43 protein-coding genes and 1 pseudogene (1 of these 44 only partly in view) are annotated in these 57,671 nt (G+C 73.4%); 13 read left to right on the forward strand and 31 right to left on the reverse strand.

Annotated features, from left to right (window positions below; all coding sequences use genetic code 11):
* A partial coding sequence (locus tag QMF80_RS19985) for a DUF4232 domain-containing protein (RefSeq protein ID WP_283455207.1) occupies positions 1-687 on the forward strand: 687 nt, incomplete at its 5' end.
* 75 nt (positions 688-762) lie between these two features.
* On the opposite strand, the gene QMF80_RS19990 is transcribed toward QMF80_RS19985, so the two are convergent.
* The 8 genes from QMF80_RS19990 to QMF80_RS20025 form a co-directional block, all read right to left on the reverse strand.
* Positions 763-1,143 (reverse strand): VOC family protein, encoded by a 381-nt coding sequence (locus QMF80_RS19990; protein WP_283455209.1) that lies wholly within the window; start codon positions 1,141-1,143, stop codon positions 763-765.
* Between the two features lie 132 nt (positions 1,144-1,275).
* The gene (locus QMF80_RS19995) at positions 1,276-3,396 is read right to left on the reverse strand and encodes a D-alanyl-D-alanine carboxypeptidase family protein (RefSeq protein WP_283455212.1); all 2,121 of its coding nucleotides are present in this window, start codon (positions 3,394-3,396) and stop codon (positions 1,276-1,278) included.
* Between the two features lie 162 nt (positions 3,397-3,558).
* Entirely contained in the window at positions 3,559-3,882 is a 324-nt protein-coding gene (locus QMF80_RS20000; protein WP_283455214.1) for a hypothetical protein, read from the reverse strand.
* A gap of 78 nt (positions 3,883-3,960) precedes the next feature.
* On the reverse strand, positions 3,961-4,494 hold the full coding sequence (locus tag QMF80_RS20005; RefSeq protein ID WP_283455216.1) for a GNAT family N-acetyltransferase: 534 nt from the start codon (positions 4,492-4,494) through the stop codon (positions 3,961-3,963).
* A gap of 341 nt (positions 4,495-4,835) precedes the next feature.
* A complete protein-coding gene (locus QMF80_RS20010; RefSeq protein ID WP_283455219.1) occupies positions 4,836-6,641 on the reverse strand; it encodes an ABC transporter permease/substrate binding protein in 1,806 nt (601 codons plus the stop codon).
* A complete protein-coding gene (locus QMF80_RS20015) occupies positions 6,641-7,753 on the reverse strand; it encodes a quaternary amine ABC transporter ATP-binding protein (RefSeq protein ID WP_283455331.1) in 1,113 nt (370 codons plus the stop codon). Before QMF80_RS20015 ends, QMF80_RS20010 begins: the two co-directional genes overlap by 1 nt.
* 388 nt (positions 7,754-8,141) lie before the next feature.
* On the reverse strand, positions 8,142-8,285 hold the full coding sequence (locus QMF80_RS20020) for a hypothetical protein (protein WP_283455221.1): 144 nt from the start codon (positions 8,283-8,285) through the stop codon (positions 8,142-8,144).
* Between the two features lie 281 nt (positions 8,286-8,566).
* Positions 8,567-9,403: an endonuclease I family protein gene (locus QMF80_RS20025; protein WP_283455223.1), complete on the reverse strand. Its 837-nt coding sequence runs from the start codon at positions 9,401-9,403 to the stop codon at positions 8,567-8,569.
* Between the two features lie 264 nt (positions 9,404-9,667).
* Here QMF80_RS20025 and QMF80_RS20030 point away from each other — a divergent pair, with 264 nt between their 5' ends.
* Complete coding sequence (locus QMF80_RS20030; RefSeq protein WP_283455225.1) at positions 9,668-10,231, forward strand: DJ-1/PfpI family protein; 564 nt, start codon at positions 9,668-9,670, stop codon at positions 10,229-10,231.
* A 147-nt stretch (positions 10,232-10,378) separates the two neighbouring features.
* On the opposite strand, the gene QMF80_RS20035 is transcribed toward QMF80_RS20030, so the two are convergent.
* From QMF80_RS20035 to QMF80_RS20060, 6 genes are all read right to left on the reverse strand, one after another.
* Positions 10,379-11,473 (reverse strand): DUF2330 domain-containing protein, encoded by a 1,095-nt coding sequence (locus tag QMF80_RS20035; protein WP_283455227.1) that lies wholly within the window; start codon positions 11,471-11,473, stop codon positions 10,379-10,381.
* Positions 11,474-11,756: 283 nt separating this feature from the next.
* Entirely contained in the window at positions 11,757-12,791 is a 1,035-nt protein-coding gene (locus tag QMF80_RS20040) for a metallophosphoesterase family protein (protein ID WP_283455229.1), read from the reverse strand.
* Between the two features lie 265 nt (positions 12,792-13,056).
* On the reverse strand, positions 13,057-13,950 hold the full coding sequence (locus QMF80_RS20045; RefSeq protein WP_283455231.1) for a hypothetical protein: 894 nt from the start codon (positions 13,948-13,950) through the stop codon (positions 13,057-13,059).
* A gap of 176 nt (positions 13,951-14,126) precedes the next feature.
* Entirely contained in the window at positions 14,127-17,225 is a 3,099-nt protein-coding gene (locus tag QMF80_RS20050) for a non-ribosomal peptide synthetase (RefSeq protein ID WP_283455233.1), read from the reverse strand.
* 88 nt (positions 17,226-17,313) lie between these two features.
* Complete coding sequence (locus QMF80_RS20055; RefSeq protein WP_283455235.1) at positions 17,314-18,150, reverse strand: response regulator; 837 nt, start codon at positions 18,148-18,150, stop codon at positions 17,314-17,316.
* Positions 18,147-19,367 carry a sensor histidine kinase gene (locus QMF80_RS20060; RefSeq protein WP_283455237.1) on the reverse strand — a complete coding sequence of 407 codons (1,221 nt, stop codon included), beginning with the start codon at positions 19,365-19,367 and terminating at the stop codon, positions 18,147-18,149. Before QMF80_RS20060 ends, QMF80_RS20055 begins: the two co-directional genes overlap by 4 nt.
* Positions 19,368-19,653: 286 nt before the next feature.
* On the opposite strand from QMF80_RS20060, the gene QMF80_RS20065 reads away from it, so the two are divergent.
* Both QMF80_RS20065 and QMF80_RS20070 read left to right on the forward strand, forming a co-directional pair.
* Positions 19,654-21,900, forward strand: a complete 2,247-nt coding sequence (locus QMF80_RS20065) for an MMPL family transporter (protein ID WP_283455239.1) — start codon at positions 19,654-19,656, stop codon at positions 21,898-21,900.
* A 437-nt stretch (positions 21,901-22,337) separates the two neighbouring features.
* Complete coding sequence (locus tag QMF80_RS20070) at positions 22,338-23,735, forward strand: DEAD/DEAH box helicase (protein ID WP_283455332.1); 1,398 nt, start codon at positions 22,338-22,340, stop codon at positions 23,733-23,735.
* Between the two features lie 108 nt (positions 23,736-23,843).
* Here the strand turns inward: QMF80_RS20070 and QMF80_RS20075 are convergent, their stop codons facing one another.
* The 3 genes from QMF80_RS20075 to QMF80_RS20085 form a co-directional block, all read right to left on the reverse strand.
* Positions 23,844-24,782 (reverse strand): class I SAM-dependent methyltransferase, encoded by a 939-nt coding sequence (locus QMF80_RS20075; protein WP_283455241.1) that lies wholly within the window; start codon positions 24,780-24,782, stop codon positions 23,844-23,846.
* Positions 24,783-25,174: 392 nt separating this feature from the next.
* Complete coding sequence (locus tag QMF80_RS20080; RefSeq protein ID WP_283455243.1) at positions 25,175-25,831, reverse strand: GNAT family N-acetyltransferase; 657 nt, start codon at positions 25,829-25,831, stop codon at positions 25,175-25,177.
* A gap of 94 nt (positions 25,832-25,925) precedes the next feature.
* Positions 25,926-27,056: an NUDIX domain-containing protein gene (locus QMF80_RS20085; RefSeq protein WP_283455245.1), complete on the reverse strand. Its 1,131-nt coding sequence runs from the start codon at positions 27,054-27,056 to the stop codon at positions 25,926-25,928.
* A gap of 489 nt (positions 27,057-27,545) precedes the next feature.
* Between QMF80_RS20085 and QMF80_RS20090 the strand changes: the two genes are divergently transcribed.
* The 7 genes from QMF80_RS20090 (at position 27,546) to QMF80_RS20120 (ending at position 40,067) form a co-directional block, all read left to right on the forward strand.
* Positions 27,546-28,754, forward strand: coding sequence for a DUF418 domain-containing protein (locus QMF80_RS20090; RefSeq protein WP_283455247.1), 1,209 nt, complete (start codon positions 27,546-27,548; stop codon positions 28,752-28,754).
* Between the two features lie 235 nt (positions 28,755-28,989).
* The gene (locus QMF80_RS20095) at positions 28,990-29,403 is read left to right on the forward strand and encodes a hypothetical protein (RefSeq protein WP_283455249.1); all 414 of its coding nucleotides are present in this window, start codon (positions 28,990-28,992) and stop codon (positions 29,401-29,403) included.
* An 85-nt stretch (positions 29,404-29,488) separates the two neighbouring features.
* Positions 29,489-31,354, forward strand: a complete 1,866-nt coding sequence (locus tag QMF80_RS20100; protein ID WP_283455251.1) for an RNA ligase family protein — start codon at positions 29,489-29,491, stop codon at positions 31,352-31,354.
* Positions 31,354-34,614 (forward strand): RNA repair domain-containing protein, encoded by a 3,261-nt coding sequence (locus QMF80_RS20105; RefSeq protein WP_283455253.1) that lies wholly within the window; start codon positions 31,354-31,356, stop codon positions 34,612-34,614. The genes QMF80_RS20100 and QMF80_RS20105 overlap by 1 nt, the downstream gene beginning before the upstream one ends.
* Before the next feature lie 308 nt (positions 34,615-34,922).
* A complete protein-coding gene (locus QMF80_RS20110; protein WP_283455255.1) occupies positions 34,923-37,079 on the forward strand; it encodes a discoidin domain-containing protein in 2,157 nt (718 codons plus the stop codon).
* A gap of 133 nt (positions 37,080-37,212) precedes the next feature.
* Positions 37,213-38,289: a DUF1996 domain-containing protein gene (locus tag QMF80_RS20115; RefSeq protein WP_283455257.1), complete on the forward strand. Its 1,077-nt coding sequence runs from the start codon at positions 37,213-37,215 to the stop codon at positions 38,287-38,289.
* Positions 38,290-38,336: 47 nt separating this feature from the next.
* Positions 38,337-40,067: a discoidin domain-containing protein gene (locus tag QMF80_RS20120; protein ID WP_283455259.1), complete on the forward strand. Its 1,731-nt coding sequence runs from the start codon at positions 38,337-38,339 to the stop codon at positions 40,065-40,067.
* Positions 40,068-40,214: 147 nt separating this feature from the next.
* Here the strand turns inward: QMF80_RS20120 and QMF80_RS20125 are convergent, their stop codons facing one another.
* The 5 genes from QMF80_RS20125 to QMF80_RS20145 all read right to left on the reverse strand — a co-directional run bounded on the left by QMF80_RS20125 (position 40,215) and on the right by QMF80_RS20145 (position 45,824).
* Complete coding sequence (locus QMF80_RS20125) at positions 40,215-41,132, reverse strand: NADP-dependent oxidoreductase (RefSeq protein ID WP_283455333.1); 918 nt, start codon at positions 41,130-41,132, stop codon at positions 40,215-40,217.
* A 134-nt stretch (positions 41,133-41,266) separates the two neighbouring features.
* Complete coding sequence (locus tag QMF80_RS20130; protein WP_283455261.1) at positions 41,267-42,670, reverse strand: GH1 family beta-glucosidase; 1,404 nt, start codon at positions 42,668-42,670, stop codon at positions 41,267-41,269.
* Positions 42,667-43,533, reverse strand: coding sequence for a carbohydrate ABC transporter permease (locus QMF80_RS20135; protein ID WP_283455263.1), 867 nt, complete (start codon positions 43,531-43,533; stop codon positions 42,667-42,669). Before QMF80_RS20135 ends, QMF80_RS20130 begins: the two co-directional genes overlap by 4 nt.
* Complete coding sequence (locus QMF80_RS20140) at positions 43,526-44,494, reverse strand: carbohydrate ABC transporter permease (protein ID WP_283455265.1); 969 nt, start codon at positions 44,492-44,494, stop codon at positions 43,526-43,528. Before QMF80_RS20140 ends, QMF80_RS20135 begins: the two co-directional genes overlap by 8 nt.
* A gap of 10 nt (positions 44,495-44,504) precedes the next feature.
* Positions 44,505-45,824, reverse strand: a complete 1,320-nt coding sequence (locus QMF80_RS20145; RefSeq protein WP_283455266.1) for an ABC transporter substrate-binding protein — start codon at positions 45,822-45,824, stop codon at positions 44,505-44,507.
* 183 nt (positions 45,825-46,007) lie between these two features.
* On the opposite strand from QMF80_RS20145, the gene QMF80_RS20150 reads away from it, so the two are divergent.
* Positions 46,008-47,309, forward strand: a complete 1,302-nt coding sequence (locus tag QMF80_RS20150) for an ROK family transcriptional regulator (RefSeq protein ID WP_283455268.1) — start codon at positions 46,008-46,010, stop codon at positions 47,307-47,309.
* Between the two features lie 31 nt (positions 47,310-47,340).
* Here QMF80_RS20150 and QMF80_RS38355 read toward each other — a convergent pair.
* The 8 genes and pseudogenes from QMF80_RS38355 to QMF80_RS20190 all read right to left on the reverse strand — a co-directional run.
* Positions 47,341-47,664, reverse strand: a pseudogene (locus tag QMF80_RS38355) (YoaK family protein); the annotation flags it as partial.
* Complete coding sequence (locus QMF80_RS20160) at positions 47,661-47,972, reverse strand: response regulator (protein WP_283455270.1); 312 nt, start codon at positions 47,970-47,972, stop codon at positions 47,661-47,663. The gene QMF80_RS20160 and the pseudogene QMF80_RS38355, both read right to left, overlap by 4 nt.
* 421 nt (positions 47,973-48,393) lie before the next feature.
* On the reverse strand, positions 48,394-49,548 hold the full coding sequence (locus QMF80_RS20165) for a LacI family DNA-binding transcriptional regulator (RefSeq protein WP_283455272.1): 1,155 nt from the start codon (positions 49,546-49,548) through the stop codon (positions 48,394-48,396).
* 51 nt (positions 49,549-49,599) lie between these two features.
* Positions 49,600-52,260, reverse strand: coding sequence for a glycoside hydrolase family 3 C-terminal domain-containing protein (locus QMF80_RS20170; protein WP_283455274.1), 2,661 nt, complete (start codon positions 52,258-52,260; stop codon positions 49,600-49,602).
* Positions 52,261-52,362: 102 nt separating this feature from the next.
* Positions 52,363-52,797, reverse strand: a complete 435-nt coding sequence (locus QMF80_RS20175) for a hypothetical protein (protein WP_283455276.1) — start codon at positions 52,795-52,797, stop codon at positions 52,363-52,365.
* Positions 52,798-52,944: 147 nt separating this feature from the next.
* Entirely contained in the window at positions 52,945-54,078 is a 1,134-nt protein-coding gene (locus QMF80_RS20180; RefSeq protein WP_283455278.1) for a tetratricopeptide repeat protein, read from the reverse strand.
* Positions 54,075-55,169 carry a tetratricopeptide repeat protein gene (locus QMF80_RS20185; protein ID WP_283455279.1) on the reverse strand — a complete coding sequence of 365 codons (1,095 nt, stop codon included), beginning with the start codon at positions 55,167-55,169 and terminating at the stop codon, positions 54,075-54,077. The genes QMF80_RS20180 and QMF80_RS20185 overlap by 4 nt, the downstream gene beginning before the upstream one ends.
* Positions 55,166-56,536: an ATP-binding protein gene (locus QMF80_RS20190; protein ID WP_283455280.1), complete on the reverse strand. Its 1,371-nt coding sequence runs from the start codon at positions 56,534-56,536 to the stop codon at positions 55,166-55,168. Before QMF80_RS20190 ends, QMF80_RS20185 begins: the two co-directional genes overlap by 4 nt.
* A 148-nt stretch (positions 56,537-56,684) precedes the next feature.
* Here QMF80_RS20190 and QMF80_RS20195 point away from each other — a divergent pair, with 148 nt between their 5' ends.
* Complete coding sequence (locus QMF80_RS20195; protein ID WP_283455281.1) at positions 56,685-57,425, forward strand: SDR family oxidoreductase; 741 nt, start codon at positions 56,685-56,687, stop codon at positions 57,423-57,425.
* A 71-nt stretch (positions 57,426-57,496) separates the two neighbouring features.
* Here QMF80_RS20195 and QMF80_RS20200 read toward each other — a convergent pair whose 3' ends face one another.
* A protein-coding gene (locus QMF80_RS20200; protein ID WP_283455283.1) for a peptidoglycan-binding domain-containing protein crosses the window boundary here: on the reverse strand, positions 57,497-57,671 show its final stretch. Its footprint extends 599 nt past the window's final position; 175 of the gene's 774 nt are visible here — the last part of the coding sequence; the start codon falls outside the window, past its right edge — the gene reads right to left on this strand; it ends in the stop codon at positions 57,497-57,499.

Here is a 57,671-nt window from a genome sequence, read left to right on the forward strand (position 1 = left end):
CCACCCACCCACCGCATCTGGAAGCTCAGCGCCCTGGGCCTCACCGCCGCCGCGCTCCTGGCGACCACGACGGCCTGCACGGCGGGAGACTCCGCCGCGGGCGCCGCCCCGGCGTCGAAGACTTCCTCGTCCGGGTCGGCCGCCAGCGCCGCCACCCTCTCCGCCGCCGGATCGACCGCGTCGAGCGGCGCGGCCGGTAAGGGCGCCGCGAGCGCCACCAAGAGCAGCATCAGCACCACCGCCGACATCACCTGCACCGACGCGAACACCGACGTGCGCGTGGACTTCGCCGTGCCGCCGGTCAAGGACGACTCCAGGCTCCTGCTCGTCGTCACCAACACCAGCACCAGGCCCTGCAAGCTCTACAACTACCCGGTGGTCAAGCTCAACGACGGGCACGGCGCCCTGCTGTCGCCCATCTCCAGCTCCAAGCCGCAGACCGTGGTCGTCCTCGGCGCCGGCAACGAGGCCTACGCGGGCATCATCGCCCGCCAGACCAACCGGGAAGTCGACGACCTCACGAAGAACATCGCGGTCGCTCCCCGCAGCAAGGTCGCCGATACGACCACGGGCGAGGGCACGCTCCTCGAGCTGCCCGGGGGCGGCGTACACACGGACAACATGGGCCACGTGACGTACTGGCAGAGCACCTCGGAAGCCGCCGTGGAACCGCTGTTCGTCCACTGATCCACCACCCCGCCGCACAGGGGTGCCCGTTCACGCTGTTCGCACGTGAGGCGCGTCGCGGTGGTCAGCTGAGCATCAGAGCGGGTTGAGGCGCGCCTTGAGCAGGCAGAACTCATTGCCTTCGGGGTCAGCCAGCACGTGCCACTGCTCCTCCCCCGTCTGGCCGACGTCGGCCGGGCGGGCGCCGAGCTTCAGAAGCCGTTCGAGCTCGGCGTCCTGATCACGGTCGGTGGCGTTGACATCGATGTGCAGCCGGGACTTCCCCTGCTCCGGTTCGTCCCTGCGACTGAGGAAGATCGTCGGCTGCGCACCGCCGAACCCCTCACGCGGCCCGATCTCCACCGAGCCGTCGTCCTCGCGATCGAGCACGACGAAGCCCAGGACCTCGCACCAGAACCGCGCCAGCACCTCGGGGTCGCGACAACCGAGCACCAGCTCACTGATACGACATGCCATGACGAAACCTGCTCTCAGACCCGGAACAGCCGGGGAGGCCACAGACGAACCCCACGGTCTCCCAGCAGTGGAACAATCCCGCGACCGTACCGGACGAGCGGAGGACCGGCGACATGATTTCAGGGACAGCCCTTAGCCGAGGCGGAACAGTTTCGCTCCGAACGACGGCTCGGTGAGGGCCTCCTTGAGGGCCAGCGGAACCGTCATCGCGCCCGGTCCGGTCCCGACCACCAGCTCGCCGATCTCGGTACCCGCCATGGCGGAGTGCGGAATCCTCTTGCCCCCGTCGGCGAGCCTCAGCTCCACCTGCTGCCCGGGCACCCCGGCCGTCACACCGTCACGCGTGGCCATGAGCGCGGTGCGCCTGCCGAGCCCGTCGTCGACGTACCCGACGACCTGACCCTTCTTCACCACCGCCGCGGCAGTCAGGGCGTTGCGCACCGACTCGATGATCTTCTTGCTGTTCTCCTTGACCAGGGCGAGGGAGTTGCTCGCGTACTTGTCCGGGCCGGGGGCACGCTGCCCCAGCGTGGCGCCGATGACCAACTGGTCCTTGCCGCCCACCGACTTGTACGCCGCCCACATCAGCGCGCCGCCGGCCGCCGAGCTGGAGCCGGTCTTGATGCCCTTGATGCTCAGGCCGGAGAGGAGCAGGTTGTCGTTGTTGTTGTTGAGCGGCTGGGCGAGGCCCTTGACCGGCGCGTTCGGCAGGGCCACGATCGCCCGGAACGCGTCGAACCGCATGACCGCCTCCGCCAGTTTGAGCTGGTCCTGGGCGGTGCTCTTCGTCCCCGCGTCCAGGCCGCTGGGGTCGGTGTAGGTGGTGTCCTGCATGCCGAGTTCCTTGGCGGCGGCGTTCATCTTCTCGACGAAGGCGGCCTCCGCGTCGCTGCCGGTGTCCCAACGGGCCAGCAAGCGGGCCGCGTTGTTGCCCGAAGGGATCATCAGCATCTTCAGCACGTCCTGCTGGCTGAACTGGGCGCCCACGGTCAGGCCCTCGATGCGTGACTCGTCCTCGGACGTGCCGTCCGCGACCGTCTTGGCGTCGATCTCGATCAGCGGACCCGGCTCGTCCTTCTTCAGCGGGTGGCCCGTGAGAATGACGTACGCCGTCATCACCTTGGCCACGCTGGCGATCGGTACGGGCTTCTGCTCGCCGAACGAGCCGACGTCCCCGGTGCCGACCACCCGGATCGCTCCCTGCCCCGCGGCGGGCCAGGGAGCGGTGTACGTCCCGTCGAGCGTGTACGACGCCGGGGCGCCACCGGCGCTCACGGTCGGGTCCGGCAGCGGCCGTACCGTCTGGGCGACCGCCGCGATCCCGACGAGCCCGAGGAGGACGGGCGTCCAGATCTTGACCCGGCGGGTCAGGGTACGGGCGGGCGTCTCCGGCGGCGGGGGCGTATTGGTGAGCTGGGCCAGCAGGTCGAGCGGCGGGACGGGCTGCTCGGCGGTGCGCTCGGGGGCCTGCGGGGCCGGTCGTGGGGCGGGCCGCTGGGCGGGCGGTCCGAGCGGGTGGACCGCGGGGATGACCGGCTCGGCGGCGCGCGCCGGAGATCCGGCCTGGTCCAGCGGCTTGAGGGCGAGGAACCGGCTGGTCCGCTCCTGAGCGGACTCCGGTGCCGGTTCCCTGCGGGGCTGGTCCGTGGTCTTGGCGTCGGCGGCCTTGGGCTGGGGCACCTCGGGGTCGGGCTCAGGGTCGGGGTCGGGGTCGGGCGTTTCGGCCTCGGCCTCGGCCTCGGGGTCGGCCTCGGGGTCGGCCTCGGGGTCGGCCTCGGGGTCGGCCTCGGGGTCGGCCTCGGGGTCGGCCTCGGGCTTCGCTTCCGGCTCGGGCTTCGCTTCGGGCTCGGGCTCGGGGTCAGGCTCGGGCTTCGTTTCCGGCTCGGGCGGCGCCTTGGGCTCGGGCACCTCGGCCTCGGCCACCTTCGCCTGGGCCTCCGGCTCCCGCTCCGCGTCAGCGATCGGCTCCGGCTCCGCGTCAGCGATGGGCTCGGGCTCCGGGGCGGGGTCGGTCGGGGCGGCAGGCAGGTCGGCCGCCACCGCGGCCTCCGGTTCGGGTTCCGGTTCGGCTACGGGTTGGGGTTCCGGTTCGGCTACGGGTTCCGGTTCGGGATGCGCCGCCCGGGAGTCGGGCTCAGGGGGCGCCCCGTCCGTCGCCGGAGCGGGGGTAGGTGTCTGCGCCGGATCCTCGGCCGAACCCCGCGCGCCCTTCGCCGTGTCGGACGACTCGCCCGCCACTGATACCGCCTTCATCCGTCGTGCCACCTAGCTTGTACCGGGCCGGGACACCAGTCCGCCCTCTGCCTCATGGAGTCGGCGGCTCCCCCGCACCCTCGCGGGAGGCCACTCGATCATGTAGAGAGCCCGGGCCACCCATCGGTTCCCTGGGACACACCCCTAAATATCCGAATTTCTTCAGGCGGAGGCGCCTCGCGGAGCGAACAGGTGCGAGGCCCGGTGTTCCGCGGCCAGCCAGGACACGCCCGCGCCCAGCAGTCCCGAGGCCGAGGCCCGGTCGAGCGCCTGCCGGTGTTCCCCGCACGGCTCGCAGCCCGGGGCCCAGTACGGGATGTGCTCCAGGTGCATGTTGGCCAGGTGGCGGGCCAACCGGGTCCGGGCCTCCGGTACGCCGTGGAGCTGCCGCATCGTCCCGTACAGCCGCACACATTCGGCGCACTCGGACATCCACGCCGGGGTCGGCGGCCACTGGGTTGCGGGGCTGACGCCGTCGGCACTCATGCGCCCCACCTTAGTTGCAGGTCACGGCCGCGGCGGCCGTTGTACGCCGCTCCCACCCCGGTGGCGTAGAAACCTGCCTCAGGCGTCGTACTCGGTCAGGTCGATGCTGTGCACCTGGAGCAGGTGCCCGTACTCGGGGTGGGTGGTGTCGCGGTCCGCCACCATGCCGAGCTTGCGGATCACGTTCTCGGACTCGTCGTTGCCCGCCCGGTTGATGGCGATGACCCGGTCGAGGCCGCGGTCCTGGAGCGCGAACTCCAGCGTCGCGTGCGCGGCCTCGGACGCGTAGCCCTGGCCCCAGAAGGGCCGGCCGAGCCGCCAGGTGATCTCCACCTCGTGCGAGAACTCCGGCAGGCCGCCCGGCACGGTCAGACCCACCGCACCGATCAGCTCCCCCGAGGCCAGCAGCTCGACGGCGAACAGGCCGAAACCCTCGTCGTCCCACTCCTCCTCCCAGCGCTCGATGTCTCCGGCGCTGTCGTCCAGGTCGCGGACGGAACCGTCGCCGATCCAGCGCATCACCTCCGGGTCGGCGTTGATCTCGGACAGCGGGACGAGGTCGTCGTCGTTCCAGCGGCGGAGGAGGAGTCGGGGGGTGCGGATCTCGGTCATGCCCCACATCCTGCCGAACGTCGCCGGTCAGGGGTAATCGGCCCCCTGCACCGCGCGCCACGGGTGCGGCGGACGAAGGCGATAATGGCGTCCCGCGGCGCCGGGGGCGCGATCGGGGAGCAGACCTTCGGCTTCGCCTACGCGGATGACGGCGGGGACGATCGGGGGCGCGGGACGCCGTGCTCCGCCGCAGCTGCGGACGCGTCCCGATCCGGCGGGCCTGCGTACCGCCGGATCGGGACCCCGCCGCCCGGGCGGCGGGATGTGGGAGTGGCCCCAGGGGTGTTCCCCCGGGGCCACTCGCGGCTCCTGCTGAGGAGCGGTCGGGGGCGGGTGAGGCGCTAGTGCGCCGCCACCGCCGCCTTGCCGCCGATCTGCGGGTTCTCCTTCAGCCAGGCTCGGACCGCTTCCTGCTCCTTGCCCTTGCCCGTCTGCTGGATCTTCGCTTCGAGGCCGGTGAGCTGCTGCTCCGTCAGCTTGAACTCGCTCAGCCAGGAAGCCACTTCGGGCTCGTCGGCGGCGAAGCCCTTGCGGGCGATGTTGTGGATGCCGTCACCCTTGCCCCAGGCCCCCTTGGGGTCGGCGAGCTTGGTCAGGTCATACGAGGCGTATGCCCAGTGCGGGGACCAGAGGGGCACCACGATGGGTTCCTTCTTGTCGTAGGCCCGCTTGAGTTCGGCGAGCATGCCGGGGGTGGAGCCGTCGACGACCTTGTACTCGCCGTCGAGCCCGTACTCCTTCAGGACCTTGCTCTTGAGCAGGTTCATCTCGCCCGCGCTGGGCTCGATGCCGACGATACGGCCCTTGAAGTCGCCCGACTTGCCCTTGAGGTCCTCCAGGGACTTGACGTCCTTCATGTACGAGGGGACGGCCAGCTCCAGCGAGGTCGGCCCGTACCAGGACCCGAGGTCGTCGAGCTTGCTGCCGTACTTCGCCCAGTACTCGGCCTGGGTGACCGGCAGCCACCCGTCCGTCTGGAAGTCGACCTGGCCGCCCGCGAGGCCGGTGAAGAGCGCGCCGAGTTCCAGCTGGCGGGCCTCCACCTGGAAGCCGCGGCGCTCCAGGAGCTCCTTCCACAGGAAGGTGGTCGCGATGCCCTCGTCCCAGGGGATGTAGCCGATGCTGATCTTGCGGTTCTTGCCGGTGTCGTCGGCTGCGGCGACGGTGCTCTGCCCCGGGCCGCCGAACGCGTTCAGACCGCCCGCGACCAGGGCCAGGACCACGGCCCCGGCGATCGCGTAAGCGGGTCGCGGACGGTGGTTCCACAGGTTCTTCGGACCGCTCGCCATGGCGCGGGCCTTCGCGAGGGCGCGGCGGCCGAGCGGGGAGACCTGACGGCCGAGCGCGCCGGTCATCCGGTCCAGGTACATGGCGAGGATGACGATGGAGATGCCGGCCTCGAAGCCGAGGCCGATGTCGATGTTGCCGATGGCCCGGTAGACGGCGCCGCCGAGGCCACCGCCGCCGACCATGCCGGCGATGACGACCATCGACAGGCTCAGCATGATCACCTGGTTGATGCCCGCCATGATCGTGGGCAGGGCGAGCGGGAGCTGGACCCGCGTCAGGATGTTGCGGGGTGTGGTGCCGAAGGCGTCGGCGGCCTCGACGAGCTCCGCGTCGACCTGCCGGATGCCGAGTTCGGTCATCCGGACGCCGGGCGGCAGGGAGAAGACGATGGTGGCGATGATGCCGGGGACCACGCCCACGCCGAAGAAGATGATGCCGGGGATCAGGTAGACCATGGCGGGCATGGTCTGCATGAAGTCCAGGACCGGGCGCAGTACGCCGCTCACCCGGTCGGAGCGCGAGGCCCAGATGCCCAGCGGCACCGCGATGACGAGGGTCACCAGCGTCGCGACGAGGACCAGGGACAGCGTGGACATCGCGTCGTCCCACAGCTCGACGGAGTCGATGAGCGCGAGGCCGGCGAAGGCGAGCAGTGCGGCGAGCAGGCCCCGCAGCCACCAGGCCGCGACGGCGAGGATTCCGGCGAAGAGCAGGGGGGCCGGGAAGGACAGTACGGCGTCGATGCCGTCGTACAGGCCGGTGACGACCGTACTGATGGCGTCGAACAGCCAGGACAGGTGGCGCTGGAGGAAGTCGACGGCGTGGTCGACCCACACACCGAGGTGCAGGCGGGGCATCAGACTGCCACCTCCTTCTTCTGGCGCGGGATGAGCGGACCGTCACAGCCGAGCGGCGGTCGCTGCTCGTCACCGATGAAGGCGACCAGGCGGGACTGCGGTACGCGGCCCACGACTGCGCCGTCGGCGTCGGTGACGGCGACGGGGTGCGGCACCCGGGCGCTGACCGCGCAGAGGTCGGCGAGCGGGGTGTCGGGGCTGACGGTCGGGCAGCCGCAGGCACGGCCCGCGCCACCGTCGGCGTGCTCCGCGTCGCCGCCGGGGCGGTCCTCGGGGGTCATCACGGCGTCGGCGGTCAGCACGCGGGAACGGTCGACGTCCTGGATGAAGGAGGCGACGTAGTCGTCGGCGGGCCGCATGAGGATGTCCTCGGCGGTGCCCAGCTGGACGATCCGGCCGTCGCGCATGACCGCGATGGAGTCGCCGAGGCGCATCGCCTCGTTGAGGTCGTGGGTGATGAAGACGATGGTCTTCTTCAGCCGCTGCTGGATCTCCAGCAGCTGGTCCTGCATGTCGCGGCGGATCAGCGGGTCGAGCGCGCTGAAGGACTCGTCCATGAGGAGCAGGTCGGCGTCGGTGGCCAGGGCGCGGGCGAGGCCGACGCGCTGCTGCATGCCGCCGGAGAGTTCGTCGGGCCAGGAGCGTTCCCAGCCCGCCAGGCCGCACAGCTCCAGGGCCTCGGTGGCCCGGCGCTCGCGCTCGGCCCGGGCGACGCCCTGGACCTCGAGACCGTAGGCGGCGTTCTCCAGGACATCGCGGTGCGGGAACAGGGCGAAGTGCTGGAAGACCATGCTGATCTTGGTGGAGCGGACGTGGCGGAGGTCACCCGGGCTGAGCGCCGTGAGGTCCTGGCCGTCGTAGAGGACGCGACCCGATGTGGGTTCGAGCAGTCCGTTGAGCATGCGCAGCAAGGTGGACTTTCCGGATCCGGAGAGACCCATGACCACGAATATCTGGCCCGGCTCGACACTGAAGGAGGCGTCGATCACCGCTGCCGTGGTTCCGTCGGCACGCAGCTCGTCGCGGTCGGCGCCGGTCTTGAGGGACCGCACCGCCTCCTGCGGTCGCCGTCCGAACACTTTGTAGACGTGCTCGGTCTGGAGCCTGGACACATGTACCTCGCGGGTCGTAGTGAACACGGCGTGCCGGTCCGAGGACCGGCATGGCCGCGGAGCGAACGCGGGATCGGCCCGCTTCGTCCCGGTCCGGCAAGGAGCACCGGCCCGGGGTTTCGCTCAAGAGGCGCAAATGCCCCGAGCATGCGCAAGCAAACGCAAAGGTGATCTAGTTCACGTTTGCATCCTCATGGGGCCGTAGGCCGGTGGGGGCGCCGCCCCGGCGGGCCTCGCGGGCCAGGAACGTGGGCCCCGCGCGGAGTTGGGTGGGCGCTCCGGGGCGTCGCGCCCGCGTTTCGGCTCCGCTCCACGACGGTCGGTGACGGGCAGCGTCCCAGCATGTGGACAGCCCTGCGCGTGGGGGCCCGCCGGGGTCCGGGGCCGTTCAGGCCCGCGGTCCTCCCGCCCGACCGGCGGCGAGGACGACCTCGCCGCCCCGCTCTGCGACGGCCGTCGCCTCGCCCGGCGGGAGCGCGTCGGTGACGCGTACGTCGCTCTGGGCGAGGGTCACGAAAGTGGTGAGCCCCACACCGCGCCGCGTGGTCCGGTCGGCCAGCGGCACGGTCGGGCGGCGGCACGGTCGGGCGGCGCGAGCGCACGAAGGCCCGGTCGGCGATGGACCCGGCCAGTGCGCCGGCGGGGGCAAGGACGCCGCCCGGGCGGTGGTGGGCCTGCTGGCCGCCCGGGGCACCCTGCTGGTGGCCGCCGCGGCCATCCGGGAGCGCCGCTCGGGGGAACGGGCCGCGGTGTTCCCCACCCGGACCGCCCTTCGGATCTCGCCTGGCGGCCCAGGTGGGGGGACAGGCCCGACTACCAGATCTGGGCGACCCACTCCGGGTGGTCGATGAAGGGGTTCCGGTTGTGCTGGTAGGTGTCGAATATGGCCTGGTTGCGGCGCTGCTCGAAGGCGTCCGGCGGGTCCTGCTGGCTCCACTGCTTCAGTACGCTGATCCGGCCTATCGCGGGCGCCGAGCCGTTGTTGACCTTGTCGTTCACTTCCAGGTCGGCGAAGCCGTCGCCGCCGTCGTAGCGGACGGCCATGTAGAGCAGCATGCGCGCCACGTCGCCCTTGACCGCGTCACGGGGTTCGAAGGAGTCCGAGTCGGTGAAGCTGCCGGGGGCCTCGGCGACCGGGCTGCCGCCCTTGTCGAAGTCCTTGTTGCCGCGCGTGCTGTTGACCGTCACGTCCTCGGGCCGCAGGTGGTGCAGGTCGGTGCCCGGTCCGGTGGCGGTGCCGAAGTCGCCGTGGCTCTTGGCCCAGACGTGCTCGCGGTTCCAGTCGTTGGCCCCGCCGCCGTTGGTGGACTTGGCCTGGGAGCGGCCCGAGTAGACCAGGATCACGTTGTTGTGGTTGGCCGGGTCCTCGTCGGTCACCTTCAGGGCGTCCCACACCTGGTCGTAGGTCACCTTGGACTGGGTCTTGATGATCTCGTGGAGCGCGCTCTTGAGGGCGGGGCCGGTCTTGCCGGTGGCCGAGGCGTAGTACGCGTCCACGACGGTGGAGCCGGCGGCCGGGGCGGACACGGGTGCGCTGACGGGCGCCGCCTGCGCGGGTCCCTGACCGGCCGAGGCATGGGCCGGGACGAGCAGCAGGGCCGTCGCGGCGAGCCCGGCGGCCCAGGGCGCCGTGCGCGAGATTCTGATCATGTGGGGGGTACCTCTCCACACGCACCGCTCCCGCCCGGGGAATTGGCGGGACATCAGGTGGCAGAGCGAGGCTCACATTGTCATGTGCCGAACAGATGAAGGACACATGTCGGGAGCCTGGACCTTGCCGTGCCCCATCCGCACGGGCACTCGCGCGGGCACCCGTCCGGGTGAGGCCCCCTTGGCAGGAACCCGCCGCCCGGGCACGGTGGCGTTGGCCCCGTCGGGGCCGCGTTCCGTGCACAGCCTCACCAGGAGCAGCCCATGGCGAAGATCCTCATCGTGACCGGCGACGCGGCGGAGTCACTGGAGGTTATCTATCCCTACCAGCGACTGCGCGAAGAGGGCTACGAGGTCCATGTCGCGGCCCCCGCCCGCAAGCAACTGCGTTTCGTCGTGCATGACTTCGAGGATGGCTTCGACACCTACACCGAGAAGCCGGGCTATTCCTGGCCCGCCGACCTCGCCTTCTCCGAGGTCGACCCGCAGGAGTACGTCGCCCTGGTCATCCCCGGCGGCCGGGCACCGGAGTACCTGCGCAACGATCCCGAACTCCAGCGCATCGTGGCCGCGTTCACGGGCTCCGACCGGCCCATCGCCCAGATCTGCCACGGCCCCCTGATCACCGCGGTCGGCGGCGGCCTGGCCGACCGCCGGGTGACCGCCTACCCGGCGCTGGCCCCGGACATGGCGGCCGCGGGCGCCACCTTCGAGGACTCCGAGGCCGTCGTCGACGGCACCCTCGTCTCCGCCCGTGCGTGGCCCGACCACTCCGCGTGGATGCGGGAGTTCCTGACCGTACTGCGCGGCAAGGCCCCGCTGGCCTAGAAAGCGCCGCCGTCGAAGGGCCCACCGGCCAGGCGGTGCTTCGACGGCCTGGCCTGGGGCGCGTTGCACAAGTCCCGCCTGTCCCGCGGCGTCTCGGCGCCCGGCCCTCCTTGTGAAACACGCCCTGGGCCGCCCGTGCCGGTCCGCTCAGGCCCGAGCGCGTACGCCGTCCCGCCCGCGGCGGCGTGCCAGCACGGCCAGCGCCGCCGCGACGACGGCGGCCACCGCCCCGGCGACGACCGTCAGCAGCCAGACCGGGGTCCCGTCGCCGAGCGCCATCAGCCGCTCCTGGTAGACGACTTGGCGGTAGGGCGTGTCCTGGGCGCTCGCGCGCAGCTCGTGGTCCCCGTCGATCCGGCCGGGATCCGGGAACCGTTGGTCGATCGCGGTCAGGAACAGCGGTTGCCCGCCCGTCAGTTCGGCCACCGCCTTGCTCACCGCGCCGTCGCTCGCCGTGTCGGCGGCCGGGTCGATCCTGCCCGCGAAGGTCACTTCGGGCGCGGCGCCGCCGATCGCGGAGCGGGGCTCCATCCGGTGGTCCGCCAGCACGTACAGGCCGAGGGACTGGGGGGTCTTCGCCAGCCGGGACAGCCGCATCGGATAGACCAGGCGGTCACTGGCGAAGCGGATGCGCAGCGGGTCCAGATCGCCGCCCAGGGTGCGGCCCGGCTCCTTGGGCGCGAGCCGGACGGCCACGTACTCCCACTTCTGGTCGACGTACGGCTTCAGTTCGGTGGCGAGGCCCTCGGGCAGTTCGAAGCCGTTCTGCCGCAGCCAGGTGCGCAGCGCGTCCGGGTCGGTCGCCGTGAGGCGGGCCACGTCGAAATCGCCGAGCCGCTCGCGGCCGACGACCCCGACCGGGGCTCCCCCGGGGGACGGCGCGGCGCCCACCCTGTCCCCGCGGGGGGAGTTGAAGGGCCAGTCGCCGTCCCGCGGCCAGAAGTAGCTCCGGGTCCGGCGTTCGGGCCGGGTGAACCAGGACAGGTCCGTGAACAGTTCGGGGTCGCCCAGCTCCACGGTCGCCCGGCCGGGCACCGGCATGATCCAGGCGGCCCGGTGCGCGTCCCCGCCGACCGTGAACCGCATGACGATCTGCTCCGTGGCGCCGTCCCAGCGCACCACGGAGGTCTCTCGGCCGACCCCGATCCGGGACGTGCCGTCGGGGACCATCGCTCCGCAGCCGCAGGCGTAGGCGGGGCTGATGAGCGAGCCGAGCTGCGTCGCGAGCAGGGCGAACAGCACGGCGAGGATCCTTCGTTTCTTCCACACGGGGTCTCAGACGACGGGGAACGTGATCCGGTTCCGGGCCGCCCGTCAGCCCGTTCGGCCCCGCCGGGCCGCCGGCCGGCCGGCGCGCGCAGGGCGGCGAGCGCGGCGTACCCCGGCCCCGTGCGCGGCCGCCTTCGCGTTCACGGCCGCGTTCGCGGAACCCTCCGACCGTACGGGCTGCGCTCCGGGTACCGCTTCCTGCCCGTCGTGCGCCATGCCCCCGCCTCGGCTCGCGTGCATGTCTGCGCCGACGAGCCTACCCAGCGCCACGCGTCTCCGTCGGGGCCCGGCACACCATGAACTCGGGCCGGGCCAGCCCGCGCGCCAGCCGGAGCAGGTCCTCGCCGCCCGGCCCCTCCAGGGTCCAGACGACGGCGCCGGAGCGGCCGTCGGGCCCCGTGGGCGGCGGCACGGCGGCGAACCGGGCCCGGATGTCCTCCTCGGCCGTCGCCGCGCCCCTCGGGCGGAGGGACTCGTAGCGCACCGGGGCGGTGTCGGCCTCGCGCACGGCCGGGCCGCCCGCGCCGATCAGCAGGTCGGTGAATCCGCGCCCGCCCCGCTCGGCGGGGCCGCGGCCGTGCGTGTTTCCCGGATACCCGGCGAAGAGGGAACCTGGGGGCCTCATCCGGTGGTGGACGTGGCCCAGGGCCCAGTAGTCGTAGTCCGCGTCCTCCAGGGTCCGTACGGCGGTCGGGGCGCAGATCTTGCGGCTCCACGCGCCGTGCAGGCTGGTGTGCAGCAGGCCGATGTTGAACGCGCCGCGGATCCGGCGGGGGTAGCCGGCCGCGATGTCGCGCCGGTCGTCGGCCTCCACGATCGACTGCCCGTGGACGGCGATCCCGAGGTGGTCCCAGTGGACGGTCTCCGGGGCGTGGGCACCCAGCCAGCGCACCGAGGGCGGCAGGTGCAGTTTCTGCGGCAGGGGTGTCTCGGCGTCATGGTTGCCGGAGATGACGGCGGTGACGAGGCCCGCGTCGTGGAAGCGGCCCAGCGCGTCCTGGAAGGCGGCCAGGGCGGTGGCGTCCGCGTGGGCGCGGTCGAAGACGTCCCCGGCGACGAGGACCGCGTCGTAGGGCCCTTCGGCGACCCGGCGCACCAGCGCTTCCAGGGCGGCGTACGGGGCCCGCTCGGGGTCGATCTCGGGGGCGCCCGGGTAGTCGTCGAGCCCGCGCAGCGGGGAGCCGATGTGCAGGTCGGCGAGGTGCGCCACCCGTATTCGGCCGCCGGGCGCGGTGGGCTCCCCGCGCGGCTCCGCGTCGGGATCAGGGGGGTGGGGCGCCGGGGGCGTCACACGGACCTCCGGCCGCCGACGCCGCCGCGTCCGGGGGCGGCGCAGTCGGGGTCGGGGTCGGCCGGAGTCGGTGGCCTGGAGCGCGGGACGGTCGTGGCGCCGAGCACGTGGGCAGTGTAGGGGACGGCCGCGGCGTCGGGGGCGGCGCCCCGGAGCGGATCCGTCCGCCCGGCCGGAACCCACCCACCGGGTCCGGCGGAGCGGCGGCGCGCCGTACGGGCAGCGGGGCGGGCGCCGCCCGTACGACCGCGGGGCGGGACGGCGGTCAGCGCGGCGCGGAGCACGACCGGTCGCGGTGGCCGCCCAGGATCAGATCCGTCTTGAACGCGTCGCGTTCCAGCAGCCAGCCCTCCGCGCGCAGGATGCGCATCAGGTCGGCGCGCAGCCGTACGGCCTCGGCGAAGGTCGCCGCCTTGGCGGTGATCTCGGTGAACCAGGACTCCCCGCCGTCCGCGTCGCGGATCGGGGTCACCTGCATCTCCGTCCGGTGGCCGAGGATCTCGCCGGGGTAGTTGGTCTGCCGTACGGGCCCGTGGACCAGGGAGTCGGCCGTGACGGCTTCGGCCCAACCGGGCGGCATGGCGGGCCACTTCCTCATCTTGCCGGGCAGCCGCTCCAGGGCGAGGGCGCGGGACGCGTCCCGGTCCGGCAGCTCGCCCGGGGGCCGGTCCGGTGCGGGCTCGCTCTTCTTGTTGGAGAAGTCCAGCGTGGCCCGCGAGTAACTGAGGTTGACCTGCGGGGTGTAGTTGCAGGTACCCGCGTCGAAGCTGTGCGCGTTGGCCCGGTCGAGGGCTTCCTCGACGGCAGCGCGGTCGGTTCCGTCGCCCTCGATGTCGAACCGGGTCTTGTAGGTCAGCCGGATCCGGTCCTCGTCGTCGTCGTGGCGGAACCTGACGATCCAGCCCTGCCCGGCGAAGCTCAGCCGGGCGTCGTCGATGTACTGGGCGACCTCGCAGCCGCTCGGCTCCCGGAGGCCGAGCGCGGCCGCCACCCGTTCCAGCGGGACGCCGTCGCGGCCCAGGATCAGCGCGGGGTCGGCCAGCAGCTTGACCTGGTAGGTCGGCGCCGCGTTGGGCGCCGCCCGGACGAGTGCGCACTGAACGAGCGCGGCCCGGACGGGCGCGGCCGTGACCGCAAGCGCCCATGTCGCTGCCCCCACCACCACACCCCTTGAGTTCGCGCCGCACCGCCGGTCTCCTGACCTGCGAGGTCGTCCGACCTTACGGGGTGCGTGGCGCCGACGCCCACCTCATCGGCTTCCCGTGGCGTCACCGTGACGTCGACCGGATCCCGCGGCCGCCGGCCGACGGTCGCGGAACCGACCCCCGGAGCGGCCTACCGGACGGGCTCGGGGATGAATCCGGAGGCGTGGAAATACCCGATATAGGCATCAAGCAGGGCATCGTCCACGGGCGGACAGCTCAGCCCGCTGCCCGCCAGTCCGCTGTCGATCCGCTCCCGGCCGAGCGCCGGAAAGTGATCGGTCGTACAGAGTTCCTCAAGTGTGAGGTCGCTTCCCGCCGCCAATGTGGTGAACCGGGGGGCGAACGGCGCGAAGGGGTGACCCGGCCGGTCGGCGAGATGCGCTTCCATCGCACCGGTCCAGTGGCGGTAGCCGACGGTCTCGACGGGGTGGCCGTGGGCGCGCAGCCGCCGTACGAGGTCGCCGAGCAGCGCCTCGCGCGGGTTGACGTGGTGGTACGTCTGCCCCACGGCCTCCTCGCGCGTCGCCAGGTGGACGATCGCGGCGGCCGCGTGGTCCACCGGGACGAAGTTGAGGGCCACCGGCAGATCGGGGGCGAGCCCCAGCTCCGTGATGATCCTGAACAGCTCGCAGAGGGCGGCCCCGCTGTCCCAGGTGTGGCTCCGGGTGTCTCCGGTGATCTCGTGGGGGCGGTGGACGGCCAGCGGCAATCCGGCCCGGGCCGCCTTGCGCAGCAGTTCCTCGGCGACCCATTTGCTCTCGGTGTACCCCATGGAGAGCAGTTCGACGTGGTCGAGCGGGGTGTCCTCGGTGACCGCGCGGACGCCCGCCGCGCCGAAGCCGTGCACCACCCCGATGGTGGAGACGTAGTGCAGCGGCACGGCCCGGCCCGCGGCGAGCGCGATCAGCTCCCCGGTGCCGTCGACGTTGGCGGGGCGCAACTGCTCATAGGGATAGAGGAAGTTGACGTCGGCCCCGCAGTGGTGGATGACGTCCGCACGGGCGGCCTGGTGCGCGAAGTCGGCCGCGGAGAGCCCGAGCCGGGGCTGCGCCAGGTCGCCGGGCAGCGGGTGGATCCGGCCTCGCGGCAGCGGCCGGGTGATGCCGTGGCGGAGCTGGGCCGCGGCGATGCGCTCGTGGGCGTGCGCGCGGTCCCGGGCGCGTACGAGCAGGTGCAGGTCGGCGTCGGTGCGGTCGAGCAGCTCGCGCAGCAGGTGGGCGCCGAGGAAGCCGCTGGCCCCGGTGAGCAGGACGTGGCGGGGCACCCGCCAGTCGGGTCGGTCGTGCGCGGTGATGGGGACGGGGGTGACGCGCGGGACGGGGCGTTCCAGGTCCGCGAGCCAGCGTCCGGCGAGGGGGGTGCCGCGCGGGGTGGGCCGGTCGTGGACGGTGGCCTCGACGGCGACGGTGAAGGCCTTCAGGGTGGGCTGGTTGAGGAGTTCGCCGACCAGGCGGTAGCTGTGCGAGCCGCTGATGGACAGGGCGGCCTGGACGGTGTTGACGAGCTGGGCGGCGATCAGGGAGTTGCCGCCGCGGACGAAGAAGTCGTCGTCCGGTTCGTGCGAGACGTCCTGCGGGAGGGTCTGCTCCCAGATGCGGGCGACCAGCGCGGCGACGGTTCCGGGTCCCGCCCCCGGCTCGGGGTCCGGGCCCGCGCCGGGCACCGTCAGAGCGAGCAGCGCGGCCCGGTCGACCTTGCCGTTGGGGGTCAGCGGCAGCCGGTCGAGCACGGTGATGGTCGCCGGGACCATGAACGCGGGCAGCCGTTCGGCGAGGTGGGCGCGCAGTTCCCGTACGTCGGGGTGGCGGCCGGGGCGGGCGACGTAGAGCGCGAGATGGCGGGTGGCGCCGTCCTCGCGGGCCAGCACCACCGAGCCCGCGGTTCCGGGGTGCTCCGCGAGCGCGTCGCGGATCTCGTCGGGTTCGATGCGGAAGCCGCGCACTTTGACCTGGTCGTCGCGGCGGCCGCGGAACTCCATCAGGCCATCCGCGCGGCGGCGTACGAAGTCGCCCGTGCGGTAGAAGCGGGTCTGCCCGGCTTCGGTACCGGAGTCGAGAGTCACGAAGCGGCGGGCGCTCTCGGCCGGGTTGTTCAGGTAGCCCGCGGCGACGGCGGCCCCGCCGACGCACAGCTCGCCCTCCTCCCCCGGCCCGGCCGGCACGCCGTCCTCGCGCAGCACCAGGCAGAGCGTGTCGGCGATCGGGTGGCCGATGGGGATGCCGGTGGCGCCCGCGGGGACGCGGTCCACGCGGTGGGCGACCGCTACGCAGGCGGTCTCGGTGGGTCCGTAGGCGTTGACCAGCTGCTGCGGGCGGCCCCGTTCGAGCACGCGGCGGGCCGCGTCGGGGCGCAGGGCCTCGCCGCCGGTCACGACGTAGCGCAGGCCCGCGAAGGTCTCGGGGCGTTCGTGGGCTATGTGGTGGAAGACGCTGGTGGTGGCGAAGAGGACGGTGATGTCCTGGTCGCGCAGGAAGGTGTCGAGGGCGTAGGGGGCGAGCAGCAGGGTGGAGTCGGCGGGGACCAGGCAGGCGCCGTTCAGCAGGGCGGGCCACATCTCCAGCACCGAGGCGTCGAAGGAGAGGGTGGCGGCGTGCAGGACCCGGTCGGTGGGGCGGATGTCGAGGAACCCGTTGTCGACGGAGAGCCGGACCAGTCCGCGCTGGGGCACGGCCACGGCCTTGGGGCGGCCGGTGGTGCCGGAGGTGAACATGATGTAGGCGGGTACGTCGGCCGCCGTCGGCGCCGCCCGCCCGGGCGGGGGCGGCCGCTCGTCCGGGGCCGCGGCCCGCCCGGCTCCGAGGACGCGCTCGTAGTCCCAGGTGGGCGCCAGTTCGGGGGGTACCGAGCCCGCGCCGGGGAGCCGGACGACGGCGAGCGCGGAGGTGTCCTCCAGCATGCCGGTCACCCGGGCGGCGGGCAGCGTCGGGTCCAGCGGCAGATAGGTCGCTCCGGCGCAGACCGCACCGAGGAGGGCCACGCAGGCCTGCGGGCCGCGGGAGCCCGCCACCGCGACCACCGCGCCGGGGGTGACCCCCATCGTGCGCAGTCCGGCGGCGAACTCCCTGACCCGGTGCGCGAGTTCGGCGTAGGTGTACCGCACGCCGCCCGGTTCGTCGACGGCGAGCCGTTCGGCGTACCGCCGGGCCCGTTCGAAGAACAGCTCGGCCACCGGCCGTCCGTGATCGTTCACGTGCGCCCGGCCCGCCGGGTCCCCAGCTGCCTCGGTCATCGACGATCACCCTCTCCGCTCAGGACGGAACGTATCCGCGCTGCGGATTTCCGAGAGCGGGCCGACGATTTCCGGCCATCGGGGACGGTCAGGACAGCGCGAAGCCGGCTGGTCGGTCGGGCGACTGTGGCATGTCCGCGGTGCGGGCGGGCTCGACCAGTCCCGAGTCGTAGGCCGCGATGACCGCCTGGGCCCGGTCGCGGACGCCGAGCTTGCCGAAGACGTTCGTGATGTGGTTCTTCACGGTGGATCCGCTGATGTCCATGCCGCGGGCGATCTCCGCGTTGTCCAGGCCGGTGGCCATCAGCCGCCACACCTCGGCCTCCCGGGGCGTCAGCTCGCCGGGGAGCTGCGCGGGGGCGGGCGGGCGTGGCGCGGCGGGGGACGTGACGTAGGCGGAGAGCAGCCGGGTGAGCAGCCGGGGGGCGACGGCGGCCTCGCCGGTGTGGACGGTGCGGACCGCCGCGATCAGTTCTTCCGGGGAGACGTCCTTGGGCAGGAAGCCGGAGGCTCCCGCGCGCAGGGCGGCCACGACGTACTCGTCCAGGTCGAAGGTGCTCAGGGCGAGGACCCGGCACGCGGGCAGCTCTTCGGTGATCCGGCCGGTGGCGCCGACCCCGTCCAGGACGGGCATCCGGATGTCCATCACGATGACGTCGGGACGGTGCTGCCGGGCGAGGGCGACGGCCTCCTCGCCGTCACCGGCCTCGGCGACGACCTCGAAGGCGGGGTCGGGCCCGAGGATCAGGGCCAGGCCGCGGCGGACCAGCGGCTGGTCGTCCGCGATCAGGATCCGGATCGGCCCCGCGGGGCCGGTGGCTCCGGATGCCGCGGCCCCGGATGCCGCGCCTCCGGACGAGGCTCCGGAAGTGGACGCCGATGAGGCTCCGGAGGTGGATGCGGACGCGTGCACGGCCTCGGTCATCGCCGGGCCTCCTCTCGTACGGGCCCAACCGCTCCGGCGTCGGCACCGGCGGGCGGGGACAGGGGCAGGGGCAGGTCCGCGGCCACCCGGAAACCGCCCTCGTCGAGGGGGCCCGCGTCCAGGCTGCCGCCCTGCAGGGCGACGCGTTCGCGCATGCCGATCAGACCGTAGCCGGACCGGGTCCGGCCCGGGCCGTCCGGTGCCGCGCTCTCCGGGTCGGCCACCGTGCCCGCCCCGTCGTCGCGGACTTCGACGGTGACCCGGCCCGGGTGGTAGGTGAGGTGTACGTACGCCCTGGCCCGGCCCGCGTGCTTGCGGGTGTTGGTGAGCCCCTCCTGGACGAGCCGGAACACGGTGAGGCCGACGGTCGGCGGCAGCGGGCTCGGGTCCCCGGTGATGCTCAGCTCGGTCGGCAGCCCGGCCAGCCGGGACTCGGCGACGAGGCCCTCCAGGTCATCGGCTCCCGGCTGGGGCGCCTCCGGCGCGGCCGGGCGGCCGCGGGGTTCCTCGTCGGCCCGCAGCACGTCGAGGAGCTGGCGCATCTCGCTCAGGGCGAGCCGCCCGGAGTCCTCCAGGGTGATCAGGGCCTCGCGGGCCGTGTCGGGGGCGTGGGCGAGGTTGGCCCGGGCGCCGCCCGCCATCAGCTGCATGACGGTGATGTGGTGGGCCACGATGTCGTGCAGCTCCCGGGCGATGCGCCGCCGTTCGTCCGCGACGGCCCGGGCGGCCAGCAGCTGCCGGTTGGCCTCCAGGTCCCGCTGCCGGCGGTTGACCGCCAGGCCGGTGACGACGACGAGCAGGGTCGAGGTGCCGTAGGCCGCCAAGGCCCAGCCGAACGACAGCCCACCGCCCGGCACGACCAGGGTCAGGGTGATGGTCGCGAGGGTCACGGCGACCGTGGCCGCGGGCCGTCCCGCCCGGACGACCGAGTACAGGGCGACCACCAACGTGGTGTTGAGGCCGGGGGTGACCGGAAGGGCCACGCGCAGGGCCACTTCGAGGACCAGCACCGCCGCGAAGACGGAGAGCGGGTGGGTGCGCCGGGCGAGCAGCGGCAGCGCCGACACCACCAGGAGCAGTATTCCGCTCGCCATGACGGGCCAGCCCGCGGACTGGCTCGCCAGCGTGTAGGCGATCAGGTCGACCACGGCCGCGCCGATGGCGACGAGCCCGTCCTGGCGCGTCCACGGCGGTATGCCCGTGTCACCGCCCGTCATGGTGCTCCTCCCCCGGGCGGGCGTCCCCTCCGGCCCGTGCCGGAGCGCGCGGCCGCACCCGGGATCCATTCTTCCACCGGGGTGCGTGCCCGGGCCACGGACCGTGGGCTGATCCGCACCCAGGAGCAGGGTCCTGGATGCGGGCCGCCGCCGGGCCCGGGTCCCCGTCGGCTTCTCATCCCGCGCCCCGACGAAGGGGCCCGTTCCGCCTGGTGGTCTGGATACAGGCCGGGGGTCCCCCGGCCAACAGCCCACGCTGGCCCCGTCCACACACCGGAGGAATTTCGTGATCCGCGCCCTGACCGGCTTCTCCACCAGAAATCCATGGAAGGTGATCGCCGTCTGGGCGTTGCTGGGAATCGCCCTGACGTTCCTGAGCCAGGCCCTCGTCTTCCGGGTCACCGGAACCCAGACGGGCGATTTCCTGCCCGCCACCTACGATTCGGCCGCCGCGCTCAAGGTCGCCGAGGAGAAGTTCGGGGTGAAGCCCGACGCGAACGCGCTGACCGTGCTGGTCGGCCGGACCGACGGAGCCCCCCTGAGCGCCGCGGATGAGAAGCGGATCGGTGCCGAGGCCGCGACACTGGGCCGGCGCGAGGTGGTCATGCCCCCGCCCGAGGAGGACACTCCGGATCTCTTCCGCATCAACCATTCTCAGGTTCCCCGGGTCGCCCCGGCCATGATGGCCCCCGACCGGAGTTTCCAGCTGCTCTCCGTGGAAATGACCGGGAATTCCATGGACCCCGGACTGCTGGACACATTCCGGGCGTTCCGTGACGAGGCCCGTACCGCGTTCGCCGACGCGGGAATGCGAACCGGATTCACCGGCGGCATCGCCTCCCTGACCGATACCAGGGACGCCGAGGAGACCACGCAGAAAGTCGTGGGCGGCCTCACCATGGCCCTGATCGTGCTGCTGAACGTCCTCGTGTTCCGCAGCGTGCTGGCGGCGATCCTGCCCCTGTTCGCGATCACCTTCATCGGCGGCGCGGCGACCGGGGCCGTGGTCGGCACCGCGATGATCACGGGCGTCACGCTCGACGCGTCCACCCCGAGTCTGATCTCGGTGGTGCTGCTGGGGATCGGGATCGACTACTTCCTGTTCCTGCTGTTCCGCTTCCGCGAGGAGCTGCGGGCCCGTCCCGAGCGCGATGCCCGCGCCGTGGCCGCGGACGTCTCCGGCCGCGTGGGTACGGCGATCACCTCGGCGGCGCTGACCATCGTGGCCGCCTTCGCCACGCTGGGGGTCGCCTCCTTCGGGCAGTTCCGGGTGCTCGGCCCGGCCATCGCCGTCTCGGTCCTGGTGATGCTGCTCGGCAGCCTGACCCTGATGCCCGCCATGCTGGCCATGGCCGGACGCAAGATGTTCTGGCCGTCCCGGGCCCTGAAGCGCGAGCCCCGCGAGGGCGCCGCCGGGCGGCTGGGCGCCCTGGTGGCCAGGCGCCCCGTCGCGATGATCCTCGCCTCGGTGGCCCTGCTCGGCGCGCTCGCGACCGGACTGGCCGGGATATCCATGGACTACGGACAGGGCGGCGGGGGCGGGAAGACCGCCGCCACCGCGACCGCCGCCGAGATCGGCCGCGCCCTCCCGGCGGACGCCTGGGAACCGACGACCGTGTACGTCACGGCCAGGGACGGCGGGGCGGTGACCACCGGCGGGCTCGACGGACTGTCCCGGACGCTCGGCGCGGTCCCGGGTGTCGGCCGGATCGGGACGACCGCCCTGAACGAGGACCACCGGGCCGCCCGCATCGACCTCTACCTGACCGCCGACCCCGTCAGCAGCCAGGCCCGCGACCTGGTCTCCGGGCCGATCCGCGGCGCGGTCGCCGCCCACACCCCCGAGGGGCTCCAGGCCCATGTGGGCGGAACCGCGGCGATCTTCGTCGATGTGGCCACCGCCGTCGACCACGACCTGCGGATCGTGTTCCCGGTCGCGGCCGCGCTGATCGCCCTGATCCTGGTCGCCCTGCTGCGCAGTCTGCTCGCGCCGGTGATCCTGCTCGTCTCCGTCGGCCTCGGGTTCGCGGCCACGCTCGGCGCCTCCGCGCTGTTCTTCCAGCACCTGCTGGGCAAGCCGGGCGTCGCCTTCACCCTCCCGCTCGTGCTGTTCCTGTTCGTCGTCGCCCTGGGCACCGACTACAACATCCTGATCAGCGACCGGATCCGGGAGGAGATGGAGCGTCCCGGCCCGGCCCGGGCGGCCGTGGCCCGCGCCGTACGCACCACCGCGCCCGCGGTCGCCACGGCGGGGCTGGTCCTTGCGGCCTCCTTCGCCAGCCTCGCGGTCGCCCCGGACCCTGGCTCCCGGCAGGTCGGCTTCGCGACGGCGCTCGGCATCCTGCTCTCCGCGTCCGTCCTGTCGCTCGTGCTCGTGCCCGCGCTGGCCGCGCTCCTGGGCCGGGCCACCTGGTGGCCCGTACGACCCGGGCGCGCGAAGCGCCGTACGGGGACACCCGAAGGCCCGTGGGGTGACGAGCCCCGGCAGACACCCGAGCGGCCAGCGCCCGCACCTTCCTTCATCGGTTCGTAGGGAGCACCGACCCGGCCCCCGGGCCGGGTCGGTGCTTTTCCGGGCTGCCGGAGGCCGGCTTCGACCAGTATGGGCAGCGAGCGGATCAAGGCTCCCTGAGGTCCGCGAAGGTCCCTCGGGACCGTCCCGCGTCCGATGGTAAAATGGCGTGGTTACTTGCGGCGCTCGGCACATCGGCCGGCGCCGACGCACGACGAAGCCGGGGCCCGTACCGCTGGGTACGGGCCCCCGTTTTCGTTCCGGCTCGTTCTCGCGACATGCCCGGCCGCCACTCTCCGGCCCGGGACTCCTCGACGACGTGCTCCGTATCGAGGAAGGTTCTCCGTTTGAATCCGTCAGCTCGTGGCCGCTTCGGCGTCCAGCCCGGCAGGCCCCCCAAGACCGCGAAGTCCCCCAAGAAGTCCGGGCGCCCCCTCGCGCTGCAGGGCGAGTTCGCGATGCCGCCGACGATCGCCCCGGCGCTGCCCGCGGTGGACTCGTTCGCCGAGCTGGGGCTGCCGGAGGAGCTGATGAAGACGATGGCGGCCCAGGAAGTGCGCGAGCCCTTCCCGATCCAGGCCGCCACCCTGCCCAACGCCCTCGCGGGACGGGACATCCTCGGCCGCGGGCGGACCGGCTCCGGCAAGACCCTCGCCTTCGGCCTCGCGATGATCGCGCGTACGGCCGGCCGCCGCGCCGAACCGAAGCGCCCGCACGCGCTGGTCCTCGTACCGACCCGCGAACTCGCCCAGCAGGTGACCGAGGCGCTGACCCCGTACGCCCACGCCATGGGGCTGCGCATGGCCACCGTGGTCGGCGGACTGTCCATCGGCCGCCAGGTGGGCGCGCTGAAGACCGGCGCCGAGATCGTCGTGGCCACCCCGGGACGGCTCAGCGACCTGATCGGGCGGCGCGACTGCCACCTGGAGCGGGTGCGGATCACCGTGCTCGACGAGGCCGACCAGATGACCGACATGGGCTTCATGCCGCAGGTCACCGAGATCCTCGACCAGGTGCACCACGACGGCCAGAAGATGCTGTTCTCGGCCACCCTCGACCGCAATGTCGACCAGCTGGTCCACAGGTACCTCAAGGACCCGGTGGTCCACTCGGTGGACGCGTCCGTGGGCACGGTGACCACGATGGAGCACCACGTGCTCCACATCCACGCCGCCGACAAGTACGAGACCGCCACCGAGATCGCGGCCCGTGAGGGCCGGGTGCTGATGTTCCTGGACACCAAGCACGGCGTCGACCAGTTCACCCGGCACCTGCGCGCCAACGGCGTACGGGCCGAGGGGCTGCACAGCGGCAAGTCGCAGCCGCAGCGCACCCGTACCCTCGCGCAGTTCAAGACGGGGGCGGTGACCGTACTGGTCGCCACCAACGTGGCCGCGCGCGGTCTGCACATCGACGACCTCGACCTCGTCGTCAATGTGGACCCGCCCGCCGACCACAAGGACTACCTGCACCGCGGCGGCCGCACGGCGCGTGCCGGCGAGTCCGGCCGGGTCGTCACGCTGGTCACCCCGAACCAGCGTCGTGACATGACGCGGCTGCTGGCCGACGCGAAGATCCGTCCCGTGATCACCCAGGTGCGGTCGGGCGATGCGCTGCTCAGCAAGATCACCGGGGCCAAGAAGCCGTCCGGGGTCCCGCTGGCCGGTGCCGGGGTCACGCCCGACGGCGGCAAGGACGGGAAGGGCGCCAAGGGCAACAGCACCCTCGCCTTCCGCGGCATGGGCACGCGCCCGGGCCGGCCGGGCGGCGGAAAGCCCAAGGAGTCCCGCAAGACCACCGAGGCCCGGCAGGCCGCCGAGGCCCGCGCGGCCGCGCGGGTGCGCCGCGGGGTCTGAACCGCCGTGCGGTGAAGGGTGGGGCCGGGGCCGAGAGGCCGGGAGCCGGGAGGCCGGGTGCGCGCAACGCGTACCCGGCCTCACCTCTTACGCCGGTGCGTACGTCGCTCAGCCGCGGCGCTTGGCGATGATCGCCCGGGTCACGATCGGCGGCAGCAGGTCCTTCGCGAGGCGGCGCACGCTCTTGGAGCGCGGCCCGGGCCCCGAGCGCTGGGCCTGGGACGGGACCGCGGTGAGCACGGGCACCTTGGGTGCGCGCAGCGGACGCGGCGGGGCCGGGGCGAGCGCCTTCTCCCCGCCGATCCGCACGACCGGCTGGCCCGCGATCTCATCGGTGCCGTGCCACAGGTCCGCGCGGCCCTCCAGCCAGACGCGCAGGGCCTCGCGCAGCGGCTCAGGGTCGCCCCAGGTCGCGTAGAGCTTCGTGCCGGACACGCAGACCACCTGGAGGCCCGAGGTGGCGACCGCGCCCCAGACCGCGGCGGCGACCCCCGGGCAGTGCTCGGAGCGGTAGTCGTCGAAGACCACGACCGCGCCGGGGACGGACAGGGTGCGGGACGCCTCTATGTCCCCCCGCACGTGCTCGTAGAGGTGCGAGGCGTCCACGTGTATGAAGCGGCAACTGGCCTCGCGGACCTGGTCGCCCACGACGGACGTCGGGGCCTGGATGACGGTGGGCAACGACGGGTGGAACGCGAGGTAGTTGGTCTCGAACGCCTGGCGGGTCAGCGTCGCGTACGAGGACTGCGTCTCGGCGGAGTTGGAGGCGTCCTCGGCGGGCGAGCCGAAGAGGTCGCAGACGGTGAACTCCTCGCCGTCGCGCAGGTATCCACCCATGAATATCGCGCTCTTGCCCATGTACGCGCCCAGCTCCAGCAGATCGCCGAGCTGTTCGCCGTCACCGGAGTTCTGGTGGCTCAGGAACCAGTCGAACAGCAGCTGGTCGACGTTCCAGAACCATCCCTTCACGTCCTTGAACCCCGCGGGAACCGGCGCTGTGGACGGCTCGGCGGGATCGATGACGGGGAGACGCGCGGCTTGCGACATGGAGAGTCGTCCTCCGGGGATTTGGCACGGGATCAGCACTGACACCTGGCCGGGTAGCCAGACCTTAAACCACCGAACCGGTGTGTGACGAGGCCGTGGAAGGGCCCGGCGGACAACGGGGCGCAGAAAGAGCGCGTCCCTCGCGCCATCTCGGCCGCGCTGCGATGATCGGACAGGGTGACCACAGGCACGTCAACGGAAAGAGTGCGACGCGTAAACGGCCGGTGCGGGGGCCAGGGCCGGACGCGCGGACCGACGCGCCGGTGATCCACGGGTTCTCGGCGCGCGCGTGCGCCGAGGCCGCCGCGCCGGACACGCGCGCGCACCGCGCACCGCTCGATCCACCGGACCCCCGCACTGGCGGGGCAGGCCCCGGCCGGCCCGAGCCGGGGCTACTGAGCGGGTACCGGGGCCGCGACCAGCAGGGCTTCGGAGCCCACCGGGCGGAAGCCGGCCGCCTGGAAGGCGCGGATGCTGCGGGCGTTTCCGGCGGCCTGCTGGGACCAGAGCGGGGCGCCGTCGGGGACCAGGTGCCGGGCCGCGGTGGCCAGGGCGCGGCCGAGGCCCCGGTGGCGAGCGGGTTCGTCCACCTCGATCGCGGTCTCCCAGCGGCCCGCGATCCCGCGGCCGAGCACGACGACGCCGCCGTCCGCGGCCCAGACGCGTACGTCGTCCCGCCGGGCCCGGGCCCGGACCACCCGGGGATGGTCCCGGTCGGCGAGTGCACGCAGCCGGAAGGGCGGCTCCCCCGCCAGCGGGTCGGCGACGGTCATCAGGTCGATCGTGTCGTGGCGCCGGCCGGTGCGGTCCAGGAAGGCGGACAGGAAGCGCGGGTTCATGGTGGCGGCCAGGCCGTCGCAGTCCAGGGCGGCGAGGGTGGACCGTACCCACGCGGGATCCTCGTCGGTGAAGACCACGGAGTGCGCGGTGAACGCGATCACCCCGGCGTCCCGGTGCCGTTCCTGCGGTACGACGGTGGTGCCGCCGTCCGGCGGCGGAAACGCCCCGCGCGCCGCCGCGTCCAGAATCTCCCCGAGGGTCCGCCCCATGCCCCGTCCCCGTCCCCGTCCCGCCGGGCCACCCCTTGTGCGTGGCCACCGGAAGTGTCGCAGCCCCGGCGGAACCGGTTCACCCGCTCCCCGCTCACCAGGTCACGCCCTCCGCGGGGAGTTCCGTGACCGGGCGGCGCGGGGCCGGAGGGAGGCCGAGGCGGGCGCGGGCCGTGTGGACGGCGGCCAGTTGGTCCTCGGCGGCCGGACCCCAGTCACTGAGGTCCCGGACCTGCTCGGGGGTGGCCAGCACACGGGCGTACCCCGGTTCGGCGCACCCCGGACCGGCCGCGCCCGCCGGGCCGAGCGCGCGCAGCCGGGCCGCGGAGCGGATCCGTACGCCCTCCGCCTCCCGGAGGTGGCCCAGCGGCCGGGACTCGGAGATCAACGGTCCTGGGGCGGGCTCCGGGAGCCGCACGGCTCCCGTGTCACGGGCGATCAGCACCAGCACCCGCCCGTCGGGGGCGAACAGCCAGGCCGCCCGGTCGTGGACCGGCAGCGACTCCGGGGCCGGACCACCGTGCCAGGTGCCGCGCTGCGGGGCGCGCGGGGTGCGCAGGACACCGAGCCGGTCGAGCGCTCCCGGCGCGGTCGGGCGGCCGTCCTCCAGCAACGCCGGTCCGCCCCCGTCGATCCGGGCCCGCAGGGCGCAGAGGGCGCGGCGGGCGTCTCCGGGGTGCATCAGGCAGGGCAGATCGGCCGGTTCGGCGAACTGGACGCCGGTGATCTCCTGGCCGGGCAGCCGGATCGCGGCGATCCGCTCCCCGCTCCAGGTCCCGCCGTCGAAGACGTGCAGGATCTCGCCGGGGAAGCGCATCTCCGGTTCGTAGCCCGGTGCGTCGGCCGGGATCCAGTCCACGGCGAGCCCGCGCGGGTAGTGGCCCCGGATGCCGAGTTCCTCGTACACCTCGCGGGCCGCCGCGGCCGACGGCGCCTCCCCCGCGTCCACCGCGCCGCCGGGCAACAGCCGGTCGGGCCGGTAGTCCACGGTCTGGACGAGGACCCGGCCGTCGGCGTCGGTGATCAGGACGCAGGCCGCGCTCCAGAGCGTGGCCCGCGAGGCGCCGTACTCGGCGGGCGTCATCCACGTGCCGGCCGCCGCCACGGGCCGTTCCTCCGGGGCCGCGGGGCCCGCGGTCCCCGCGAGATCCGCCTGAACCGGCCGGTCCGCCTGGTCCGCGTGGCCCGGCTGGCCCGTGTGGTCCGTGTCGGTCAGCTGCGGCATCGGTACTCCGTTCACCGTGGGTGGGAGGGGACCGGGGCGGCGTGGTCGCGCCGGACCCGGCGCCTGTGCAACAGCGACCGTGGTCCGCGGGTTACGGCGATCCCCGCACGGCCATCCGACCTGGGCTTTTTACCTCCCCTAGGGCTGTTTATTACCTGGTTATGTCCTGCTTGCTAGTTTTGGGGGCACGGGCTGGCGGTGTGAAAGCCGCCGGTCCGTCCAGTTTCACGACGTCCCGGCCGGAGCCCCACCATCCGCCCCGCCGGAGCACCACCCCAGGGGGAGAACCATGCGTCACGCGGGCGACACCGGCTCCGGGGCGGCCGACGGGGACGGGTCGACCAGTGGCGGCGGACCGGTCACCGGAGGCGGACCGGGCGAGGGAGCGGGACCGGGCGCCGGGAACCGCGGGCGGCAGTGCGGCGTGCGAGGCGCAGACCCCGCTCGAAGGGTTCGACGTCGCCGTCGACCGGATCCCCCGAGGACCAGATGCGCGCCGCCAGCAGACTGGCCGGAGTGGACGCCGCCCGCGGTCTCGCCGTGCTCGGCATGTTCGCGGTGCACGCGGGACCGGGCGCCCGCCCCTCCGGTGCGCACTACCTGGTGTTCGCGGCCGACGGACGCGCCCCCGCCGTCTTCACCCTGCTCGCCGGGTTCTCCCTGGCCCTCGCCCAACGGCAGCGCCCCGGCAGCGACGGCGGTGGGACCGGCCCGGCCGGGAGCGCCTCCACCGGGCGGCTGCGGCCGCTCCTGATCCGCTGCGCGGTGTTCGCGGCGCTCGGGCTGTTCCTGGCCGCGCTCCGGCCCGGGATCCTGGTCATCCTGACGTTCTTCGCCCTCTACTTCCTCGCCGCCGAGCCCTTCACCCGGCTCTCGACGAAGGCTCTCACCGCAGTGGCGGGAGCGAGCGTGGCGGCCGGGCCGCTGCTCTCCTACGTCCTGGGCCCGCTGTTCGGCTTCGGGGTCTCCGGACGGGGCTCCGTTCCCGGCCTCACCGATCTGGTACGCGGCTGGGCCGGGCTGGGCGAGGTCCTGCGCGGGCTGCTGCTGACGGGCGCGTACCCCGTGGTCACCTACCTGCCGTACGTGCTCGTCGGCATGGCCCTCGGGCGGCTCTGCGACGTGCGGGTGAGCGCCGTCGCCCGGCGGATGGTGCTGTGGGGCGCGGGGGCCGCGGTCGTGGCGTACGGCTGCGCCTGGCTGGCCACCGAGGTGCTCGGCGGGCGGCAGCGGCTGCTGGCCGCGATCGCCGCGCACCATCCGGACGCGATGACGGCCGCGGATCCCGTGCGGGCGGTGCTCGCCCAGCAGTACGGGGCGATACCCAGCACCTCGTGGGACTGGCTGCTGGTCGCCTCCCCCTACAGCCAGACCCCGTTGGAGACGCTCGGCAACGCGGGCGTCGGCGCCGCGCTCATCGGCGGCTTCGCGCTCCTCGCCCGGGGGGACCTCGCCGCCCGGCTGCTGCGGCCGCTCACCGCGCTCGGCGCGATGGCGCTCAGTGTGTACGTCGTCCACGCGCTGGTGCTGGCCGGTCCGGCCAACGGCGCCGCGTCCTGGACCGCGCTGGGCTCGTTCGCGGCCGTGGCCCTGGCCGCCGCCTGGGGCTGGCAGCGCGTCTGGGCCCGTTCGCCGCTGCGGCGCGGCCCGTTGGAACACCTGCTCCGGCTGGCCAGCGCTCCCCGCGCCCGCGCCTGACCCCGCGCCTGGGAACGGTCGGCCCGGGGGGGCGCACGAGGCGGGGCACGGCAGGCGGAGGGCACGGGCGCGCGATGCGTCGCCAGTGCCACGCGCGCGGGGTCGTCCTCACCCGTACGCGTGACGGTGGGCCGGGGCGGCCTCCCGGATGCGGCAGGGTGGTGGGATGCAGCTGCGCCGGGTACTGCCCCTGTCTCTTGCCGCGCTCCTCCTCGGTGCCGGGTGCACCGGTTGTGTGACCGTCACACCGGCCGCTCCGGCCGTGCCGGGAGCGGACCGGGTGGCGGTCCTTACGCCCTCCCCGCTCCCGGCGCTGCCACTGGGGCGGGTGCCGCGAGGCCCGGAACCGGTGGCGCCGCCCTCCGCGTCCTCCCCGCCGGACGGCGCGGCCCCGCCCGCGCCGCAGCAGCGACGGCCCGAGGGGGAGGACGGGGACGGCGCCGCGGAGTGGCGGGCTCCGCACCGGTCCGGCCAGGCGCACGCCCCCGCTCCCGCCCCGGCGAAGGGCCGCGAGCCGCGCGCCCGGCCGCGACCCAGGGCCCGTACCGGGCCCGGGAGTTCGTACGACATGACCCCGCTGTGCGCGGCGGCGCGCGGCACGGTCTCCCCCGGCATCGCCTCGCTGTGCGCGGACAAGTACGGCCGCTGAAGCGGACGTCCGGACCGATATTGGGTAGATCGGACCGGTGCGGGTTCCTACAGTGGCGTGATCACGTCATCGACCGGAGCGGATCATGCGCACCCACTATCCCCGCACCCCCCATCTGCCCTGGTCCCCGGGCGCCACACCGGACGACATCCGGGCCGGTGACCTGTCGGGTCTGCCGGGGCTGACCGGATGCGAGGTGGTGGTCACCGAGAAGCTCGACGGGGAGAACACCACCCTGTACCGCGACGCTCTGCACGCCCGCTCGCTCGACTCCGCCCACCATCCCTCGCGCGCCTGGGTGAAGGCCCTGCAGGGACGCATCGGCCCCCGCATACCGGCCGGCTGGCGGATTTGCGGGGAGAACCTCTACGCCCGCCACTCCCTGCCCTACGACGCGCTCGACAGCTGGTTCTACGGCTTCTCGGTGTGGGACGGCGACGCGTGCCTCGACTGGGACCGGACCGTACGGTTCCTGACCCGTCTCGGTGTGCCCGTGCCGCGCGTGCTGTGGCGGGGCGTCCTCGATCCGGCCGCCGAGCGCGCGCTGCGCAGGATGAAGCCGGACACCGAGCGCCAGGAGGGTTACGTCGTGCGCTCCGTGGCGGGCTTCGACCGTACGGCCTTCGCCGGGCACGTGGCCAAATGGGTGCGCGGGGGCCACGTACAGACCGGCACGCACTGGATGTTCGCGTCCGTGGTGGAGAACGGCCTCGGCCCGGCCGCCCCGTTGTGGGCGGTGCGCTCGGGCGCGGCTCCCGACGTACCGGCCCTGCGGGCGGCCGTAGGCGTACCCGATCTGGGCGACGCGGAAGCGGATCGGGCGGCCCCGGGCCGGGGCACGGGTCGGGGCACGGGTCGGGGCACGGAGAAGGTCACGGAGGCCGTCGCCGAGGCGGCGGCGCGGCTCGACGGGCTGGGGCGGACGGGGGACGCCCGGCTCTCCGGGGTGCTGGCGACGGCCCTGCACGGCGCGCACCGGGGTGACCTCGCACCGCGGTTGGCGGGGGCGCTCGGGGTGCCGTCGGCGCGCCGGGTGGCCGACCTCGTGGGGCTGTGGGGCCGGTTGCAGCGGCCGTTCCCCGACGCCGAGCGGCGGGAGGGGCTGGCCGCGATGACGGCGGCGGCCGATCTGGGGGTGCTGCACGCGGTGGCGGGGGCGCTCGCGGGGGCCCGCACGGACGCGGAGGCCGCCGGGGCGCGCGAGTGCGTGGAGTGGTCGGAGCTGTGCGCGCAGGAGGCGGGGCTGCTGGACGAGGCGCCGTACGCCGCCCTGCGTTCGGGGGTCCGGGAGGCGCTGGCCGGGGCCGGGCTGGGCGCGGAGGCTGCGGACCGGTGCTGGGCCGAGGCGTGGCAGGGGTGGGTCCGGGGCCGGACCGGCGGGGTCGAGGAGGCGGTGGCGGCGACCTGGCGGTGGCGGGGCGGGGAGTTCCCCCGGCTGATCCAGCTGGTCGGGCCCTCGGGCAGCGGGAAGAGCACCTTCGGGCGCGGCCTGGCCGGGGTGGACGCGTACGTCTCGCTGGACGACCTGCGGTCCGCGCGCGGGGAGCGTTCGGATCAGCGGGCCAATCCCGAGGTACTGCGGGAGGGGCTGGACCGGCTCGACGCGGCGCTCGCGGCGGGGGGCACGGTGGTGTGGGACGCCACGTCCCTGGTGCCCCGGCAGCGCGGGATGGTGGGCGCGGTGGCCCGCCGCCGTGACGCCCTGGTGACGCATGCGGTGGTCCTGGTCGACGGGGCGGAACTGGAGCGGCGCAACGGTTCGCGCGCGCATCCGGTGCCCGCGGACGTACTGGCCTCCCAGCGGCGCCGGTTCAGTCCGCCGTTCCCCGGTCACGCGCACCGGACCTGGTATGTCGGTGCGAGCGGCACGGTCGAGGACGCGGCGGGCACACTCATGGGCGGGGACGGTGACGACCAGGGTGACGGCGGCAGCGACGGCGGGGTGGCGTGATGCGGACCAGTGAAGAGCTGTACCACCAGGTCCGCTGGGACCCCCGGTTCGATCCCGCGCGGTTCGTGCTGGGCCTGCTCCAGCGCGGGGCCGGGCCGAAACGGGTCGCACTGCCGTCCTTCGTACCCGGCGGGGACATTCCCTGGCACCGGGTGCTGTTCATCGAGGCGGACGGCGAGCTGGTGTGGGACCGGGCCACCGGCGTGGACCGGGTCGAGTCCTCGGGGGCGGGGCGGGCGCGCGCCCCCCGGCTGCTGCGCGCGCCGTTCTTCACGGCGCGCACGCCGCACGTCTGGGATCCGGCGCGCGGCTGGGTCCCGGCCGAGGACGGCGTGCGCCCGGCGCCCGCGCCCGCTTCGGGCCGGGTGCGGCTGCTGACGTGGAACACGCTGTGGGACCGCTATGACGGACCGCTCATCGAGACCGCGCGGCGACGCCCGCTGCTGCTGGCCGAGCTGGCGGCGGCCGACGCCGATGTGATCGCCCTCCAGGAGGTCGAACGGCCGCTGCTGGAGCAGCTCATGGCGCAGCCCTGGGTACGGGCCTCCTACACGCTGGGGACGGAGCCGGGCGGGCGGGACGTGGCCGACAGCGGTCTGCTGCTGCTCAGCCGGATTCCGGTCCGGGAGGCGGGCGTGCACTTCCTGGCTCCGCACAAGGCGGTCACGGCCGTCACGGTGGACACGGTGGCGGGGCCCCTCGTGGTCGCCGCCACCCATCTCAGCAGCGACCACTCCGAGAACGGCGCGGGGCGTCGGCGTACCGAACTGGCTTCGCTCGCACGGGGGTTGGCCGGGGTCGACGGTGACGTGGTGCTGCTGGGCGACTTCAACGACGCGCGCGGGGGCGCCGAGGGGCCCGCCGCGGTGCTGGGGCTGCGGGACGCGTGGGCCGACGTGCACGGGGAGGCGGACGCGACGCCGACCTTCGACCCCGCGGTCAACCCGCTGGCCGCGGTCGGATCGCGGACCGGTCTCGGCGCGCGCCTGGACCGGATCCTGCTGCGGGGCGGGGCGCGGGTGGCCGGAGCGGGACTGCTCGGGGACCGACCCGCCACCGCCGACGGCCTGTTCGTCTCCGATCACTTCGGGGTGGCGGCGGAACTGGACCTCCACGCGGGCCCCCCTGCCGACCCGCTCGACCCGCTCGACGTACACGGCGTACTTGACGTACGCGGCGTACTCGACGTACTCGACGTACCGGCGACGGCGCGGACGGCTGTCGCGTGGCTTCCGCCGCGGGAACTGTGGCCCGCTGTGCAGGATTCGCGCCGAGAACTCGATCCGGGGGTGGACCGCTGGCCGCCGCACGTGAACCTGCTGTTCGGGTTCGTACCGGAGTCCTCGTTCGAGCGGGCCGCCGAACTCCTGGCGGTGGCGGCCGCGGAGCTACCCGCCTTCACCGCGCGCCTGGGCGGGGTGCACGGCTTCGGACACCGTGAGGAGGCGGCGGTGTGGCTGGACCCGGCGGCGGACGGCGAGGAACCGTGGCAGGAGCTGCGGGCCGCGCTGACGCGCAGGTTCCCGTCCTGCCGGGGCCGCGCCGGGGGCTCCACCCCGCACCTGACCCTGGGCCGCGCCACGAACCCCGAAGCCGCGACGGCGTCCTGCACGGACCGTCTCGCGCGGACCCCGGGGATCGCGACGCCGATCCGGGTAGGGCAACTGACCGTGCTGTCCCGCCGAGGCGACGAACCGATGCGGCCGCGCTTCACCGTCGACCTGGGCACCGGCCGGGTCCGCTGGCTCCCGGAGACCGGTGCCGCCGGGGCGGCAGCCGGGACCGTACAGGCGGCCCCGGCTGCGGACGGCGGTGCCGGAGGCACGGAAACGGTGGTCGCGGGCCCAGATCCGCGCTCCGAGCACGCGGGGGCGGGAGCCTGTGACGGCCCCGACGCACCCAGCAGCTCCGACGACCTCGGCGGCGCGGTCGCGGCGGTCGTCCGGCGGCTGGTTCTGGCGCTGCCCGAAGGGGTGGTGGAGGTCGTCGGGTCACGGCGGATCGGGGGTGCGCTGGCCGGGGCCGATCTGGACCTGGTCGTGGCGTTGCCGGGGCGGGTGGATCCGACGTGGCTGCGCGCGCGGGTGCTGGGCGCGCTGCCCGAGGCGGAGGGGCTGCGTGAGGTGCGCGGGGCCCGGGTGCCCGGGCTGCGGCTGCGGGTCGGCGCTCTGCGCGTGGACCTGGCGGCCGTGGGTACCGGCTCGGTGGCTCCCGTCGAGGCGCTCGCGCACGGGGCGGGCCTGGACGAGGCCGCGGCGATCGCGCTGAGCGCGGTGAGTGACGCGCGGGCGCTGCGCGCGGCGGTGGACCCGGCGCACCACCCCGCCTTCGCGGAGCTGGCCCGCCGGGTCAAGGCCTGGGCGCGGGCCCGGGGTCTGGACTCCGCCCCGTTCGGCGGTCTCCCGGGCCTGGCCTGGACCCTCCTCGCAGCCCGCACCACCGCCCGTGGCGCCGGCGCCGCCGCGCTCGCCGCCTCGGCCGGTCCCCCCGCGGTGTCGGCCTCGGCCGGTCCCGTCGGTCCCGCCACCTTCGTTCGTCCCGCCGGTCCCGTCGGTCCCGCCACCTTCGTTCGTCCCGCGGGTCCCGTCGGTCCCGCCACCTTCGTTCGTCCCGCCGGTCCCGTCGGTCCCGCCCCCTTCGTCGGCGCCGCCGCCCCGGCCGCTCCCACTCCCGACGCCCTGCTGCGGGAGTTCTTCGGCAGCTGGGCCGCATGGGACTGGCGGCAACCCGTGCGCCTGGGCGGCGACGGTGCGCAGGGCCCGGCCGAGGGGAGCGCGCAGGCTCCCCTCACGGTGCTGACCCCCTCCGCGCCGGTGCGTACCTGCACCGCCCAGGTCGGCCCCGGCTTCCGCGATCTGCTGGTGCGGGAGTTGTACCGGGCCTGGGAGATCACCGGGAGCGGGCCCGGGCCCTGGCCCGCGCTGTACGAAGCGCCGCCGTTGCACCGGCGGCACGCGGCGTGGGCGGTGGTGGACGTACGGGCTTCGGGTTCCCCGGAGTTCGAGGAGACCCTGGGCCGGGTCCGGGGCCGGATGCGGGCCCTGCTGACCGCGCTGGAGGAGGCGGGCGCGGCGGACGCGCACGCCTGGCCGCGCCCCGTCGCGTCCGGACCGTGCTCCACCCGGTACGCGATCGGCCTGGGCGCGGCCCCGCTCGACGCGGCCCGGCTCGCCGCCGTCGCCGCCCCCTGGACGGCGGGGCTGGGGGGCGTCGCGGTGGAGTGGGCAGTGGGCGGCGACGTCCCCACACCGGACAAGTAGCGAAGGCACTGTCCCCCAGGAAGGGGACAGTGCCGCCATTTCCCGAACACAGGGTGCACAGCGGACCTCCCGGGTGTCCTCGGGGCACGGTCGGACGGAGCGGTTGGAAGCCTCAGCCAATCGCCCGTGACTTTTTTCGTCAATACTTTTCACAAGGATTGAAGAAACCCCAAGTTCACAGGCCTGCCACTGATTTGACGCATGGACGGATCTTCAGTTCATGAACGCTGAACCTCTTGACGGCCCCCCTCGGGGGCAGTTCACTCACGCTTCGATCCCCCCGGATCCCCGACGTCAGGAGTACCCCCATGCGATTGCTCTCCGACCGGCCACCGCGGCTCACCGCGTCGGCGCTCGCCACCGCGCTGGTCGCGGCCCTGCTGATGCTGCTTCCCGGGACCGCCGCCCAGGCGGCCCCGACGCTGCTCTCCCAGGGCAAGCCCGCGACCGCCTCCAGCATCGAGGGCGCGGGCACCCCGGCGGGCGCCGCCGTGGACGGTGACAACAACACCCGTTGGTCGAGCCAGTTCGCCGATCCGCAGTGGATACAAGTGGACCTCGGCACCCCCGCCCAGGTCAGCCAGGTCGTGCTGCGCTGGGAGACGGCGTACGCGAAGGCGTACCGGGTCGAGCTGTCCACCGACGGCGCCAGCTGGAACACCGCGTACTCCACCGCCGCGAGCACCGGTGGGGTCCAGACCCACGACATCACCGGGACGGCCCGTTACGTCCGGGTGTACGGAACCCAGCGCGCCACCGGATACGGCTACTCCCTCTTCGAGTTCCAGGTCTACGGCACCACCGGCGGCGGTCCGACCCTGCCCGGCGGCGGCGACCTCGGCCCCAACGTGATCGTCTTCGATCCGTCGACACCGAACATCCAGACCAAGCTGGACGACGTCTTCAGGCAGCAGGAGTCGGCCCAGTTCGGCTCCGGCCGCTACCAGTTCCTTTTCAAGCCGGGTACCTACAACGGCCTCAACGCCCAGATCGGCTTCTACACCTCGATCTCGGGCCTCGGCCTGAACCCGGACGACACCACCATCAACGGTGACGTGACCGTGGACGCGGGCTGGTTCGGCGGCAACGCCACCCAGAACTTCTGGCGGTCGGCGGAGAACCTGGCGCTCAACCCGGTCAACGGCACCGACCGCTGGGCCGTCTCCCAGGCCGCGCCGTTCCGCCGGATGCACGTCAAGGGCGGACTCAACCTCGCCCCCGACGGCTACGGTTGGGCGTCCGGCGGGTACATCGCCGACTCGAAGATCGACGGTCAGGTCGGCAACTACTCGCAACAGCAGTGGTACACCCGGGACAGCTCGATCGGCGGTTGGTCCAACTCGGTCTGGAACCAGGTGTTCTCGGGCGTGCAGGGCGCGCCCGCCCAGGGCTTCCCCGACCCGCGCTACACCACCCTGGACACCACGCCCGTCTCCCGCGAGAAGCCCTTCCTCTACCTGGACGGGTCGGAGTACAAGGTGTTCGTGCCCGCCAAGCGCGTGAACGCGCGCGGCACCTCATGGGGCAACGGCACGCCGCAGGGGACCTCGATCCCGCTCAGCCAGTTCTACGTGGTCAAGCCGGGCGCGAGCGCGGCGACGATCAACCAGGCGCTGGCCCAGGGTCTGCACCTGCTCTTCACCCCCGGCGTCTACCACGTGAACCAGACGATCCAGGTCAACCGCCCCGACACGGTGGTGCTGGGCCTCGGCCTCGCCACGATCGTGCCGGACAACGGCGTGACCGCGATGAAGGTCGCCGACGTGGACGGGGTCAAGCTCGCGGGCTTCCTCATCGACGCGGGCACCGTCAACTCGCCCAGTCTGCTGGAGGTCGGCCCGGCCGGTACCACCACGGACCACGCGGCGAACCCGACCACCGTCCAGGACGTTTTCATCCGGGTCGGCGGCGCGGGCGCGGGCAAGGCCACGGCGGGCATGGTCATCAACAACCGCAGCACGATCGTCGACCACACCTGGATCTGGCGCGCCGACCACGGCGACGGGGTGGGCTGGGAGACCAACCGCTCCGACTACGGCTTCCGGGTCAACGGCGCCGATGTCCTCGCCACCGGTCTGTTCGTCGAGCACTTCAACAAGTACGACGTGGAGTGGAACGGCGACCGCGGCCGCACGATCTTCTTCCAGAACGAGAAGGCGTACGACGCCCCCAACCAGGCCGCCGTGCAGAACGGCTCGGTCAAGGGCTTCGCGGCCTACAAGGTCGCGGACTCGGTGACCACCCACGAGGGCTGGGGCCTGGGCAGCTACTGCTACTACAACGTCGACCCGACGATCCGTCAGGACCACGGTTTCGAGGTCCCGGTGACGCCGGGCGTGAAGTTCCACGACCTGCTCGTGGTCTCCCTCGGCGGCCAGGGCCAGTACGAGCACGTCATCAACAACACGGGCGCCCCGACGTCGGGTACGTCGACCACCCCGTCCACCGTCGTCTCGTTCCCCTGATCCACCCCTGACCCCCGCAGGACGCGGGGCGGCCCGGCGGCCGCCCCGCGTTTTCCGGGCCGACTGAGAGAGCGCTCTCCCAGCCCTCTCCCCCCCACCGGTGTTCCCCCACCTCCCTAAAGGAGCTGACACGATGAAAATCCGCTCGCGGACCCTGTCCGCCTTACTGGTCTCGGCGGCCTTCGCCGTGACCGCGGCCGCCGGTCTCGGCGCGACCACGCTCACCGCCCAGGCCTCGCCCGACTCCGGCGCCGCCGTCCACATGGCCATGGACCACTCCAACGTGGCCCCGCTCGCCGGGGGCGACGACCCGGACGGTGACGGTTACATCCCCGCCCTCCCGCCCGTCACCGGGGTCCCCCCGTCCTGGAACAACCCGCCGGACCGCTACTTCCACGAGTTCCAGGCGAACTGCGCGGTCAGCAAGACCGCCCCGGACGACCCGATCGTCTTCGCGGGCCGTCCCGGCGCCTCGCACAACCACACCTTCATGGGCAACACCACCACGGACGCCTTCAGCACCACCGCCTCCCTCAGCGGCGGCGGCACCGCCTGCAACGCGCCCGGCGATCTGTCGGGCTACTGGATGCCGACGCTGTACAACGGCACCCAGCCGGTGCTGCCGACCGGGCCGCAGGTGATCTACTACAAGACGGGCGTCACCGACTACACGAGCGTGCGCCCCTTCCCCAAGGGCCTGCGCTTCGTCGTCGGCAGCCCGACCCAGACCGCGGCCGAGTTCCGTGCCCACAAGGGCTGGGTCGAGGGCTGGGAGTGCGGCGAGAGCTTCAAGAACGTCGACTTCCCGGCGAACTGCCCGGCCGGAAGCCAGCTCAACATCCGTATGCAGTCCCCAAGTTGCTGGGACGGAAAGAACCTCGACACCCCGGACCACAAGGCCCACATGGCCTACCCGGTCGTGAAGCCCGGCAACAACGACAACGTCTGCCCCGCCGACCACCCGGTCGCACTGCCGATGATCGAGTTCAAGATGGCCTTCCCGGTCAGCGGTGACATGTCCCAGGTCAAGCTCGCCAGCGGGTCGGGCCACAGCTTCCACTACGACTTCTTCAACGCGTGGGACGACCGGACCCTCAACGCCCTCGTCGAGCACTGCATCAAGGGCGGCCTCCAGTGCAACGCCCGCGGCTACGACGAGACCCACCCCGCGGCCGGAGCCGTACTCGGCCCCGACTACCGCCTCCCCTAGTCCGCGTCGCGGGCGCACTCCCCCCACCCCTCCAAGGAGGTCCCTGCATGCTCACCCGCATGCGCACCCTCACCGCGGCAGCCGTGCTCGCGGGCGCCGTCACCGTCCTGCCCGCCCTTCCCGCGCACGCCGCGGGCAGTGTGGTCAAGGTGACCGGCTCCCAGGGCAACTGGCAGCTCCAGGTGGACGGTTCGCCGTACCAGGTCAAGGGCGTCACCTGGGGTCCGTCCCCGGCCGACGCCGCACGACTGCTGCCCGACGTGAAATCGATGGGCGCCAACACCATCCGCACCTGGGGCACCGATGCGAGCAGCCGACCGCTGTTCGACGCGGCGGCCGCCAACGGGATCAAGGTCGTGGCCGGCTTCTGGCTCCAGCCCGGCGGCGGCCCGGGCAGCGGCGGCTGCACCAACTACGTCACGGACACGACGTACAAGAACAACATGACGGCCGAGTTCACCAAGTGGGTGCAGACCTACCGGGACCACCCGGGCGTGCTGATGTGGAACGTCGGCAACGAATCGGTGCTCGGTCTGCAGAACTGCTACTCGGGCACGGAGCTGGAGAACCAGCGCAACGCCTACACGACCTTCGTGAACGACGTGGCGAAGGCCATCCACCGCATCGACGCCAGCCACCCCGTCACCTCCACCGACGCGTGGGTCGGCGCCTGGACGTACTACAAGCGCAACTCCCCCGACCTCGACCTGTACGCCGTCAACTCCTACAAGGAGGTCTGCGGGATCAAGCAGGCCTGGGAGCAAGGTGGTTACAACAAGCCGTACATCGTGACGGAGACCGGCCCGGCCGGAGAGTGGGAGGTGCCGAACGACGCGAACGGCGTACCGAAGCAGGTCGGCGACCAGGCCATGGCCGACGGCTACACCAACGCGTGGAACTGCGTCACGGGCCACCGGGGGGTGGCGCTGGGCGCGACGGTCTTCCACTACGGCACCGAGTACGACTTCGGGGGCCACTGGTTCAACCTGACCCCCGCCGGGGAGCGCCGGAAGGCGTACTACGCGGTCAAGCGGATGTACGGCGGGAACACGGCCGGGGACAACCTGCCGCCGACCGTGTCCGTGCCCGCGGTGGCCGATCCCTCGGCCGTTCCCGCCGGTAAGGAGATCACCCTCTCCGCCCCGGCGACCGACCCGGAGAACGACGCCCTGTCGTACGAGGTGCTGTGGGGCAGCAAGTACGTGGACGGGGGCGGCGGGCTGGTCTCGGCGGCCTCGGGCGCCCTCGGCAACGGGACCATCAAGGTCACGGCTCCGGCCAAGACCGGGGTGTGGATCCTGTACGTCAAGGTCAAGGACGGCCGGGGCAACGTGGGCGTGGAGCAGCGCTCGGTGCGGGTCGTCCCGCCGCCGGTGGCGGGCACGAACGTGGCCCTCAACCGGCCGACCACCGCCTCCACCTTCCAGAACGACAACTGGGGCGGCTGCCCGTGCGGTGCGGCCCTGGCCACGGACGGGCGCAACGACACGCGATGGGCGAGCAGTTGGGCCGATCCGCAGTGGCTCCAGGTGGACCTGGGCGCGGTGATGCAGCTCAAGCACGCGCAGCTGGTGTGGGAGTCGGCGTACGGCAAGGCGTACACCATCCAGGTCTCCGACGACGGCCAGAACTGGCGTACGGCTTACACCGCGTCGAACGGGGACGGCGGTATCGACGACTTCGACATCGCGGCCTCGGGGCGGTACGTGCGCCTGGACATGACCCAGCGCGGCACCGGCTACGGCTACTCGCTGTTCCACTTCGGCGTGTACGCCTGATCCTCCGCGCACCACCCGGCGCCGGACCCTCCGGCACCGCCCCGTGAACACCGCGCGCCGCCCCTTCTCCCCGCCAGGGCGGCGCGCGGTCGTGTCCGGCTACGGGACGGTGGGAGGAACAGCCCGGGGGGAACGGCCCGGGCGGGCTCAGACCTCGATGACGATCTTGCCCGCGGTGTGCCCGTCCTGGCTCAGCTCGAAGGCGGCGGCCAGCTCGGACAGCGGGAAGGTCCGGGCCACGGTGACGTCCAGCTGTCCGGCGTCGGCGAGCCGTCCCAGCTCGGCGAGGGCCGCGCCGTCGGGCCGGACCCACATCCACTGGCCGTCGGCGCCCAGGACGGCCGGGTCGGCGATCGAGGCGTGCCGTCCGCCGTCCGCCAGAACGGCTTGGGTGGCTTCCAGGACCCCGCCGACGAAGTCGGCGACCACGGTGACCCCCTCGGGGGCCAGGGCGCGGACCCGGTCCGCGAGGCCGTCGCCGTACTCGACGGGCTCGGCGCCCAGCTCCCGCAGCCGGTCGTGGTTGCGGGGGGAGGCGGTGCCGATGACGCGGGCGCCCAGGGCGCGGGCGATCTGCACGCCGAAGGAGCCGACCCCGCCCGCCGCGCCGTGGACCAGGACGGTGTCGTCCTTTCCGGTGCCGAGACGGGTGAGCAGCTGGTAGGCCGTGAGCCCGGCCAGGGGGAGTCCGGCGGCCTCGGCCCAGCCGAGGGAGTGCGGTTTGGCCGCGAGGGCCCGTACGGGCACGGTGACGAACTCGGCGAAGGTGCCGCCGTGCACGTAGTCCTTGCGGGCGTAGGCGATGACCTCGTCCCCGGCGGTGAACTCGGGGGTGTCGATGCCGACGACCTCCACGGTGCCGGAGACGTCCCAGCCGGGGACCACCGGGTACACGACGTCCATCAGGCCGTCGAGACCGCCCGCCATGATCTTCCAGTCGACCGGGTTGACCGAAGCGCACTTGACGCGGACCAGGACCTCACCGGGGCCGACCTTGGGCACGGGCAGCCGGGTCTCGGTGAGCACCTCCGTCCCGCCGTACGTCTCGTACGTCATGGCCCGCATGGTGCCCTCGCTGTCCTCGGACATGCGTCTCGCCTCTCCGTGAGCTGCTGGAACCGCCCCCTCGGCCCATCCCATCACGAAACGCCGTGCCCGTCCCCCGGTGGGGGGCGGGCACGGCGTGGCGGGAGCGGTCGTCAGGCGCCCCGGTGGGCGGCCCGGTGGGCCTCGATGACGGAGGTGTAGTGGCGGCCGCTGGCCTTGACGGTGCGCAGCTGGGTGTCGAAGTCGACGTGGACGAGGCCGAAGCGCTTGTCGTAACCGTAGGCCCATTCGAAGTTGTCGAGCAGGGACCAGGCGTAGTACCCGGCGAGGGGCGCGCCGCGGCGGGCGGCGCGGGCGCAGGCGGCGAGGTGGGAGTCGAGGTAGGCGGTTCGCTCGGGGTCGCTGACGGTGCCGTCGGCGGCGACGGTGTCGGGGTAGGCGGAGCCGTTCTCGGTGATGTAGAGGCGGCGGGCGCGGTAGTCCTCGGTGAGGCGCATCAGCAGGGTCTCGATGCCGTTGGCGTCGATCTCCCAGTCCATGCCGGTGCGCGGGACGGCGGGCCGGTCGATCTGGCGGGCGTAGGGTGCCGGGCCGCCGGGGTCGTCGGTGACGTACTGCGGGAAGTAGTAGTTCAGGCCGAGCCAGTCGAGGGGGGCCGCGATGGTGGCCAGGTCGCCGGGGCGTTCGGGCAGCTCTACGCCGTACACCTCGCGCATGTCGGCGGGGAAGCCGCGGCCGTGGACCGGGTCGAGCCACCAGCGGTTGACGTGGCCGTCCATCCGCCGGGCCGCGGCGCGGTCGGCCTCGCTGTCGCTCGCGGGTTCGACGGTGGAGAGGTTGTTGACGATGCCGATCCGGGCGGCGGGCACGGCGGCGCGGACGGCCTGGGCGGCCAGTCCGTGTCCGAGGAGCAGGTGGTAGGAGGCCCGGACGGCGGCGGTGAGGTCGGTCAGGCCGGGGGCCATCCGGCCTTCGAGGTGGCCGATCCAGGCGGAGCAGAGCGGCTCGTTGAGGGTGGCCCACTGGGTGACCCGGTCGCCGAGCCGTTCGGCCACCTGGGCGGCGTACGCGGCGAAGTGCTCGGCGGTGGCGCGCTCGGTCCAGCCGCCGCGGTCCTGGAGGGCCTGCGGCAGGTCCCAGTGGTAGAGGGTGACGGAGGGCTCGATGCCCGCGGCGAGCAGACCGTCGGTCAACTGGTCGTAGAAGTCGAGGCCCTTGGGGTTGGGCGGCCCGTCACCGCCCGGTACCACGCGGGGCCAGGCGACGGACAACCGGTAGGCGTTGGTGCCGAGTCCGCGCATCAGGCCGATGTCGTCGCGCCAGCGGTGGTAGTGGTCGCAGGCGGTGTCGCCGTGGTCGTCCCCGGCGGTGTTGCCGGGGGTGTGGGAGAAGGTGTCCCAGATGGACGGCGTACGGCCGTCCTCGTCGGCGGCGCCCTCGATCTGGTAGGCGGAGGTCGCGGTGCCCCAGGCGAAGTCGCTGGGCAGCGCGGCGAGGTCGATGGGCTGGGGCTCGGTCACGACGGTCCTTCCGGGGCGGGCGGTTTCGGTGGTCACTTGACGGCTCCCGCGGTGAGGCCTGCCACCAAGTAGCGCTGGAGCAGCAGGAACCCGGCGACGACGGGGACGCTGACGACGAGCGAGGCGGCCATGATCTGGTTCCAGTACACGTCGTTCTGGGTGGAGTAGCCCTGCAGGCCGACGGCGAGGGTGCGGGTCTGCTGGTTGGTCATGACGGAGGCGAAGAGCACCTCGCCCCAGGCGGTCATGAAGGAGTACACGGCGACCGCGACGATGCCGGGTACGGCGGCCGGGACGACGACGCGGAACAGTGCTCCGAGGGGTCCGCAGCCGTCGACGGTGGCGGCCTCGTCGAGGTCGCGCGGCACCGAGTCGAAGTACCCGATGAGCATCCAGATGGAGAAGGGGAGCGAGAAGGTCAGGTAGGCGAGGATCAGCCCGGCGCGGGAGCCGTAGAGGGCGATGCCGGTGGCGTTGCCGACGTTGACGAAGATGAGGAAGAGCGGCAGCAGGAAGAGGATGCCCGGGAACATCTGGGTGGAGAGCACGGTGATGGTGAACAGGCGCTTGCCGCGGAAGCGGTAGCGGCTGACGGCGTAGGCCGCGAAGACGGCGATGACCACGGAGGCGGCGGTCGCCGAGCCCGCCACGATCAGGGAGTTCACGAAGTACTTCGCGAGCGGGACCGTGTGCCAGATGTCGATGTACGGGCGCACGGTGAGGCCGCTGGGGATCCAGTGGAAGGCTCCGGCGACGTCCTTGAGCGGCTTGAGCGAGGTGGTGATCATCACGTAGACGGGCAGTACGACGAAGCCCGTGAGGACGGTGAGGAAGACCGCCCGGACCGCCTGGAAGGAGGGCGCCGGGGCGAGCGGGGACCTGCGACGGGCATTAGACATCGGCCTTGCTCCTTCCTCGGCTGGTGACGAGCAGGTAGACGGCGGTGACCAGCAGCAGGAAGAGCAGCAGCAGCACGGACATCGCCGAGCCGGTGCCGAAGTTCCAGGTGACGAAGCTGGACTGGTAGATGTGGATGGAGATCAGGTCGGCGGCCTCGGGGGCCGATTTGCCGAAGAGGACGAACGGCGTGTTGAAGTCGTTGAACGTCCACAGGAACAGCACCAGCACCAGCACCTGGTTGACGGGCCCGATGGAGGGCAGCGTGATCCGGCGGACCTGCTGCCAGGTGCCCGCGCCGTCGAGGGCGGCGGCCTCGTAGAGCTCCTTGGGGATGTTCTGCAGGGCGGCCATCACGATGAGGAAGGCGAAGGGCCAGCCCTTCCACACGGAGACGATGAGCAGCGCCCAGAAGCTGTTGTCGCCGAGCAGCCAGAAGGTGTGCGCGCCGCCCAACCCGAGCTGGTCGTGAAGGACGTGGTTCACCATGCCGTTGTCCCGCTGGAACATGAACGCCCAGGTGATGACGGCGGCGTAGACGGGGAGCGCGTACGGGACGAGGAACAGTGCGCGCAGGACGCCACGGCCGTGGAAGGTGTCCTGCATGAAGACGGCGGCGGCGGCGCCGATGAGCCAGCACAGGCCCACCGACAGCAGGGTGAACTCGCAGGTGGTGAGGAAGGAGCGGAGCAGGGCCTCGCCGACGGGCGCGTTGACGTCGACGGCGAGGGAGTAGTTGTCGAAGCCCGTCCAGGGGGCACGGGACCAGTCGCGGATGAAGAACTGGGTGAGCTGGCGGAAGCTCATCAGGATGCCCATCACCATGGGGACGAGGTGGATGAGCAGTTCCATCAACAGGGCGGGCAGGAGCAGCAGGTAGGGCAGGGCGGTACGGCGCAGCCGTCCGGTGCGGCGCACTCGGGCGGCGGTACGGCGTACCCGCCCCGCGGTGGCGGAGGTCATGGGGAGGGGCTCACTTCGCCATCTGCTGCTGGGCCTTGGACAGCTTGGCCTTGACGGATTCGGTGGTCACGGGGCGTCCGGCGGCGGCGTCGGCGAAGAGCTCCTTGACGGCGGTGCCGACGGCCGTCTCGAACTGGGACTCCTCGGGGACCTGCGGGAGCGCGGCCGCGCTGGTGCCCAGGGTGTCGCGCAGGACGGTGAGGTCCTCGGTGGCGAAGGCGGAGTCCTGCTGGGCGGCCTTGACCGGGGGGACGGAGCCGTAGGTCTTGTTGAGCAGCTTCTGCTCGTCGTCGCTGGTCATGAACTTCACGAACTTCAGCGCGCCGTCGATGTTGTCGGTGTTCTTGAAGACGGCCATGTTGATGCCCGCGACCATGGAGTTGGTGTTCTTGCCCGGGCCGGGGACACCGCCCGCGGGGACCGGGACGGGAGCCACGCCCCAGTCGCCCTCCTTCATCCCGTGGGCCTTGAAGCTGCTGGCCGCGTTCTGCCAGAGCACCATGGCGGTCTTGCCGTTGGCGAAGTCCTGGAGGGACTGGTTCTTGTCGTACTCGGCGTTGCCGGGCGCGATGATCTTGTCCTTGGCCATCAGGTCGACGTACTGCTTGACGGCGTCGACGTTGGCCGGGGTGTCGAAGGTGGGCTTGCCCGCCGCGTCGAAGAACGCCGCGCCGTGCTGCCGGGACAGCACGAAGGCCTGGTGGATGTTGTTGGAGAGGTTCGACCCCTCGGCGCCCAGCGCCCACTTGCCGTCCTTGGACAGCTTCTGACCGACGGTGACCATCTCGTCCCAGGTGGCCGGCGGCTTCTCGATGCCCGCTTCCTGGAACATCTTCTTGTTGTAGTAGAGCGCGTACGACATGGAGTACAGCGGGACGGCGGCCGGGTCCTGGCCCGTAGCGCCCGCCGAGCCGATGGCCGATTCGACGAAGCGGCTCCGGCCGCCGATCGCGTCGAAGTTCTTGGCGCTCCAGGGCAGCAGCGCGCCGGTGGCCTGGAGGGAGGAGGACCAGGTGTTACCGATGTTGAGCACGTCCGGACCCTGCCCCGAGGCGGTGGCCGCCAGGATACGGTTGAGCAGGTCGGCCCAGGGGACGACCTCCAGCTTGACCTTGATGCCGGTCTGCTCCTCGAACTTCTTCAGCTCCGGGCCGAGGGTCGCCTGGTCCGCCGCGATGTCGGGGCCCTGGTTGGAGGCCCAGTAGGTGAGTTCCTTGGGGGCGGTGTTGGAACCGCCCTCGGCGCCGGTGGAACCTCCGCCGCAGGCGGTGGCGGCGGCGAGCAGGGAGGCGGTGACCACGGCGGCGGCCGCGGCTCGGGTTCTGCGCATGGCGGATCGGCCCCTTTCAACAGGGTCGGGCGACGGGCCCGGGAAGGGGTCGGGAGCCGCCTTTCGGCCGCCCCGTTACTTCCAGACCTTAATTTAGGACGTGATTTAAGCCTCGGGAAAGGGTCGCGTCAAGGGGTCGCGCAAGGGTATGTTGCGAATCGTTGTCAGGGCGGAAGGAGCCACATGACGGGCAGTCACGGACGTACGGTGCGGGACCTGCGGCGCGGCAACCGCAGCACCGTGCTGCAGCGGTTGTACTTCGGCGGGCCCATGAGCCGCCAGGAGCTGGGCCCGGTCACCGGCCTCAGCTCCGGATCCGTCAGCAACGTGGTGGGCGAACTGGTCGCCGACGGCCTGCTGGAGGAGGCGGGCGTCGTCGACTCCGACGGCGGCCGCCCCCGCACCCTGCTCCGGGTCGCCCCGGGCAGCGCCCACATGATCGGGGTCGATGTCGGCGAAACCCGGGTCCGGGTCGAGCTGTTCGACCTGACCCTGACCGAACTCGCGCGCGCCGAACTCCCGTTGCAGCCGCGCGGCTGCTACGACGTCGGGCTCATCGTCGACCACATCCGCACCGGCATCGCCGCCGTCCTCGACGGGGCGGGCGTCGGCACGGAACGGCTCCTCGGCGTCGGCGTCGGCGTACCCGGCATCGTCGACCGCGACGCGCCCGGCGGGACCGTCGTGCACGGCCAGACCATCGGCTGGGACGCCGTACCCCTGGAGGCCCTGCTGCGCGCCACCGGGGCCCTGCCCGAGGAGGTCCCGTACCTCATCGACAACGGCGCGCGCACCCTCGGCCAGGCCGAGATGTGGTTCGGCGCGGGGCGGGGGGCGCGCGACGCGGTCGTCGTCCTGTTCGGGTCGGGTGTGGGCGCCAGTCTGATCACTGACGGCTCCCCCGGCGGCGGGTCCAGCGACGGCGCCCCGCTCGAATGGGGCCATCTGACGGTGTCGGTGCGCGGGCGGCGCTGCCGGTGCGGGGCGCTGGGCTGCCTGGAGGCCTACACGGGGGCCGAGTCCCTGCTCGCCCGGTGGGCGGAGCGGGGCGGCAGCGCCGGGGGCGCGCTGGACGAGGAAGCGGCGCTCGCCGTGCTGCTGAGCCGTGCGGTGGCCGGGGACCCGGTGGCGGCGGAGGTGCTGGAGGAGACCGCCGAGTACCTGGGCGCGGGGCTGTCCGACGTGATCAACCTGTTCCAGCCGGAGCGGATCCTGATCGGCGGCTGGGCCGGGCTGATGCTGGGCCCGCACATCCTGCCCTCGGTGCGCGAGCACGCCCGGCGGTACTCGCTGCGCCATCCCGCCGACCGGGTCACGATCGACCTGGGCTCGCTGGGCCCGGACGCGGTCACGGTGGGCGCGGCCACCCTCCCGCTGTCGGCCTTCTTCACCACGGGAGGCCGGCGCCCGGTACCCGCTCCCCCGACCGAACCCCCGGGCTGGCACACCGCCTTGGCCACGCGCGGCGGCACGGCGGGCCGCTGAGGCCAGTGCCGCACTAGCCCTCGGACGTCGCCCGGGAGGTGGACCGGACGGCCGCCAGGGCTCCGGCGAGGAAGGCGGCCAGGGCGGTCCCGGAGGCCAGGGCGGACAGCTGCCGGTCCCCGGCCAGGGCGAAGCCGAGGAAGACCACGTTCCCGGTCATGTTCGCGACGAAGACGTGGTCGAGCCCGAGGAAGCTCACCGCGTCGACGACCCCGCTGACGAAGGTCAGCACCACCAGCAGCGGCGGCAGCACCCCGTGCCCGCCCCGCGCCCTGGTGGGGGCGGTCCCCGGAGGGGGCGGGAAGAGGAGGTCGGTCAGCGTGCGCAGCGGGCCGCGGCGGCGGGGCGGGGTCATCCGGTGGGCTCCTCGCCGGGGCGGTCGGCGGGGCGGTCCGCCCGTACGTCGGACCCGGAACAGGTGCCCTCGAGGAGGGGTCCGTCCACCCCGGGGCCGAGGGCCCGTGCCGCGTGTTCATCGAGCCCGAGGGTCGTCACGACGACGATGTGCGTGACCGGACGCCTCTCGAATCCCGTGGCCCGCAGTGCGGCCGTCGCCTCCGGGCCGCTCATGCGCGGCACGCGGATATCGAGCGGCGGAACGTCCGGGCGGAAACCCCTGACGGCCACCCGGGCGGCGCCGCCTCCCAGTTGCTCGGACTCCACGGGAACTCCATCCGGGCCGTTGGTCAATGCCGTGCGGCCCTCGGGCGACGGGGCAGGGGGCGACGGGGCGGGACTCACCCCCACGGAGAAGGGGGGCGGATCGCGTCCTTCGGCTGGCAGAAAGCCTACCGACCGGCGGCGCACGACCGACTCAGCGACCCGTATCCATTCGAGGGCCACTCACCGGTCGGGCATGACAGCCCGGTACGCCGGCGCTTCGGTCGAGGGACCCGGCCTTCGCCATCGGCCGCCCGGACCTCGCCACCATCAACGTGTACATCCCGTTGAACACGTCGCCGGGTCGAGCGTACAAGGCACCCTCGGCGGCGGTCCCGACCTGGATCACCGGCCCGAGCCACGGCGGCGCGGCGACCGGCGGCGCGGCGACCGGCGGCGACGATCCGCTCGACCGCGCCGCCGCTCAGGCCGAGTCGCGGACGATCAGTTCCGGTGCGAACAGCACCGGCGTACGGGTCGGGGCCTCGCCGTCGAGCAGCAGCCGGACCATCTCGGCCGCCATCTCCTCCACCGGCTGGCGTACGGTCGTCAGCCTCGGCCTACAGGCGGTGGCGGCGCTGGAGTCGTCGAAGCCGACCACGGCCACGTCGCGCGGAACGCGGCGGCCGTACTCGTGCAGCACCAGGCAGGCACCCTGGGCCATCAGGTCGTTGGCCGCGAACACCCCGTCCAGATCGGGCTGTTGGGCCAGGAGCAGACGCATGGCCCGTTCGCCGCCCTCCACCGTGAAGTCCGCCTGGGCGACGGCCACCGGCCGCGCGGACCCGCCGGGGGGCTCACCCGCAAGACCGCTCCCGGACCCGGCCATCGCCTCAATGAAACCCGTGACGCGTTCCCGGCTCGCCGGTACGTCCGCCGGTCCCGCGATCACCGCGATCCGACGGCGGCCCCGCTCCCGCAGGTGCCCCGCCGCGAGCGCGCCGCCGTCCCGGTGCCGCAGGTCCACCGACGGCAGGGGTACGTCCGGCTCGGGGCGCGCGAACAGCACGGCGGGCAGCCCCGCCCGCGCGAGCAGCCTCGGCAGCGGATCGTGCGGATGGGTCGAGACCAACAGGGCGCCATCCGCGCCTCCTTGGGCGAGGTACGCGACCAACTCGGCGCGTTCGGAGTCCGTTTCGGCGCACATCAGCACCGGATGCACTCCGCGCGGACGCAGCGCGCGGACCACTCCGCTGACCACCCGGCCGAAGAAGGGGTCCTGGAAGACGCGGGCCGCGAACTCGTCCGGGGCGTCCGTGCCCGCCCCCGAGACCACCAGGGCGACCGCCCCGGCCCGCCGGGTCACCAGCGAGCGGGCCGCCCGGTTGGGCACGTACCCGGTGTCGTCCACCGCGCGCCGGACCGCCTGGCGGATGGCCGGGTCCACATTGCGGATGCCGTTGACCACGCGGGAGACGGTGGCCCGGGAGACCCCGGCGGCCCGGGCGACATCCTCGAGCGTCGGCGCCGCTCCCGTCCCAGCGCGGGCCACGGCTGCGGCTGCGGCTGCCGATACCGCTCCGGTCGCCGCCCCCGCTCCCGCACTGCCGCCGCCGCCCGCGCGTCCCCCTGTGTCCATGGCGGCACTGTATCTTCCGGCCCCGCGCGCCCCCGGCCACGCCCCGTGCGGCTACCCGGCCACGCCCCGCGTGCCCCCCGGCCACGCCCCGTGCGGCTCTACGTCGAGCACCGCCCGGAGGGGGAGGTCGCCCGCCGTGGGCCCGGCCAGGACCTCGTACCTGCCCGGTTCCGTGACCCAGGTCCCGGCCGCCGGGGACCAGTACTGGAGGGCGCGCGCGGGGATCCGTACCACCGCCGCCACCCGTTCCCCCGGCTCGGCCCGGACGGTCGTCCAGCCCGCGAGCCAGCGCACCGGGCGGTCCACCGCCGAACCGGGCCGGGCCAGGTACACCTGGACCAGCTGACGCCCGTACCGCGCCCCGGTGTTGCGCAGCACGACCGAGAACTCCCGCCCCTGAGCGACGGGTTCGCGGGCCCCCAGCTCCTCGAAGGCCCAGCTCGTGTAGCCGAGCCCGTGGCCGAACCAGTACGCGGGGGTGCGGCCCGTGCGCAGCCAGGCCCGGTGGCCGATGTGCAGGCCCTCCCCGTAGGGGAGTCGGCCGTCCGGCCCGGGGCGGGTGTCGTGGACGGGGGCGACGGTGAGGCGCGCGGGCCAGGTGGTGGGCAGGCGGCCGCCGGGTTCGGCGCGGCCGAGCAGGACGTCGGCGAGTCCGCTGCCCGCCTCCTGGCCCGGGAACCAGGACAGCAGCACGGCCCCCGCCTGCGCACGCCAGGGCAGCTCGACAGGACCGCCCGCGTTGACGACCACCGCGGTGCGGGGGTTGGCCCGCAGTACCGCCCGCACCACCTGGTCCTGCGGCGCCGGTAGTTCGAGCCCGGTGCGGTCGGCGCCCTCCGATTCGCTGCCGTCGGTGGTGCCGACGACCACGATCACGGCGTCGGCGGCGCGGGCGGCCGCTTCCGCCTCAGCGAGCGCCTCGGCGGGATCCGGGGGCGGCGGCGCGGCGGCCAGAACAGTGGCCCGGCCGGCCCCGGGGGCGAGTTGGCGGCGCGCGACCACCCACGCCTCCTCCCCCGCGACGAGGTGGATCCGGCCGGTGCGCAGCGGCGGGCGTACGTGGATGACGGCCGGGTCGTCGGTCTCGGGCGGGAACTCCCCGTCGAGGAGCGGCTCCCCGTCCACGGTCAGCCTCATCGGGCCGAAGCCCCCGAGTCCGAGGGTCCAGGCGCCGCTCACTTCCGGGTGGAGTACGGCGCCCAGCTCGACGGTGTCGGCTCCGGGAGGCAGCTCGGGCTCCAGCACCCGGCCGGAGGGAAGGCGAGCGGAGTGCAGCACCCCGCCCCGGGCGTCCAGGACGCGCAGGCGGACCCCCGGCTCACCCGTCTGCGGGTCCCGGGCGAGCCCGGACCCGACGGGCACCGGTCCGGCGTCGTCCAGGGCCGGGCCGGGGGCGTGCAGTACCCGTACGTGCGGGGGCAGCGCGGCGCGGAGCCCGGCGAGCGGGGTCACCACGGAACGCGGGAACACCTCGGCGCTGCCGCCCCCCTGCACCCGGGGGTCCCCGGCGTGCGCCCCGATGACGGCGAGGACGCGCAACGTCCCGGGGTCCAGGGGCAGCAGCCCCCGGTTCTCCAGCAGCACCGCGCTCCCGGCCACCGCCTCCCGCAGGGCCCCCTCCGGCCCGACGTCCGGCGCGTCCGGCACCGGCCCGACGGCCCGCGTGCCCGGCACCGGCGCGCGGGGGGCCGGGAGGGCGCCGACCCGGGTCGCCAGGCGCAGCAGGCGGCGGGCCTTGTCCGCCACGGCCCCTTCCGGGACCAGGCCCGCTTCCACGGCCCGGACCAGTTCAGCGCCCCAGGGCCCGGAGGGTCCCGGCATCGCGAGGTCCTGGGCGGCGGCTCCGGCGGCGGTGGTCGACCGGACCGCGCCCCAGTCCGAGACCACGGCCCCGCCGAAACCCCACTCCCCCTTCAGCGGTTCGGCGAGCAGGGAACTCTCGCTCATGGAGGCGCCGTTGACCCGGTTGTACGCCGACATCACCAGCCAGACCCCGGCGCGCACTGCTGCCTCGAAGGGTGCCAAGTACAGCTCGCGCAGCACCCGTTCGCCGATCCGGGCGTCCAGGGTCAGCCGGTCGGTCTCGGAGTCGTTGGCGACGTAGTGCTTGGCGGTCGCCGCGACCCCGCGCGACTGGATGCCCTCGATCAGCGCCGCCCCGGTGCGCCCGGCCAGCAGCGGGTCCTCGGAGAAGCACTCGAAGTGGCGTCCCGCCAGCGGGCTGCGGTGCAGGTTGAGGGTGGGCGCGAGGAGTACGTGGACGCCCTTGCGCCGGGCCTCGTCACCGAGGAGCGCGCCGAGACGGCGTACCAGGCCCTCGTCCCAGAGGGCGGCGAGGGCGCTCGCCGAGGGGAGCAGGGCCGAGGTGTCGCGTTCGTCCCAGCCGGGCCCGCGCACCCCGGCGGGCCCGTCGGAGAAGACCATCCGCCGCAGCCCGACGGCCGGTTCGGCCTCGGTCCGCCAGGTGTCGGCCCCGGTTAGCAGCCGTACCTTCTGCCTCAGGTCGAGTTTGTCCGCGAGGCGGGACACCTCGTCGTCCGAGAGCCCGCCCGCGTCCTCACCGGGGGGCCGGGACCCGCCCTCGTCCACGTCCCGCGAGCTGTCCCAGCCGGGCCCGCCGGGCCGCTCCCCGTCGTCCCCGCCCCCACGACGACCACGACGACCACGACGTCCACCGTCGCGGTCGTCACCATGACCTTCACCGCCACGCATGCGGGCCCCTTCACGTCGGGATCATTCGGGAGAGCGCTCTCCCGAATGATCCCGACCCGCGGGGCCCGCTGTCAACGGCGGCCGGGGCGAACTCCCTTGCCGTCAGCCGACGTTCACCGTGACGGTGGGCGATACGGCCTCACCGACCATCACCCGCAGCTGTTCCTTGCCCTTGTCGCGGAAGGTGTTGTCCAGCGCGAAGCTGCTGCCCTTCTTGACAGCCGTACTCGCGTGCAGCGTCGTCCACTTGGTTCCGTTCTTGTGCTGGAGCACCACCTTCGTGCCGATCGGCACGCCCTTCGTCCGGCCGGTGAAGGTGACCTTCTCACCCGTCTTCACCGAGGCCGGAGTCGCCGTGAGCGTGACGGTGGCGGTGGATTTGCCCGCCGACGCCGAGACGGTCGGACTCGGTTTGAGGCTCGCGGCGCCGGACGCGGCGGACGCGAAGGTCCCGGCGGCTCCGGCCGCCAGCAGGGCCACGGACAGAGCGCCCGTGGCAGCGATCCGGGCACAGCGACCACGCAGTGTGGCTTTCACATCGGACTCCCGTCGTGACGGATTCCCCCACGCGTCGCGAAACCACCCGATATGGGGTGTTTCGAACGGGTCTGATGCTACGTACCTGCGCCGACGCGTGTCGACTCGATCATGCATGCGCGCAGGTCAGCAGGGGTTGGGCCAGCTCTATGCGGGCCGCCGGTCCGGGGACCGGCGCCCCAGCGCCGTCCGGGTGATCCAGTACGTCAGGACCAGGCCCACGATCAGCGGCGCCCCCAGGCCGCCGACCACCCCCGCGGCGAGCATCGGCAGCGCGATGACGACCACGGCGTACAGGGCCGTCAGGGCCACCACCGCCGCCATCGCGATCACCGGCGGACAGCTGCGCGCGGTGAGCAGCATCGGGCGGCGCAGCCTCGGCGAGATCCTGCCGCGCTGCCACAGCGCCCAGCCGGCCCACAGCCCCAGCAGCAGTACCGATCCGAGCACGGTGGCGACGGCCCGCTCGGTGGCGCTCGTACCTTCCGGGGCCCGGGTGCCGACGGAGAGGACGAATCCGACGAGGGCGGGCCAGCGGGCCCCGGCGGCGATGCCCCAGGCCATCGCCTCCAGGTTGTACCGGGCGTGCCGGTCCTCCAGGTCGAGGGCGGCCGATGCGACGAAGCCCTCGGCGGCACGGGTCCACGCGGAGCGGCTGAACCAGCTGCGGCGCAGGTGCAGCGTGGCCAGGTTGTTGTGGGCCTCGCTGCTCTCCGGGTCGAGGCTCAGGCTGGTCTCGTAGGCCAGCTCGGCGGTGACCCGGTCACCGAGGCGGTGGGCGAGGAGGCCGACCATGAAGTGGGCCGAGGCGACGTCGGGGCCCAGTTCGGTGGCGCGCCGGGCGGCGTCGTACGCCTCCCCGCGGCGCCCGCGCTGCCCGCCCCGCTCCAGGACCACCGCGAGGCTGTAGTGGACACCCCAGAAGAGCGGGGCGAGTTCGACGCCGTGCCGGGCGCTCTGTTCGGCTTCGGGGAAGCGGCCGAGTGTGGTGAGGACGTCCGTCCGTACGAGCCGTGCCGAGACGTCGTCGGGCCCGCACCGCAGGGCTTCGTCGGCGCTCCGCAGCGCGCCGGGCAGGTCTCCGAGGGCGCGGCGGCAGCGGGCGAGGACGACCAGCGCGCGCGGGTCCTCGGGACGCTGGGCCAGGTACGCGCCCACGACGGCCGCGGCCTGCTCGAACCGGCCCAGGTCGTGCAGCGCCTCGCCGCGTTCCAGGGCCGTGGGGTCCGCCCCCTCCGCGGCTTCGGGGTGTTCGGCGCGAGCGGGCGGCTCGGCGCTCACGTGATCTTCTTCCGGTCGTGGAGGACGGTCGCCAGGGCCGGGACGAGACCGGTCCAGAACAGCAGCTGCGGAACGTCCCGTCCGGTCCAGGGCACGACGGCGATCAGCACCCCGCAGAGGGTCGCCCAGGCCGCCTGGACGAGGACCACCCGGGCCCAGGGCTCCCGGGCGACGAGCGGACGTACGCTCATCCGGACCCCGAGGCGCATCGTGCGGTAGCGGCGCCAGGCGCCGAAGCCCCAGACTGCGCTCATCAGCACCAGCACCCAGAGCCGCATGCCGAGCGGCAGCGGGAGCGGTACGGGCTCCTCGCCCTCGGTGGGGAAGGTGTTGACGGCCGCCGCGGCGATGACCAGGCAGCCGAGGGCGAGCCAGCGGGTGCCGCGCAGCATCCGGTAGACGGCCGCGTCGAGTCCCGAGCGCAGGTCGGCCGAGCCTGGTACGACGGCCAGCGCGGCAGCGAAGGTGTCGGCGGCCCGGGCCGCGCTGGTCCCGGGCTGGTCGGCCTCGCGGCGCGCCAGGTAGGGGACGGCGAAGGTGTTGCCCGGATCGGAGCCGAGCAGGGTGCGCCGGGCCTCCTCGGCGGCTTCCTCGCGGCCCGTCTCGGTGGCGACGTAGAGGAGCACCTCGCGGACCCACTGCTCCTCGGGGCCGAGGCGGGCGGCGGCCCGGGCCTCCTCCCAGGCGTCGTCGGGGCGCTTGGGGTCGACGAGCATGAGCAGTTCGGCCCGTCCGGCGCGGGCGAGCCAGTTGTCCGGGTCGATCCGGACGGCCCGTTCCATCATGTCCAGCGCGTCCGCGTAGCGGCCGACCCGGCGCAGGCAGAAGGAGCGGGTGAAGTACGCGTCGTAGTACTCCGGGTCGCGGACCAGGGCCTCGGCGGTGGCGTCGTAGGCCTGCTGGTAGTCCCGGCGCCCGAAGTGGGCGCGGGCGAGCCAGACCCAGGCGAACAGGTCCTCGGGGTCCTCGGCGAGGCGGCGGCCGAGCACCTCCAGGGCGGCCTCGGAGCGACCCGCCTCGACGAGCGCCATGCCCTGGGCGCTCAGGGGGTGCCGGGTGTGCCCGGTGGGCGGGGTGTGCGGGCCGGTCACAGCTTCCGCTTCTTCTTCAGGTAGGCGAGCAGGTCGTCGTACATGCCCCCGTCGTTGGCGAACATGGCCACATTGCGGGCGGAGGCGAACCAGGGCTCGCTGGAGGGGCGGATCTGCTTCGCGGCGGAGAGCAGGTCCTTCATGCCGATCATGCGTACGGTGCCGGTACGGGCGGAGTCGAGCAGCGCCGTCTCGGCGGCCGTCTCGCACACGTGGGCCAGGTCGGCGCCGGAGAAGTCCTCGGTGGCCTTGGCGAGTTTGCCCAGGTCGACGGCTTCGATGGGACGTTCGCGCAGGTGGTAGTGGAGGATCGCCTCGCGGGCCGCGGCGTCCGGCGGGAGCACGAGCAGGGTCCGGTCGAGCCTGCCGGGGCGGCGCAGGGCGATGTCCACGTCCCAGGGGACGTTGGTGGCGGCGAGCACGAAGACGCCCTCGTCGGCGCCGCTGCCGACACCGTCCAGCTCGGTCAGCAGCTGGTTGACGACGTTGCGCAGGCCGCTGTGGGCCGTGCGGCTGCGCTTGGCGCCGAGCGCGTCCAGTTCGTCGAGGAAGACCACGCAGGGGGCCTGGCGGCGGGCGGTCTCGAAGATGTCGTGGACGTTCTTCTCGGACCGGCCGATCCACATGTCGAGGATGTCGGACAGCGAGATCGACATGAAGCTCGCGCCGAGTTCACCGGCGACGGCCCGGGCGATGAAGGTCTTTCCGCAGCCGGGCGGTCCGTAGAGGAGCAGGCCGCCGCGCAGGCTCTTGCCGTAGAGCTTGCGCAGTTCGGGGTTGCGCATCGGGGCCAGGAAGGCCGCTTCGAGGCGGTCCTTGACGTCCTGCATGCCGCCGACGTCGGCGAGGCGTACGGTTCCGGGCGCGTCGATGTCCCAGGGCGAGGTGTCGTCGTCGTCCGGGCCGCCCGGGCCCTCGCCGTCGCTGGTGAGGGGCTGTTCGCGGGCTTCGTCCGCGCCGGAGCCGGGCACGAAGCGGGGGGCGACGACCCCGTCGAGGTCCTGCTCGGCGGCGTCCCAGTCGAAGCCGGGGCGACCGGCGGCACGGCCGGTGGCGGCGGGCGGCACGGCCGGGGGCGCGGGCGCGGGTGGCGCAGCAGGGGGCGCGGGCGGTGCGTCGGTCGGCGCGGGCGGGGCCGTCGGCACGGCCGGTCCGGCGGGCGGCAGGCCCATCGCGCGCAGCATCAGGTTCCGGGCCTCGGCGTCCGCGGGCGCGTACTGCAAAGCCACCGCGACCTCGGCCACGGCGGCTTCGGAGTGCCCTGCCGCGAGCAGCAGTTCGGCGAGGTGCAGGCGCAGGGGGACGTCCTCGGGCGCGGCGGCGACCGCCGTGCGCAGGCTCCGGATCAGGGGGGACTCGTCGGACATGGCCTCACCCTATGGAGTGAACCCCGAACTGACGAAACGGAACCATCGTTGACGGATGCCCGCGCCACGCGTCGGGTGATCACGGCGTGTACGGTCCTCACCGCGACGCATCCCGCACCGCATCCCGCGTCGGCCCAGGAGGCAGCACATGACGGTTCCGGTCACCGTGGTCACCGGCGGCAGCAGGGGGATCGGGGCGGCGACCTGCCTGCGCCTGGCGGCCGAGGGACACCGTCTCGCCCTCGGCTACGTCAGCGACGCGACGGCCGCGGAGGCGACCGCCGAGCGGGTGCGGACGCTGGGCGTCCGGTGCGTGACGGTACGCGTGGACACCTCCGAGGAGGCCGGTGTGGAGCGGCTGTTCGACATCGCGCGGGACGAACTCGGGGCGGTGACCGGCCTGGTCAACAACGCCGGGGTGACGGGACCGCTGGGGCGGCTCGCGGACGCGCGGACGGGGGACCTGCGGCGGGTGGTGGACGTGAACCTGTTCGGGTACCTGCTGTGCTGCCGCCGGGCCGCCCGCGACATGGCCGCCACGGGCGGCGGCGCGATCGTGAACGTGTCCTCGGCCGCTGCCACTCTCGGCGGGGCCGGGGACTACGTCCACTACGCGGCGACGAAGGCGGCCGCCGACGCCCTGACGGTGGGCCTGTCCAAGGAGCTCGGCGCGGACGGGATCCGGGTGAACGCCGTCGCACCCGGCATCATCGACACCGACATGCACGCGGCGATGGGCGACCCGGACCGGGCGGCCCGCTCGGGCCCCGGCATCCCGCTCGGCCGCCCCGGCCTGCCCGCCGAGGTGGCGGCCGCCATCACCTGGCTGCTGTCCCCCGACGCCTCGTACACGACGGGCGCGGTCCTGCGGGTCTCCGGCGGCCGCTGACCGGGGGCGGTGGCGTCACCCACTCCTGCGGCCGCTCGGGCCATCAGCGGTCGTACGTCGGGAACGCGCCGTTACGAGCGGCCGGTCATCGCCGCGCGGGTGGCCGGGCCGTAGACGCCCGAGGGGTCGCCCGTGAGGCCGCGGTCGCGCTGGAACTGGGCGACTCCGCGCCGGGTCCCGTCGTCGTACGTCCCGGAGGCGGAGACGTACGTGAACCCCTGGGCGAAGAGCTGTTCCTGCAGGGCG

The sequence above is a fragment of the Streptomyces sp. G-G2 genome (assembly GCF_030063135.1).
In the GTDB taxonomy this organism is placed as follows: Bacteria; Actinomycetota; Actinomycetes; order Streptomycetales; family Streptomycetaceae; genus Streptomyces.

Excerpts from the sequence above, each read along its gene's own strand:
- QMF80_RS19990 (WP_283455209.1), bottom strand. The coding sequence starts at position 1,143 with ATGGCATGTCGTATCAGTGAGCTGGTGCTCGGTTGTCGCGACCCCGAG.
- QMF80_RS19995 (WP_283455212.1), bottom strand. The coding sequence starts at position 3,396 with ATGAAGGCGGTATCAGTGGCGGGCGAGTCGTCCGACACGGCGAAGGGC.
- QMF80_RS20000 (WP_283455214.1), bottom strand. The coding sequence starts at position 3,882 with ATGAGTGCCGACGGCGTCAGCCCCGCAACCCAGTGGCCGCCGACCCCG.
- QMF80_RS20005 (WP_283455216.1), bottom strand. The coding sequence starts at position 4,494 with ATGACCGAGATCCGCACCCCCCGACTCCTCCTCCGCCGCTGGAACGAC.
- QMF80_RS20010 (WP_283455219.1), bottom strand. The coding sequence starts at position 6,641 with ATGCCCCGCCTGCACCTCGGTGTGTGGGTCGACCACGCCGTCGACTTC.
- QMF80_RS20025 (WP_283455223.1), bottom strand. The coding sequence starts at position 9,403 with ATGATCAGAATCTCGCGCACGGCGCCCTGGGCCGCCGGGCTCGCCGCG.
- QMF80_RS20030 (WP_283455225.1), top strand. The coding sequence starts at position 9,668 with ATGGCGAAGATCCTCATCGTGACCGGCGACGCGGCGGAGTCACTGGAG.
- QMF80_RS20050 (WP_283455233.1), bottom strand. The coding sequence starts at position 17,225 with ATGACCGAGGCAGCTGGGGACCCGGCGGGCCGGGCGCACGTGAACGAT.
- QMF80_RS20055 (WP_283455235.1), bottom strand. The coding sequence starts at position 18,150 with ATGACCGAGGCCGTGCACGCGTCCGCATCCACCTCCGGAGCCTCATCG.
- QMF80_RS20060 (WP_283455237.1), bottom strand. The coding sequence starts at position 19,367 with ATGACGGGCGGTGACACGGGCATACCGCCGTGGACGCGCCAGGACGGG.
- QMF80_RS20070 (WP_283455332.1), top strand. The coding sequence starts at position 22,338 with ATGCCGCCGACGATCGCCCCGGCGCTGCCCGCGGTGGACTCGTTCGCC.
- QMF80_RS20075 (WP_283455241.1), bottom strand. The coding sequence starts at position 24,782 with ATGTCGCAAGCCGCGCGTCTCCCCGTCATCGATCCCGCCGAGCCGTCC.
- QMF80_RS20080 (WP_283455243.1), bottom strand. The coding sequence starts at position 25,831 with ATGGGGCGGACCCTCGGGGAGATTCTGGACGCGGCGGCGCGCGGGGCG.
- QMF80_RS20085 (WP_283455245.1), bottom strand. The coding sequence starts at position 27,056 with ATGCCGCAGCTGACCGACACGGACCACACGGGCCAGCCGGGCCACGCG.
- QMF80_RS20090 (WP_283455247.1), top strand. The coding sequence starts at position 27,546 with ATGCGCGCCGCCAGCAGACTGGCCGGAGTGGACGCCGCCCGCGGTCTC.
- QMF80_RS20100 (WP_283455251.1), top strand. The coding sequence starts at position 29,489 with ATGCGCACCCACTATCCCCGCACCCCCCATCTGCCCTGGTCCCCGGGC.
- QMF80_RS20105 (WP_283455253.1), top strand. The coding sequence starts at position 31,354 with ATGCGGACCAGTGAAGAGCTGTACCACCAGGTCCGCTGGGACCCCCGG.
- QMF80_RS20110 (WP_283455255.1), top strand. The coding sequence starts at position 34,923 with ATGCGATTGCTCTCCGACCGGCCACCGCGGCTCACCGCGTCGGCGCTC.
- QMF80_RS20115 (WP_283455257.1), top strand. The coding sequence starts at position 37,213 with ATGAAAATCCGCTCGCGGACCCTGTCCGCCTTACTGGTCTCGGCGGCC.
- QMF80_RS20120 (WP_283455259.1), top strand. The coding sequence starts at position 38,337 with ATGCTCACCCGCATGCGCACCCTCACCGCGGCAGCCGTGCTCGCGGGC.
- QMF80_RS20125 (WP_283455333.1), bottom strand. The coding sequence starts at position 41,132 with ATGCGGGCCATGACGTACGAGACGTACGGCGGGACGGAGGTGCTCACC.
- QMF80_RS20135 (WP_283455263.1), bottom strand. The coding sequence starts at position 43,533 with ATGTCTAATGCCCGTCGCAGGTCCCCGCTCGCCCCGGCGCCCTCCTTC.
- QMF80_RS20140 (WP_283455265.1), bottom strand. The coding sequence starts at position 44,494 with ATGACCTCCGCCACCGCGGGGCGGGTACGCCGTACCGCCGCCCGAGTG.
- QMF80_RS20145 (WP_283455266.1), bottom strand. The coding sequence starts at position 45,824 with ATGCGCAGAACCCGAGCCGCGGCCGCCGCCGTGGTCACCGCCTCCCTG.
- QMF80_RS20150 (WP_283455268.1), top strand. The coding sequence starts at position 46,008 with ATGACGGGCAGTCACGGACGTACGGTGCGGGACCTGCGGCGCGGCAAC.
- QMF80_RS20165 (WP_283455272.1), bottom strand. The coding sequence starts at position 49,548 with ATGGACACAGGGGGACGCGCGGGCGGCGGCGGCAGTGCGGGAGCGGGG.
- QMF80_RS20170 (WP_283455274.1), bottom strand. The coding sequence starts at position 52,260 with ATGCGTGGCGGTGAAGGTCATGGTGACGACCGCGACGGTGGACGTCGT.
- QMF80_RS20190 (WP_283455280.1), bottom strand. The coding sequence starts at position 56,536 with ATGTCCGACGAGTCCCCCCTGATCCGGAGCCTGCGCACGGCGGTCGCC.
- QMF80_RS20195 (WP_283455281.1), top strand. The coding sequence starts at position 56,685 with ATGACGGTTCCGGTCACCGTGGTCACCGGCGGCAGCAGGGGGATCGGG.